The sequence below is a fragment of the Colwellia sp. F1 genome, from assembly GCF_056238625.1.
Window position 1 is genome coordinate 178,682 of record NZ_JBWDLI010000003.1, and the last position, 57,671, is coordinate 236,352.

Here is a 57,671-nt window from a genome sequence, read left to right on the forward strand (position 1 = left end):
CTGAGTACATTGAAAAAGTAGATGAGCTTTTCACTAATGAAATGCCTATTAATATTATTGCCTTAGATATTGAAGCTGAACTCTTGCCCGAGCATGCTGCTATTTTATTGGAAGCTTTTCCAATAGCCCCGCGTTTGGCGCTTTGGCAAGAATTTGGTAGCGAGTACCAACAAGACATTTTTTTAGAAATGAAAAATGAATCGAGGCAAATGTTATTAAATGCACTTGATGATGATGCCTCCTTGCCCTTATTTGACAAGTTAGACGCCAATAGTTTACTTGAGCTCACTGAACATTTAAGTGATCGCTTTATTGAATATGCGATTTCTAAAATGACAGAAAAACAACGAGAACATTTTAAAAAATCGCAAGATTACACCGAAGATGAAGTAGGACGTTGGCAAAGCTTTAATGAAAATAAAGTATTGGCAAAGCTAAAAGTATTAGCCGCTAAGAAAATTTGCGCTAAAGACAAAAATAGCGCAAACGACGTGATCTATATTATCGATAATAAATCAGTATTAATAGGTGAAATACCTGTTAACAAACTGCTCTTTTTAAATGATGACATGCCATTAACCGATGTTAATTACCAAACGTGTATGCCGTTAGAAGCCACCAAAAATATGGACGAAGCAGCAGAAGCTGTTATTCTTAGTGACCAACTAGCCCTACCTGTTGTTGACGAAAACGGCTGTTTAACCGGGCATTTAGATTTACACACCGCCTATCGATACAAAGAGCAACAAACTGATAATCACTTAATCCATTCTGCGGGTTTAAGTGAAGCAGAAGATTTATTCTCAAGCATTTGGTTAAGTAGTAAAAACCGCGGTATTTGGTTAGGGATTAATTTAGTCACGGCATTTTTAGCGTCGTGGTTTATTGGGCTTTTTGAAGCGACATTACAACAAGTTGTGGCATTAGCGGTATTAATGCCTGTTGTTGCGTCCATGGGAGGCATATCAGGAAGCCAAACGTTAACCTTAATTATTAGAGGCTTAGCTTTAGGGCAGATCAGCGACGCCAACCGGCACGCTATTGTAATAAAAGAGCTTAAAGTAGGCGCAATAAACGGCATACTTTGGGCGACAGTGATTGGCATTATTACCTATTATTGGTTTGCCAACCCGATGTTATCAATGACCATATGTATCGCTATTTTAGGCAATATACTTGTTGCTTCACTGTCGGGTGTATGGGTACCATGGATATTAACAAAGTTGAATATTGACCCTGCCCTGTCAGGCGCGGTAATACTAACAACCGTTACCGACATATTTGGTTTTATCGCATTTTTAGGGGTTGGTACATTATTGCTGTTATAAAATTAACGAGTGCTAATAACAAACAGTATTTACAGTACAACTATTGAGGTAATTATGAGTCAAGCTGAGTTTATTTATGGTTATTATTTTAACCAACAAAGCCAAGACGACACTATTTCGTCGCTACATACGTTAGACACTAATCGCCCATATTGGTTACATTTTGACTATACCCAAGCAAATACTAAGCAATGGCTAGAGCAACAATCACAATTAAACCCTGTTGTTATTAATGCCCTACTCAACGATGAAACACGCCCTCGAGCGACCCTGTTCAATAACGGTGTGCTGTTATCATTAAGGGGGGTAAACTTAGCCCCCAATAGTGACCCGCAAGACATGGTTTCTATTCGCATTTGGTTTACGAAAGACAATATAATCAGCACCCGATATCGCACCCTACTTTCCACTAAAGACATAGCAACAGACTTTCATAACGGCTGTGGGCCCAAAACGGCTGCGCAGTTTATCACCCTGATCACCGAAAATTTAATCGCAAGAATGGGCCAAACCCTTTACGAGATAGAAGAAAAAGTATCAGACATAGAAGAGAACTCTTTAATGTTAAGTAGCTATGATTTACGTAATGACTTAGCTGACTTACGCCGACAAATAATATCTTTGAGACGTTATTTATCACCGCAAAGAGAAGCAATGAGCCAGTTGGTCAGCGATAAAATCACTCTGCTTTCAAATGAAGAAAAAATACAGTTACGCGAAACCTCTGATCACCTAACCCGCTACATTGAAGACCTAGACTCAATCAAAGACCGAGCCATTGTGTGTCAGGAAGAGATAAACAATAGTTTAACAGAGCAAATGAACAACCGTATGTTTGTTTTATCTGTTGTTGCCGCAATATTTCTGCCTTTGGGATTTTTAACCGGGCTACTAGGCATAAACGTTGGCGGCATCCCCGGCGCAGACAACACTAGCGCTTTTGGTATATTTATTTTAATACTAATAGCACTGGTAATATTACAAGTATGGCTTTTCAAAAAGAAAAAGTGGTTTTAGTATAAACTCAGCTTTATTTTTAATAAAAACCTGCAATTAATTACCCATTAACACCCTGAGTTCCCTCTAAACTATCTCTTTTGAGCCAATATTTTCTCCGGCCTTCATACCCGAATAAATATTGGCTTTGTCTGCTCAGCCTCACTCATCACTTCCTTTAATTCCGCATCTTGCTGCACGTATATTTAAGTGCTATTAGCATATAGCCATTATAAATTTTATTCCTAACCCGTATTTGATTAATTTTTTTGATTAAACAGATAAAAATATTTCGCTTTTCAATGTATCAATATAAGTACATTATTTTGTTTAAACAACAACCTGACTTTATATAAGGTAAGTCATGAACATAAATACTTATGAAGAAGCAAATGCTGATATTGGCATAGACAGTGATTGTGATATTGAAGAAGAAGGTGATGAAGATTTATTTTTTGACACTGGCATCGCAGGCTTTGAAATTGCCTATAGCTCTAAAAATAAAGAAACCATTAAAAGCAATACAAAAAAAGCGGCTAATAAACAATACCAAACTCGGCAGAAATTAGATTCTATTCGCGAACGTAAAGCGTTTGAAAAAGAAAATAATTCTTTTAGTGATTACTGGGATAGTTAATAGCAATGCGTATCAGCATTGCTTTTAGCCAAAGCACAATTAAACAAGAGAGAAAATACAACCATGAAAAAAACATTCACCTTGGTGTTATTCGCGCTTTTTAGTACCTTGGCTTACAGCCAAGATAACGAAGATGCATTAGAAGCAGCCCCAAAAAGTTATTTATTAAGCTTGCTTGCTGAATGCCAAGAGTACGCAATACAAGAAGAAATAGCACAAGAGAGCTTGCCACTGTATTTATTAGCATGCATTAATGAAGAGTTAGACAATAGCGCTTATAAACGCATTACAACCTTACCCATTGAAGGGTAAACGTTAACTATTAACATGTTTATTGACTCAAATTACTTAGCTCATTTATCTAAGTGGGCTATTTAATTTGAGTCTTTTTTTAAGCAATATTAAGCGCTCATTAACTACTTTTTCACCTAGTTATATTTTCACGTACGGAAACAATTGCAGTGTTTGTTCAATAATCGCGGCTTTTTGACTTTTAGCAAGATAAGCTGCAAATATTTCTCGTGAATAAACCGGCGCCGACTCTACCACATACAATTGTTTATTTGCTAAATACTCAAACGCCATTTGCCGTGGCAAATAAGCACTACCACCTGCGTCTAATAAAAAATTTAACGCAATTCTTGGCTGGCTCATATAGTGTTTTGCCGGTGTCGCGTCTTGAAAGTCTCGCCGGTATTGCGCATTAATAGCATCGCCATAATCCACCATAATGTAGTTATCTAATGCAGTAGTTTCACCAGTAAAATTAGGCTCTGTCGTCACTAAATGCAGTGGCACTGTAGCCACTTTTTCGGTAATAAGGTCTTCAACAAACGGTGGCTCAAACAAGAATGCAATATCAATAACCCGGCTCAGCACACTTTTACGCAGCTCAATCGGCGAATAAGTGTTGGTTAGTAGGCTCATATCATCCATATTACGGTGAATTTTTTTCAACCAGTCTTGCAATACTATATCCCATATTGACATCATAGAGCCAATGACAAGTTGCTGAGCATCATTTTCAGCCATGCCCACATCTTGTTTCGCTTTTTGCCACATAAATAACAACTCATTGGCATGTTTAATTAACCTATGGCCTTCTGACGTAATTTTTAAATGTTTTTGGCTACGATCAAATAACAGTACGCCTAAATCATCTTCCAATAACTTTATTCGCGCACTAACCGCTGATTGAGTAATAAATAAGTTCTCTGATGCAATTCTAAAGTGCAATGTGCGACTTACTTCAAGAAATGTTCTTAATAATTCAATTTTCATTTTTAATACCGTATACCATTAACTTTTATTTTACACACTGCATCTAATCATTTTTTTTAATCAAACCCATCAAAATATAGAACTTTAATACTTAACAACCTGACTATACACTGCGCTACAATGATTACATCACTTTTTAATTAGAATAAGTGATAAACCAAGGTTTATATTATGAAAATAGCGATATTATCAAGAAACTCAAAATTGTACTCAACCCGACGCCTAAAAGAAGCCGGTGAAGCGATGGGCCACCAAGTTGATATTATTGATACATTACATTGTTATATGGATATTACCAGCAGCCATTCAACAGTACGTTACCATGGCAAAGAGTTACCAAAGTATGACGCTATTATTCCACGTATTGGCGCTTCGGTAACCTTTTACGGCACCGCTGTTGCACGACAATTTGAAATGATGGGCACTTTTAATATTAATGAGTCGGTTGCCATTAGCCGCTCGCGCGACAAGTTACGCTCTTTACAATTATTATCACGTAAAGGCGTTGGGCTGCCGCGCACAGGTTTTGCCTGCAAGCCAGACAATATTAAAGACTTAATTAAAAATGTGGGTGGCGCGCCCGTGGTTATAAAGCTTTTAGAAGGCACGCAAGGTATTGGTGTTGTACTAGCCGACACTGCAAAAGCCGCAGAAGCAATAATAGAAGCATTTATGGGCTTAAAAGCCAATATTTTAGTGCAAGAGTTTATTAAAGAAGCCGGTGGCGCTGATATTCGTTGTTTAGTTATTGGCGGTAAAGTTGTTGCAGCAATGAAACGACAAGGCGCAGAAGGCGAGTTTCGCTCAAACCTCCACCGCGGTGGTAGTGCAGAAGTAGTTAAGTTGTCAAAAGCAGAGCGAGAAACAGCCATTAATGCCGCCAAAGTAATGGGCTTAAATTTATGCGGTGTCGACTTATTACGCTCTCAAAATGGCCCCATGGTTATGGAAGTGAACTCATCACCTGGGTTAGAAGGCATTGAAAAAGCAACAGGTAAAAACATTGCAGGTATGGTATTTGAGTTTTTAGAAAAAAACGCTAAACCAAACAAAACAAAAACACGCGGCAAAGGTTAACCATTATGATCATGGAAAAACTCACCATCGGTGAATTTGACATATTACCAGGCGAGCAAAAAAAAATTGAATTGCCGGTCGCTAAATTATATACCGACGCCAAGGTTTCTTTGCCGGTACATATTATACGCGCTAAAAAGCCAGGGCCTACCCTATTTATTAGTGCTGCAGTTCATGGCGATGAATTAAATGGTATTGAAATAATACGCCGTTTAATTCGTCAAAATAAATTTAAAATAACACGAGGTACTGTTATTGCCGTGCCTATGGTGAATGTTTACGGTGTGGTAAACCAGAGCCGTTACATGCCAGACAGACGTGATCTTAACCGTTGTTTTCCAGGCTCAGCCAAAGGCTCTTTAGCTGGCAGGGTCGCGTATATATTCTTAAATGAAATTGTTAAACATTGTGACTACGGTATAGATTTACACACAGGCGCTATTCACCGATCTAATTTACCGCAAATACGCGCTGACATGTCTGATGCTACCACCAAAGAGCTTGCAGAAGTGTTTGGCGTGCCGGTAATACTCAACTCTACTTTAGTTGATGGGTCATTACGTGAGTCAGCGGTGAAGAACAAAACAAAAATACTCTTGTATGAGGCCGGTGAAGCTCTCCGGTTTGATGAGTTTTCAATACGCGCAGGTATGAAAGGGATCCTGAATGTGCTACAGCATTTAAACATGACTAGAAAGTCTACCGCTAAAAAGAAAAAGGTCGCGCCTTTTATTGCCAATGGCAGCCAATGGGTTAGAGCGAACGCCAGTGGTATTGTACATAATTTAGTGAATTTGGGTGACCAAGTCACTAAAGGCCAGGTGTTAGCCGAAATTGGCAGCCCTTATGGCCAAGTGATCGATACCGTTAAAGCGACACGTTCAGGTATATTAATTGGCAAACAAAATATCCCCTTAGTACAAGAAGGTGAAGCTATGTTCCACATTGCCTACTTTAGTGAAGACGATGAAGATATTGCTGAACAAATTGAAACAGTGCACGAGTTATTATTACCCGACAACAATGGCATAAATTAAGGCACAAGATGAGTAAAAGTAAAACAATTATTGGCCGCTTAGAGTTGATAGCTTTACCTGACCTAGCTATTAGTGGGTTAGAAGTTAGAGTTGATACAGGAGCAAAAACCTCGTCGTTACATGTTGATAACATATCGAAAACGGTTAAAAATAAAAAACCTCATGTAACATTCGACATTCACCCTGACGTTCATAACGTCAACAGTATTGTTAACTGTACTGCGCCAATTAGTGATATAAGAAAAGTAAAGTCGTCTAATGGAACGGTTGAACAACGTTATGTAATAGAAACAACCGTGGTACTTGGCGAAGACACGTGGCCAATTGAAATAACGTTAACTGACCGCTCTGACATGAGCTACCTAATGCTCTTTGGCAGAGAAGCGATTGGCAAACGTTTTTTGGTTGACCCCTCAAAAGTGTTTGTTAACTCGTAACTAATACACTTTACCTACTTGCCACTTTTATTTACTCTTAAAGTATAGTTGCCGTGAGTTTATCAACGTGGCGAAGCGTTATTTGTGACAAAGCCAGCAATATAAAGCTGGCTATTTTTATTCACTGCTAACTGGTAATTATTGATTGTTGATTACTGATTGACGCCATCTTCTTTTGTTCAAACCACAAGTGCATAAAGTCTTGCGTTAGTTTTTGCTCTATTTCAAGTGCCTGCTCTGTGGGGCAAAAAATAGTAAAAAGTATTTCAGTATCACCAATTTCTGAAGTGGCTATTTGAATATGTGGCTCTGGGCCCGCAATATTAATCTCAAGACGACTTTCAATCAGTTGGTTATAACGAATAGCAACATCCCTAAAATCATCGCAGTATAAGTTGGCTTTTTCGTATAATTGCCCAAGAAATTCAAAAGGGTTAACACTGGCATCACGCACAATAGTAAAGTGATGCATAGCATAACGTTTTAAAAAGTTTAAGTTTTTTATAACCGAGCTAATCAATAAGCTATTGGGTAAATAGAGTGTTTTTCCCGTATATTGGTAATCATCTTTATTGACCTCTAGCAAGGTTAACTTTGCCCAGTCAGTAGAGTGAACTTCACCAAAATAATTACCTACTTGTATCCAGTCACCTATGCGAAAAGGCCGACTAGACATCAGGTAAATAAAACCAATAAAGCACTGTATAAATTCTCTTGTGGCTAAGACAATGGCCACAATAAAAGCAGCAATAGAAAAAGCAAACTTTTGAATTTCATCTGCCCAAACATTAAAAAGCACAACAATCATTAGTAAGGTAAAAGTATTGTTTACCATATTAATTTTTATTTTTTTATCGCTTTTATCACTTTTAGACTTATATTTAATTGATTTAATAAGCAGTTTTTTTAACAAAAAAATCGTTAAAAAAAGTACTAAAGTAAAAAAGAATTTATTGTCGAATATAAGTGTGTGTAATGCTGTTAGGTCTATTTTAGAAAAAAACTCATTCATAATAATATATAAGGTGCCTTAACGTGTCATAAAGTAGCAATAGTAGGTAGAGTACACGCTGTATTGTGTTTTACCGTGTCATTCTACCTTATTGCAAGTAATAAAATAAACAGACTTAAGTGCAATAATATAATAAGTATTTCACCCCTTTTAGATTCATAAAAAGCGTCGCGTTAATGAGAGTTTTCATCCACACCAAATGGGTCATCAAGAGAATAAGATGGCTGGGTAAACCATACTGGCCCTTGCTCTGCCATATAAAAATGGTCTTCTAAACGAATACCAAACTTATTAGGTACAACTAACATTGGCTCATTACTAAAAACCATACCTGTGGCCAATAGGGTTTGCTCACCACGTAATAAGTAAGGCCATTCGTGAATGTCTAAACCACAGCCATGGCCTGTTCTATGGGGTAACCCAGGTAATTCGTAATCTGGCCCATATCCATGGTTGGCAATAACCGCACGAGCTGCAGCATCAACATCGCCACAAGTTGCGCCCAACTGTGCGGCTGTAAACGCAGCCATTTGAGCATCTTTTTCTACTTGCCATGCAAGTCGCTGTTCTTTGCTAGGTTCGCCATAAGCATAGGTTCTGGTTATATCGGCGTTATAACCATGTAATAAGCAGCCCGTATCAATTAATACCCAGTCATTGTTGGCCAATATCTGCGGGTCTTTAACACCATGTGGAAATGAGGTGGCTAAACCAAAGAGCACAATGCAAAAAGAAGAGCCAGACGCCCCCACCCGCTTATGGGCTTCATTAATAAAGTGTGTAACCTCAACTGTGCTAATACCAGGGCGTAGAATGCGTGCAGCCGCTTTATGTACTTCCAATGTCATCCGTTTAGCTTGTTGCAATAAAGCAATTTCAGCCATTGATTTAATTTGACGACATGGCGCACTTATATCAGCGCCATTAGTAAAGTTGACACCAGGCGCTGCTTTGCGTAAACCGTCAAAAATAAAAAAAGCGGTTGACTCATCAACAGCAACTTTACCTTGGGTAATACCGAGCTTGCTTAAAATATTAGCAAATAATGTATACGGGCTTTCGTCCTCATGCCAGCCATTATAGTTGCCTTGAATAAGCATATTGTCTTGTAATGAACCTTGTTCAAAATGCGGGGCAATATATTCTAACTCGCCGGTTGCGGGTAAAATAGCCCCTACCATACGCTCTGATTTATACCAGTTTAAGCCGGTAAAATAGTACAAGTTGGTCCCTGCGTCTAAATATAAAGCAGACACACCCTGCTCTTGCATTAATTGTTGTGCCTTGGTTATTCGCGCTTGAAATTCTGTTTTGCTAATTGCAGTTACATCTAACGTCATGTCAGATAATTTATTAAGCTCAACTTCCATAGTAGAGCCGCCAACGCCAATCGTCATAAGTTACGCCATAATGGTATACAATATGCCAAGCATAATATCAAAGCTTTTGTGCTTGTACAATCGACACCTTAGCGCTTATAGGTAACGTTTTAGCGCTAGCTTTATTTACTGGCTAAGCCCAACCAAAAAGGGCAAGCTTACGCCTGCCCTTATTACGGTATACTGTGTTTATTTTATACTAAACTTTTACCTTTTTGTTTTGCTTTTTTAATATCTTTAATAAGGCATCCAAGTAAAATAATAAACACGCCACTGGCAATCACAGGCCAAATTAATACATAAATGGTAAGTAAGGTAGTAGACATAATTTATTCCTTAGTTATTATCACTAAATTCAACAACACGTTGCTTAATCACGGCAAAGTCAAAAGCGCGTTTATTGCTTAATAAGGTTAGGGCCACACAAATAATGGCACTAGCGCCATAGGCAGTAAGTGAGCTTAACAATACGGTATAATCACGTAAAAACCCTAAGGTAAAAAACAGCAAAAGTACTGCTGTAATAGCCCCTAAGATCCCCCCTGCAGTACGGCCAAAAAAGCCAAAACACATTAAGCCAATAACAACACCACCGCCTACGCTTGCGGTTATTTCAAAAAACAATGCTACTGCGCCGGTTAAGGCAAACCATTCAAAACGAGCAATAATAAAAAGTAAAAATGCGCTAGTTACCGCCGTGGTAAACGCAACATTTGTTACCCTATTCCAGTACAAACTAGCAATCACAGGAAAAACAATTGCCCCCCATAGCGCACCAACAAAAATAAGCATAGAAAGAATATCGAGCTTAAGGCTGGCAAACATAACACCTAATGTAGTGGCAACCACCATAGTTACACGTCCTACCCAAAGCATTTTTTTAGGGTTAGGTTTATTTTTACTTAAGTGCTTACCGTATACGTCAGTCATTATAATGGCCGACAACGCTGACAGATCAGAGTCAGCAGTAGATGAAAGTGAGCCAATAATCATAACAAATAATACCAACACCATCACAGGCGACAGGTAGGTTGCCGCCATTTGCGGAATTAAATTATTTAAATCGCCGTCTACCGGTTGCACACCCGCTAATAGCGCTAATAACCCCAGCATACCTAGGCCTATAACAATAGCGCCATAGCCAATAGTTGCGGTAATAAAGCTTGGTTTTATTAAATCTTCACGTACGGCAAATAAACGTTGTGCAATTGTTTGATTACCAATAGCGTAAGCAAGCACAGCAACAAAAAAGGGTGCACCTTGCTCTAAAATGGCGGTGCTAGAGAAGAAATCAGCCTGCTCTATTGTTAAGTTACTCATACCCTGAGTAAATAAATCAGGGCCGTCGAGCTCAAAAAACAGCATAGGAATAATAACCACAGCCGCTAACATCATAGCCATTAACTGGCCAAAATCGGTAAAAACTGAAGAGCGAAAACCTGACCAAAAGGTATACAAAAGCACACCTGTGCCCGCTATTAATACCCCTTGGGTAAAGCTAAGTGGTGATAAAATATCAACCAAAGCACCAGCAGCGGTGAAGTTAACCATTAAACTAATGATACTACCCACAACATTTGAAGACGCTAAAATCATTTGGCTGGCACTACCATGACGCGCATGCATAATTTCAGCTAAAGTACGCGCATTGGGTGCTAACTCTCTAAAGCGCCGGCCAAACGGATAAATAAATAAAATCATCAGCGCGCCCCAAAAACCGTAATGAATAGCCCCTGACAAACCATATTTATACCCTGAGCTTGCCGCCGCATAAAACGACGCTGCCCATATCCAAGTGGCTGTCATGCTGGCGGCAGACATACTAAAACCAACAGAGCCATTAGAAACCATGTAGCCGTCGGCATTCTCTTGTTTTTTGCCAATACTTAATGTGAATAGAAAAGTTAAACCATAAAAAGCAAATAACACCAGCAGTATAGTGCTGGTACTAAACTGAAACATTTTGACTCCTACACCATGTCACTCGTAATTACTTAGTGTAATTGGGTGAACGTTATTATTAATTTTACGCAGTAAAGAACACACGTAAATAGTTAGAAGACTACTAAATAAGTCACGAAATAGATTAATCGTGTTAGTAGCAAAATAGCTGATACTGTAATCAGTAAAGGATAATGCAGGTATAAACCTACATAAGGCGCGTATACTAACACAAATGATGGGGGTTTAGTAATTTAGGGTAATATGTTGTATAAAATTAAACCCGTTAAAGTAAGGTTTGCCTTCGCTCATACCTCGCATCCGTTTATGTCTGGTGCGTTGTTTGTATATTCCTCACCTGCTCTGCGCCAGCGGCGTAACAATAAAGCTAACTTGTGATGAGCGTGATTGACTCCATTCAAACTAACACATTAAAGCTTAGTTAATATTACCGTAAAACAGATGCCTATGTGACAGCGAAGTTGTAGATCGTGGCTTTAGCCCGACACATTAGCTTGTAGATCGTGGCTTTAGCCCGACACGTTTGCTTGTAGATCGTGGCTTTAGCCCGACACATAAGCTTGTAGGTCGTAGCTTTAGCCCGACACGTTTGCTTGTAGGTCGTAGCTTTAGCCCGACACAACTGTTAATACTAACATGACATTTCCTTTCTCATTTTCTAAGCTGCCTGTGCGGCAGTGAACTACAACTTAGACGCGATATGTCAGAGATTTATTTTCTAAGCTGCCTGTGCGGCAGTGAACTTTCTGTTGGTGTTCTTCTTCTTGATTCTGTCTTTCTAAGCTGCCTGTGCGGCAGTGAACTTGTTGATCATGAAATGGTTGATTACGTTCAATTTCTAAGCTGCCTGTGCGGCAGTGAACTCATAGCGTAATCATCATCTATATAGTTGTCATTTCTAAGCTGCCTGTGCGGCAGTGAACGTACAATATCATATTACAACTATTATGAACCATTTCTAAGCTGCCTGTGCGGCAGTGAACGCGATGTTAAGCACAACAGGCTTGACTTCGACTTTCTAAGCTGCCTGTGCGGCAGTGAACCATTGTATTCGTCTTTGTTAGTAAAAACCTGATTTCTAAGCTGCCTGTGCGGCAGTGAACTCTAGGTTTTGGCGTTGGCAAAATGCTAGGTTTTTCTAAGCTGCCTGTGCGGCAGTGAACAGATAGCTAAAACTTAGACAGTGAAACAAGTATTTCTAAGCTGCCTGTGCGGCAGTGAACAATTTAATAATGAAGTTGGTGTTGCTTCTCCATTTCTAAGCTGCCTGTGCGGCAGTGAACAGCTACAACAAAAATCACCGCTAGCCGCTGAATTTCTAAGCTGCCTGTGCGGCAGTGAACCCGTTGACCTTTCAACAGTAGCAACTTTTGTGTTTCTAAGCTGCCTGTGCGGCAGTGAACGATCCTAGCAACCTTGAGCCGGTAACCAACCATTTCTAAGCTGCCTGTGCGGCAGTGAACTGGAAAAGGTTATCGCAAGTACCGCAATGACCTTTCTAAGCTGCCTGTGCGGCAGTGAACACTAAGTAATACCGTTTAGTTAACGAGCAAAATTTCTAAGCTGCCTGTGCGGCAGTGAACGCCTGATTGCCTGGTTGATTGCCTGATTGCCTTTTCTAAGCTGCCTGTGCGGCAGTGAACACATTCACACGTTACCTTATGAGTTTACGGAATTTCTAAGCTGCCTGTGCGGCAGTGAACTTTGAAACCTAAGTGACGTATATCCTGTATAATTTCTAAGCTGCCTGTGCGGCAGTGAACATCAAGTAATACTATTAGCAAGAAACAATACATTTCTAAGCTGCCTGTGCGGCAGTGAACCTATCGAATCAAAAGAGAAACCCTTAAGAGTTTTTCTAAGCTGCCTGTGCGGCAGTGAACCACTAACTAAAAAGTTTATGGAAGTGCTGATCTTTCTAAGCTGCCTGTGCGGCAGTGAACCTGGGTAGTCAGCCAGGTTGGCGGCCGAATATTTTCTAAGCTGCCTGTGCGGCAGTGAACGTTACCCAAACATTGTTTACATACTTGTCGGCTTTCTAAGCTGCCTGTGCGGCAGTGAACGTTGTTGATCCGTTACTATCCGGGCTTGGCCATTTCTAAGCTGCCTGTGCGGCAGTGAACCAGGCAACAAGGTCGCCGGGTTATTGTTTTTTTTTCTAAGCTGCCTGTGCGGCAGTGAACCATTTCGCATGCCCGATCATCTCCATGACGTATTTCTAAGCTGCCTGTGCGGCAGTGAACCTCACTGTATGTTGGTCCTTGGGTGCTGTTATTTTCTAAGCTGCCTGTGCGGCAGTGAACTTAAGCACACCACAACAATCCCTGTTAATTTATTTCTAAGCTGCCTGTGCGGCAGTGAACGAAAAAAGCCAAAGCCACGGAGAACTTCTAATGTTTCTAAGCTGCCTGTGCGGCAGTGAACGTTGTGCCGTGCGTAAGTGATAACGCTTGCAATTTCTAAGCTGCCTGTGCGGCAGTGAACTTATTTTACAAATAATACCGTTTGTGCGTTGGTTTCTAAGCTGCCTGTGCGGCAGTGAACTGTGAAAGAGCGCTTTGGTGGCGACTCAGACATTTCTAAGCTGCCTGTGCGGCAGTGAACTATCACCCAGGTGTTGCGGCTAACCCATTTATTTTCTAAGCTGCCTGTGCGGCAGTGAACAAAGCATTGGTATTGCATAAGCCCACAATTTTTTTCTAAGCTGCCTGTGCGGCAGTGAACTGGGCAACGCAGGTTGGTGCAATATCATCTTTTTTCTAAGCTGCCTGTGCGGCAGTGAACACGAAGTGATTATAACTGACCGAAAACCAACGTTTCTAAGCTGCCTGTGCGGCAGTGAACTTTTATCTTTTGCATAATGGGCAACGCAGGTTTTTCTAAGCTGCCTGTGCGGCAGTGAACACGGCATTGATAGTGTAGTTAATTCTTTTATTTTTCTAAGCTGCCTGTGCGGCAGTGAACTTTTTGGGGTTGTTGAACTCTGCCAGCTCTTTTTTCTAAGCTGCCTGTGCGGCAGTGAACCAGTGTGCGATGTGGAAAATCTAAGTCGAGCGTTTCTAAGCTGCCTGTGCGGCAGTGAACTTTTTGGGGTTGTTGAACTCTGCCAGCTCTTTTTTCTAAGCTGCCTGTGCGGCAGTGAACCTTTACCCAAAGCGATTGCCGCACGCATGAATTTTCTAAGCTGCCTGTGCGGCAGTGAACATCAGCCCTTGAGCTTCTCCAGAGCTGACATTTTTCTAAGCTGCCTGTGCGGCAGTGAACTTCAATATTTAAAAATGTCTCTTCGATTATGGTTTCTAAGCTGCCTGTGCGGCAGTGAACAAAACGGCAAGGCATTAACTGAAACAATCGAATTTCTAAGCTGCCTGTGCGGCAGTGAACTTCATTTTGCCAATCTTCATATTGTAAAAAATTTTCTAAGCTGCCTGTGCGGCAGTGAACGTTTTAATGACGCTTTGTTCTACATTTAAAAATTTCTAAGCTGCCTGTGCGGCAGTGAACTAAATCAGCTGATTTTAACGTAAAAACATGCTTTTCTAAGCTGCCTGTGCGGCAGTGAACCGGAAAAAATAGAGCAAGCAGCTAGAGAATTATTTCTAAGCTGCCTGTGCGGCAGTGAACAGTAGCTAGATCACAAAGCGGTTGATAAGAGATTTCTAAGCTGCCTGTGCGGCAGTGAACTCATGAGTAGCAACAACAGACTGGTTAGAACTTTTCTAAGCTGCCTGTGCGGCAGTGAACATGTTGCCCATTTTGACTTGCAGAGAAGTAATTTTCTAAGCTGCCTGTGCGGCAGTGAACTTGATTTAAACAACCAAAAGGAACGCAAAGATTTTCTAAGCTGCCTGTGCGGCAGTGAACTATCAGCACCAAAAGTTAAAGGGAACACTACGTTTCTAAGCTGCCTGTGCGGCAGTGAACTCGGCTTGCCGGGCTAGGCTGTTCGTAGTTGTTTTCTAAGCTGCCTGTGCGGCAGTGAACATTTATAACTCTGAATTACCAAGTTTTGAAGCTTTCTAAGCTGCCTGTGCGGCAGTGAACGCCCGATTCTAGCGTTACAACGTACCAGTCATTTTCTAAGCTGCCTGTGCGGCAGTGAACAATGTGTGCCGCTTGTTAGTGCAGCGATGCTTTTTCTAAGCTGCCTGTGCGGCAGTGAACATAATGTCACCTTTAATACAAGCACCTATCTTTTTCTAAGCTGCCTGTGCGGCAGTGAACAGGTGTCGGCCCATTCTTCAGCGTAGCGGCCATTTCTAAGCTGCCTGTGCGGCAGTGAACTTACAACTGCTTCATAACTTTTACCGCCTCCATTTCTAAGCTGCCTGTGCGGCAGTGAACTGCTTGCTATTGAGTTTAGTTAGCTCGTCTTTTTTCTAAGCTGCCTGTGCGGCAGTGAACCCTTAAAGACGCCCTAACAAGCTTTTCGCAATTTTCTAAGCTGCCTGTGCGGCAGTGAACTTATCTGCAAAAAAATTACCTGGCATGCTCGATTTCTAAGCTGCCTGTGCGGCAGTGAACATAACAACAAAATCAAAATGACAAATACAGTCTTTCTAAGCTGCCTGTGCGGCAGTGAACAACAATAGATAACTCTTCTTGCTCTACCGTTCTTTCTAAGCTGCCTGTGCGGCAGTGAACGGTGGAAGAAGAATTGACAAAACCAGCGCTAATTTCTAAGCTGCCTGTGCGGCAGTGAACGCGATAGCGCGTGGCAATGGAACGACGCAGTTTTTCTAAGCTGCCTGTGCGGCAGTGAACGAGGACAGCCAACACCGAGCGGTTACGCTAATTTTCTAAGCTGCCTGTGCGGCAGTGAACGAACACGAAGAAACATAACACTGCAACTAACGTTTCTAAGCTGCCTGTGCGGCAGTGAACAAAAACAACTAACCGCACAGTTTGCCGCAATCTTTCTAAGCTGCCTGTGCGGCAGTGAACTATGAACTTTGGTGTGATATTATCAATAAAGCTTTCTAAGCTGCCTGTGCGGCAGTGAACCGACGCCCAAGACAACCCAAACACAATGGTTTTTTCTAAGCTGCCTGTGCGGCAGTGAACTAGCGCAGCGCATAGAAATAGCGTAGCACGATTTTCTAAGCTGCCTGTGCGGCAGTGAACAAAAAAAAGCACCATTACGATGCTCTTATACCTTTCTAAGCTGCCTGTGCGGCAGTGAACTGCTGTGGATTTGTAAAGTTTGAAAACATCAATTTCTAAGCTGCCTGTGCGGCAGTGAACTGGTAGCTACAATAATTACAAAATTATAAATATTTCTAAGCTGCCTGTGCGGCAGTGAACCTTATTTTAATAATAAGTATATTCTTTTGATGTTTCTAAGCTGCCTGTGCGGCAGTGAACTATAGCTTGCTTTAAATGTAGTAAGCTGTTGATTTCTAAGCTGCCTGTGCGGCAGTGAACTTAGTCGAACTACAAGATTTTCCATATTTAGATTTCTAAGCTGCCTGTGCGGCAGTGAACTGTTATACATTGCTACTGGTTTGCCTGGTGCATTTCTAAGCTGCCTGTGCGGCAGTGAACTGTTATACATTGCTACTGGTTTGCCTGGTGCATTTCTAAGCTGCCTGTGCGGCAGTGAACAATGCAATAATAGCAAAAAAATAAGCTACGGCAAGCACTAATGCAATTTAAGGTCTTTTACCCTAAATTTTTGGGCTGTTTGTAACTTATTAATATTTAGTCAAATTTTTAAAGAGCAATTTTTTTGGTCACAAAAGTAAATTTTGTTTTATTTCAGCATTCTTTTGTTTAAATGTGCTTGAACATTCTGTCGGCCATCGAATATTGCCGTAATAAAAACTGCGGCTTGATGGGTTAGTTCAACGTTGTAAGTCACTTTTTATAACCCTATTTTGCCTTATTTGTGTCATGGCTTGTTGTACCGATATTGTTCTGCAGCTATTCTCGCTGCATGAGCTTTTAGGTAATTAATCCGTTTTGACTGTGTGGTTAATGACATGGGTTAATTCCTCCTGAAGCATAAAGACTTAATAAGTGATTTGAGCCCATTGAATACAATGGGCTTATGCTTAAACCGCTCTTTAGAACCAAGGTACTGTGGCTTTATCTGCACTAAAACCATAACAGGTAAAATCGCCTGTTGTGGCTTCACCAACCTTTTGCTGATCGATAAACAATCTAAATTGTTCTTTTTTAGAGAGACTATTCACATTGATAAAAGGCAGTTTAGATTGCTCGTCGTTAAAGCTCGCATAATGCTGTAAAGCTTGTTCAAATGTTTCATCTTTACGTTTAACTCTACGCCTGGCAAGGCGAGATAAGTTTGTTTTGCACTGTTTTCGTTTGACGCAAACAAATTCACTCACGTTTTCAGGTACGGCTTTTATTGACGATATATGCGTGTGATCACTAAAGCGTTTTAACCAATTATTGATGGCTAATTTAGTTATCAGCCCTTCAGACGGTGCAAATATTCGCAACTTATTACCTAACGGAAATTCTATTTTTTTGTCTCCCGTTAGACTGTATTGAGGAAACGCCAACGCAAATACTGAGCTGTTTTCTGCAATTTTGTTTTCAGCCAGCGCAACATGCACTTGCTGATAAACCTTTTGCCAAATAAAGCCGAGCGTGATTTCGGTATCTGGCAGTAAGGTGATATCGAGATAATATTTCATAGGCTCTCCTAACTTCCTTTATTTAGATGATTTACTAAATACACCACCACGAATTAAATTAGCAGTAACATATATTTGTTGCTCTAGTGCTAATTCACCGCCGTTTACCCAGTCAACCATCAATGAATACAAGTCGCCTTCTTTTTTATTTTTACGGAAAGCATCTCCAATTTGAGTAACTGCACCGAATGGCTCAATCGCAATAGGCTGTCCTTGTTCTTCATAACGGTTATACCAAGTATCAATAGTGCGAATAGCATTGCCTATTTTTACGTTATGTATAGCGGCGCAGCCTTCAAGTTGAAATAAAACCTTACCCTTTTCCCCCATATTCATTTCTTGCGAAGGAAACACATGCTGCTGATGGCCTAACTTCACGAAGGCATCGACCTCAACAAGCACAAAACTTTGTTGATCACCTTTTAAGCCTTCAGCAATGATTGCTGCCAGCTGCTGTAAGTCCACATTATCACTAGATTTTTCAAACTCATTTAAAGAAAAATCATAAGCATTAAATTCAAAGGTGTTGTTTCCTGCTTTAATAATAATCGTTATTTCTTCAGCACCAACACGGTTACGCCACAAAAAGCGGCCATTGACTAAGTTGTAAGTATAACGGTAGGCCAAAGTATTAATGCTTTCACTTTGTTTAAAGTCAGCTGTTTTAGCTTTAATTGCATCACTAAAAACGGGAGAGTTACAACCAAAAGGAACACCAAGATTACCCACAACACGCATACTAAAGCTTACTTTTAGGGTATCATGCTTCAAAGGCAAGTTGGCATCATCACTGTCTGATGAAACAGGATTGGGCTTAGTTTTATCCTCATCACTTGTGCCATGGGCACTTTGGGTAGAACGGTTTTGTCTTTTCGTAATAGGGATAGCCTGCCACTCTTCAGTGGAAGCAATATTTTCCCATTCGCCTGAAAACATTAAAGCATCAGACGCTTCTAATTTACGTTCAAAAGACAACATACTTGGTAATTCAATAGTCATGATTTTTCCTTTTTAAATTAATAATAAACATCATCGGTTGTTGATTCGGTGGGTAATGCTTGGTTTACTGCGGCTGCGCCTTGCTGGCACAAGTACCAACCTTGTTCATTAGGGGCATAATTCCACACACTAGACTGCCATTGCTCTTGGCTTTTTAAACGATGAACGCTTTGCCATTCGCCAACAGAATGTACTGATTCGACAAAACATATGTCTGTTTCGCTATCTCTAGCACCATCAATTTCTCCTGCTGGATAAACCTCACTTATTGCTGTGTAACCAGTCATTAGTGGAACCAAATAACCTGATTTTGGTTTTTTGACATACTCCCAATTAGCTGATATTTTTTCATTTGGATCTAAATAGCTTTGCCACTGAATTAAAATTTTAGGCTCAATACTTTTAGTAGCTTCTGTAAAGTAAGAAATTAATTCATCAGGTATACTTTCTTGTTGATATGGCAGGCTTTTATGTTCAAGCCAAATATCATTCAGTGATGAAAGTGATTCACACTTTTCAGCTTGCTTGGCAAAGTATTTATCTATCAATTCACAAGCCGGCCTAGCCACTTGCTTCAAGACAATAAAATCAAACCAAGCATCAAGCAATTCTGCTTTAGGGTTACGCTCTTTAATTTTTGAATAATGCTCTGCTAAATAATCAGATCTGTCTTGCAAAACAAAACCTGGTAATAGCTGTCTTCTGTAACTTTTACGCTGTTCTTCTTTCGCTAAATCAATAATGTCTACACTTTCAATAGACAACACGGTTCCGCCAGCTAAACGCTGTAATAGGCACGCATTCTGAATAAATTCAATCAATGATTCTTGTAAACCGCCTAAGTAACCATCTACCGGTATTAATAAAGAAATCGTCATATTCATTTTTGCTTCTTCATTAATTGCTGGATCTTTAAGAATCCCTTTCTCAAATTTCAATCCCAAGTATTGAGCTGTTTTATATTGTGAAAACCTTGTGATAGTGCCGTCTTTATAAGTATGAATATGTTGTTCATGTGCTACAACCATACAACCATTTAAAGCCAAGCTACTTAATTCACCATTAGAGTTAAGCTTTCTATTTAAATTATGACAAAAGCCTAAAAAATGGGTTATAGCTGGAAAACCCCAAGTAAAACCGGAGGTCGCATTAGCGTTTTGCACCCTAATTCTTTCAATTAATAGGTACTGGCTCATACTATCTCCTCCTGTGGAATTAAACCTTTCGTATTAAATTCTTCTCTAAAATTAGCTTTAAATATTTTCATCCACAGCGTGGTATGTGCATTTTGTGGCGTAAATTTTTCGTTAGCTTTAGCTAAACGACTATTTAGCCAAGCCGCGAAGTCTTGAATAATAGTGGCTTGCCAATCGCTACTGTTTTTTATCTCTGAAAATTGCTCATCTTGACGATAACAATCCAACAATACTCTATGCTCTGGCTTTAATTTAATACCCTCTGTAGCAGACCAACCTACTGGTAAGGCTTGTATAGATTTAACGTAAACCAAGACCTCATCGGTGAGATTCTCTATCCACTCTACTATCCAGCGCATGCGTTTGGGATCTTTGATGCTGAGTTGTAAATTTTCAAAACGAGTTAAAAAACCAGACAAATATTGAATGTTTTCTTTCACTTCATAGTTTTTTGATAGTTCGTAGAAAAAGCTTCCGCTATAAATCGGTGGATTAATTTGTGAATGCCAAACCGGCGGTTGACAAGAAAACAAGCCTAAACGCCCACCACGTTTACCATTTAATTGAGAGGCATTACCATGATTACTTGCTGTAATAGAAATACTTGCCCTATTTGGAAAATTAAAGTACGTTTCAACTGAATATTTTTTGCTGTTTTTTATTTTGAAAGTATCTTTTGAATTTCGACGAGAGAATTCATGTAAAGCTTGAGCTTTAGACGAAGAAACCACATTGCAAAGTAAATGATAGCTTGTGCTAGTGTTATTTTTACTTACGGGAAAATATGTTTGTTTCAATAGAAAATGAGCTCGAGGCATACCTACGCTTGTTGCTGCTGAAAATCCCCGATTCCAAATCAACATTTGCTCATGATTTTTAGCAAAAGTTTCTAGTAAAACGGTACCTGAATTTATAAATTCACCGGCTAGTTTTTTACCACCGACTTCCAGCTCTAAGAATTGATATATTGGTGAATATTGGTTTCCTTGCACAGCACCATCGATAGCAACATTGGTTAAACTAGAAGAAGATAGATGACTATTTTTTGTTGCATCAACAGTATTGAAAATTGATGGGCTATCAATAGCAGAATGCGTTAACTTAGTAACATGTGTTGCAAAAGTAATATTTTTGGCATTTTCCGATGCCCAAGTTATCCATGTTTCAGGTGCATACTTACTTACAAGGTTTTGCTGTTTAGTATTTATATCAGTATCTAAGCTTTCGAAGTCAATTGAAGTCGGCTTTTCATTAAACTCTTTCAACAAGGATATTTGCTCTAAAATAAATACAGATTCTTTTTGCTCGTATGATTTTTTATTTTTTCTATTATCAAAAATAAAAGCCAATTCTTCATTACTAAAAAAACCAGCTTTATTATAGATGCTGCTAAGACTTTTAAATAAACCTTTTAAATACTTAGCAAAATCTGTCTCATATTTATTAGCAAGAAAAGTAGTCATAACTTGTTCCCAGACGAGTTTGTATTCACTAATTGAATCTTGCTTTTGTTTTTCAATCATCACTTCACCTCTTGGTAAATCCCTAAATTAGAAAAATATATGTATTCGTTTATATCGTTTTTTTTGTAGCTCACTAGTCTTAATTCTCCAAAACACTGAGCTGCAGTTTCCTCACTAATGTTAAAATCCTGGGCTAATTCGCTGTATATGTTATGCGGGTTTAAATCAAACCAAAAACTAACCCTTTCGGCTGGCGCAATCGCAGTTTCTTCTTTAATTGAAATACCAGCCCCTGATAATGCGCCCATTTTGTGAGGGTAAACCGCCTCGTTTTTCCATTCCCACGTTAGTTCATTATTCTTATAGAGCAAATACAAAGCTTCATCTTTGGCTGATTTTCTAAAGACTTGTAATTTTTGCAACACCCCGCACCAATGCGCCTGTTCTTTCCACCAAAAAGCGCTGAGGCTTCTTTCATTAACCTTTCGACTTAACGCTTCATGTTCTAGTGACACCAAGTTTTCTAGCGGTGGCTGCTTACTCTTAACTACCCTTTCTACCGCGTTAATAGGTTTATATTGTGTACCTGTTAATATTTCCCTTAACGTATGCGCATTCAACTTAAGCTTTAAGTTTTCCACTTCAAAACCCGGTTGAATAAAGCAGCGCTCACGGCCTTTAAGCTGTTTGATGTTTTGATTAATAAGCAGGATATTATCTTGATCAGGAACATCGTCTCTATGCCTTAGCACCCGCCCTGCAATTTGAATAATAGAACGCATAGAGCTGGGCTCAATAATTGCCCAATCATAATCGTGGTCACGTCCAACCTCAGCTACAGGCGAAGCTAATACAATAAACAATTGATTTTTTTCTGTTGTTTTTTCAATTAAATGTTGTAAGTCTTTCGGTGGCCAGTTTTCTTTACGGTTTAACATTTGGTCTAACTGACTTTCTAAGTAAGAACGCACCGCCAAAGGATAACGGCTGTGATATACACATAAATGTATGTGCGTATTTTCAGGTACAGATAAGTTTAGTAAAGCCTTCGCGACGGCAACCATTGGATTGATGTTAGCCATACGCACTAAGCCAATAGAAACCTGTTTGTCAGCTAGCTTTACATGATTGTTTATATGCAGAGCAATAGTTCCTTGCAAAACTGTTTGCGCAAAATTGACATAGATATCATCTGTTAAAGTGAAATTATCAAGAATTTCAGCTTTGTGCTTTGCTACACCTGAATTTAAATATTCCACTCGTTTTTTGACATACTTTTCATGATGTTCTTTAATGTTAGAAAAATCTCGAACTTCCGCCTTAATAGCTCCGCCTTTTTCACGCTCATCAAACCAAGCACAGTTAATATTTTCATTCCAATTCGTAATATTCACTTTGGCATACTCCCCCCAACCTGCTTGATACGCTTGGAAAGCAGCAAAGGCTAAATCTGGTGGCATGGTTGCAGTAGAAAGTAGAACACGACTGCCTAACATACCCGCCCAGTAAACTAGCCGACATAAAGCAGGTAAGTCTTCTAATCCAAAATCATCTGGTTCATCAATGACTAAATCAGAAGTGAGTAACCTTAACATCGGACCTATTTGCTTACCGCCTTTGGTGCCATCTGTCGCAGGGATTAGATGATCAATAGTGCAAACTAAAGCGGGCGCTTGCACAAGCTTTTCAATGCGTGGATTAGCGCCAGTCCAAGTATGTAAACTGTGTTCGACACCTGATAGGTCATAATCAACATATAGTTCTGGATCTAAAAACTCTTCAACCGATTCACTGCCTGTCCCGAAGCTTTCTTCAGCCGTTTTTTTATGTTGCTCGTTTTCAAACAAGGCTTTAGACGCAGATCCACCAACGGCAATCGCTAATTGTTCAGTAGTTAAATCTAACTGCTTACGATATTCTCGACCTGTTTGTAAAGTTAGTGTTCTTAACCCCAATGCTACGGTAAAACGACAATCTTGTTCTTTATTCGCCAAGGCATACATAATTTTGGCATTCGCTAGCGTTTTACCTTTACCCGTCGATGCCATATTAATACCAAAGAAGCCTTGCTTCTTACTTGATTCACTTAGCTCTAATGCCACTTTTTGCGCTGCAATCTGCCAAGCGTATTTAGTATCAGCTTTGGTGCTTTTTAAAAATTGATTATCTTCCAGCTTTTGTAAGCTGCTTTTTAGTTGTGGCAATTTACTGACAATATTTACCGCGTGTTTAGCGACACCAATTAAATGCTCATCAAGCTGCTGTTTAAGTGCATTCCCATCTGTATTAGCAAACACTTGATAATTAGGGCTTTGCCATTCAATGGTTGTCTCTTTTTGTGCCGAATAATGATGATCGGCAAGCATCAATGCCATTCGAGCAAGATGACTAGTAAACAATTCATCATGTAAAATATTTTTACCAGATAGTTGCTTGATACTTTGCAGCGCTTTATCTGCTGCCTTTATAGCTCTAAGCCGCCACTTAGTACTTTTATATGGCAAACCATCGCTATGAAACGTCCAATTATCCTGTAAAAAACTTTGGCTATCTTCGTCTTTAAAATTATAAGAATTCCAGAAAACCTCTAATTCTATTGCAAACCAGCTACTTAAAGGAGAAACCTTATTTTTATACAACTCTGCTGGCGATGTTTCTGCAGTTAAAGTATTCTTCCAACTAGGTACAAATGGCAATTTATGATGGCTAAGTACTAACCAACCGACTAACTGAGCAAAAGGCGGCAAATTAACCAATGGATTATTTCTTCCTATACTAATACCGTCTTGGTAAATATCATCATTATGATTTTTATCTATTTCCGTTAATGCAATTAACCACTGTTCATCAGTCTTATCCCGAACGAATGCCTGAAAAGCTCTAAGTGACACCCACTCATGCCTTACTGGCTCATATTTGTTTTTACCATCACCTTTTAGCTTTTGCTGAAATAAAATGTTTGCCTTACCAAAGTCATGAAAAAGTGCAGCAATAGCGACTGCATTTTTCATTAAAGTTAAACTCTGCCATTTTTCGCTATCTATAAATTGATCAACACTTCCCTCAGTATAATTCACTGGCACCACACCCTCATGATTAAACTTACTTTTATTACCCACCACCCACAAAAACTGACTTCTTGAACGTGAGCGTATCCAATGACAACTTACTGCGGTACTTTTACTAGCGGTTTGGCGTAGCATTCTTTTTACCGTTAATAAGCCGTCTTCAGTGATAATGGTTTGCCAGGTGTTATCGCCAATACGGTTGGCAAAGGCGTCGAGTACGCGGCGTGTTTTTTTGAGGGCGTTTTTTTCGCACTGAGAAACAAAAGTGACCATCATAATATGTTTTTCTTCTTGATGATTTGTCGCGCTAAAGCACGACCTACAATTTGAAACATTGAGCTATAACATGCTATTTGTCGCGCTAAAGCACGACCTACAGATACAGTAAATATCATCGTATTGCCTCTTCGTCGTTAACAAACTCTGCTAATGCTATCTCTTTCACTTTATCGAACATGAAGTCGAGTGATTTATGGTCGGTAAACGCTTGCAAAATTTGTTGTCTGAATTCTTGTTCAGTGGCATTTTCTTTCGCGCAGATAAACGCCCAAGGTAATACAAGGGTGTCTTTGATTAAGTCGGCAACGTCAAAAACTAGCGCGCCACGGCGGGTTTTTCCATGCATTACCGCAAAGCCATGCGGAATACCTAGTACCCATAAGGTGCTAGCTGCTAATCCGTAAGCTAAGTAATTACCATGATTTAAGAAGTCATTGGCTAAATCAGTTGAAGCATGTTGACGTTTAAATGATGCTGTGCCAGTTGCGTTGGCGGCAAACTTATAAAGTGCTTTGGTTAGCTGAGCTTCTGTTAACAGTAATTCACTTTGTTTTGTAGCATTTTCTGTACGCTGGTTAAACGTAGCAAGCGCATTATCTAAACCTGTAAGACTAAAGCCATTTTGTTTTAGATCTTTATCTTTTGGCCACACTTTAGTTAGGTACTCTATGCGTGCAGTTTGAATCATTTTGGCGGCAGTTAAGCGTTTTTCGTCATTAAACCAAAAGCTCATCCAACCTTGTAAGTATTCTGTAGGCCGGTATTCACTTTGTGGGGTAAGCCACTCAATGGGCTGTTCAACGTCATTAGCCATATAAAGCGGTGTACCGCCACCGCCACTAAAACCAACCATTACGCCAGCTTGTGCAAGCATTCTCATTGCGGCTTGGGTTATTGAGGTGCCATTACCTAAAAGTAATACAGTGGTATTAGCAATGGGAATATTAAAATATTGGTTTTCTTGGCCTTTGTTTGCTTCTGTTAGGTATAAAACGCGGCCATCTTTTTGCATAACCCGGCAATATTCAAGATAAAACATGTTGGCACGTTTTGAATGTAATATACTTTTTAAATCAGACGATTTTAATGTTTCCATACTTACTTCGTTCCTTTACATACTCTATAGGCGTTTATTGTTATATACCAAACTAACTTTATTTCTTTCATTTAACCCTTTATCATTCGCCTAATCAATACTGTGTTTTCTCACATGTAAACAAACTAAGCAGGTTGCGGTAAATAGGGGGTTATCGCTTTTCTGCTTGCTGTTGTTAATACTATTTGCTGTTCTTCTGGGGTGTTTTTGTAGCTATCAAGGTGTAAGCGGCGCAATAAGTAGTTAACCAGGGCTGCGCGTGTTGGTATTACTTTTTGCCCTTGCTGCATTTGAAAGTCTTGTTCTATTATGCGCTTTTGCGCCTCGTTTAGCCGTGGGTCTGCTGCTATTACCACATCAACCATGGTTTGCCATATTTCGTCTTGGTTTGCGCCATGCGTCGCTTTGCCTTCAAAGGTTGCAACGCCATTAAAACGCGATAAGGTGAAGTCTCTAAATTGTTGGTTTTTATTGCAATAAGCACGAACGTGCCAGCGTAACCCGTCAAATATTAATGCATGTGGTTGTATTATTCGGTCGAGGTAATTGGGGCTTGAAAGTGAAATATAACCAATATCTATGGCTAGCTTTTCTCTTATAGCTCTGAGTATTGGCCTTATTTGCAATGGGTTTATATTGCGTAGCGGCGCTTCAACTTCTAATACTATATTGGAAGCTAATTGATGAGTGTTATTTCCTATTGGTTCAGTGGCTGTTAAGTATTGCGCGAATGAGTTGATGTTTTCGCTGTGAATAAAGGCATTGTTAAACACGTCTGTGGCAACATAGGCTTTTTCAGAGGCGTTATATTTTAAGTAGTGAGGGAAGTGTTCGCGGTACTGTTTAAGTACATTGCTTGCTGCCTGTCGTGACAGTGCGAATTTGCTGATAATGTGGGTGGCATTTATTTGGCCTTCCCAACCAACAACCTTGTTTATAAAGGTAAAACGTTGATTATTTTCTTTTGACATGTCCCTGCTGCGTAGCTATCAATGTGATATTGACACTTTTACATGAAGCGTAAAATAAAGCAATGGGTTTATATACAAATAAAAAAGGGTGAATATATTACTATTCACCCTTTGTTTATCTTTTTTCTCTACAAAGAAAGTAGCGAAATAAATAACGTTTAAAAAGTTATTACTTCTTAGCCAATTTCTCTTTGATACGTGCAGATTTACCTGAACGCTCACGAAGGTAGTAAAGTTTAGATTGACGTACAGCACCGCGACGTTTCACTTCAATTGAGTCAACAATTGGGCTATGTGTCTGGAATACACGTTCTACACCAACACCGTTCGATACTTTACGAACAGTGAACGCAGAATGTAGGCCACGGTTTTTAACAGCGATTATAACACCTTCAAATGCTTGAAGACGTGATTTATCACCTTCAGTAACTTTTACTTGCACTACTACAGTATCGCCTGGGGCGTATTCTGGTAGGTCTTTTTTTAATTGCTCTTGTTCGAGCATTTCAATAATTTTACTCATAATACCTTCTTCCTAGTGTACACAGTCTAAGTGGATGTTGTGCGTTTTTTAATAGCAACTAACATTTTTTCCTGCTCAGCTGTCAGAGCTAGGTTAGTTAATAGTTCCGGCCTTCTGGTCCATGTTCTTATCAGCGACTGTTCTTGGCGCCATAAGCGTATGTGTTCGTGATTACCACTGAGCAAAACTTTAGGTACTGACATTTTATCCCCCGAAGCGGTGGTCAATACTTCTGGCCTTGTGTAATGAGGGCAGTCTAATAAACCATTAGAGAAAGAGTCTTGCTCTGCTGACTCTTTATGTCCTAATACACCTGGCACTAGCCGTGCTACGGCATCTATTACATTCATTGCGGGCAATTCTCCGCCACTTAAAATGTAATCTCCAACCGACCATTCTTCGTCAATGTCTGACGCGAGTAGTCGTTCGTCTATGCCTTCATAACGACCTGCTATAAATATCAGGCAGTCATTTTGTGCTAATTCACTTGCACCTGCTTGGTCCAATTTTCGTCCCTGCGGTGACAAATATATAACTTTGGCTTTTCTGCCATCTTTTGCTGCGGCTTTACGCGCAGAATGAATGGCATCGCGTAGTGGTTGCACCATCATTAACATGCCTGGACCACCGCCATAAGGACGGTCATCAACAGTGCGATGTCGATCATGGGTGAAATCTCTTGGGTTCCATTTATGAAACTCAATTAAGCCACTATGTATCGCTCGGCCTGTCACCCCATACTCAGTGATAGCGTTAAACATGTCGGGAAAAAGGCTTATTACCCCTATCCACATTTTGTTTTTCTTCAAGGAAGAGTTAACACTAGTCACAAGCTAAAAACCTGGGTCCCAGTCAACACAAATTTGTTTATTTTCAATGCTAACCGATTCAACAACCTGTTCTAAAAGATACGGAATTAAGCGTTCTTTTTTACTAAAGCCATCGTTAAGGTTTGCTTTCACAACCAGTACATCATTAGCGCCAGTTTCCAACATGTCAGATACCACACCAAGGTCGTAACCTTTGTTGGTAACAACAGCCATGCCAATTAAGTCACGCCAATAATAATCACCGTGTGATAATTCTGGCAATGAGCTTTCATCGGTTAGTATTTCAGAGCCAACTAATGCTTGCGCATCGTCTCTGTCATCTATACCACCAACTTTTACGACTAAGCCTTTGTTGTGCTTGCGCCAATCAGTAATATCTACTGTTCGCGTATTATTTCCTAACTTTAATGACCAAGGAAAGTAGTCAAGTATGGCATCAGGTTCTTCGGTGAATGAATGAATTCTCAACCAACCCTTGATACCGTAAACAGCGCCTACTTTACCTAAGGTAATTTGATCTTTTGTACTCATAACAACTCACTAATTTCTACTATTGCCTACTAAGTTTGCTATTAAGCTGCTACTTGAGCATCTTTAACTAACTTAGCCACACGATCAGATAAAGCAGCACCTTGAACAACCCAATGGTTGATGCGGTCTAGGTCTAAACGTAATTTTTCTGCTTGACCTTCTGCTGTTGGGTTAAAAAAACCAACTTTCTCGATGAAACGACCATCGCGAGAGTTACGGCTATCTGCAACAACAACCTGATAGAATGGACGCTTTTTAGCGCCACCACGAGCTAAACGAATGGTAACCATATCGTCCTCTTTATATTTAAGTGTTAAAACGAATTTTCCAGACACTTTCTGTCTATAGGCGACAGAAAAGCTCGCGTATTATACGCTTTTGAGAAGAAAAAGAAAGTGTTGATTTACGAAGTCATTAGGTTAATAGCATTTCAAAGCCTAAATAAAGAATATTTAGGCTTTTGTGTCGGTTTGTGAGTAAGTTTGTCTGTTAATCGTATTTGAGTATTAACGACCAAACATACCGCCGCCCCCGCCCATACCGCCTGGCGGCATCATACCCTGCATAGAGCGCATCATTTTCTTCATGCCGCCCTTGCCCGATACTTTTTTCATCATTTTTTGCATTTGTGTAAACTGTTTAAGTAATTTATTTACATCTTGAATTTGTGTACCTGAGCCTGCCGCTATACGGCGCTTACGTGAACCTTTTATAATGTCTGGTCGTTCACGCTCTCCTGGTGTCATCGAGTTAATGATGGCTTCCATACGTACTGTTAACTTGTCGTCCATTTGCTCTTTAATTTTGTCAGACATATTACCCATTCCCGGTAATTTATCCATCATGCCCATCATGCCGCCCATGTTTTTCATTTGTACGAGTTGGTCACGAAAGTCTTCTAAACTAAAACCTTTGCCACTTTTTACTTTTTTCGCTAATTTTTCCGCTTTCTTTTTATCTACTTTTTGTTCTATTTCTTCAACAAGCGACAGTACATCGCCCATGCCTAATATACGCGAGGCAATTCGGTCGGGGTGGAATGGCTCTAACGCTTCAATTTTTTCGCCAACCCCCATAAATTTAATAGGTTTGCCGGTTATATGGCGAATAGACAAAGCTGCACCGCCGCGCGCATCACCGTCTGTTTTAGTTAAAATAACACCTGTGAGTGGCAACGCATCATTAAAGGCTTTAGCCGTATTGGCGGCATCTTGCCCTGTCATTGCGTCAACGGTGAATAAGGTTTCAATAGGATTTATCGCCGCATGTAAAGCTTTAATTTCCCCCATCATGCTCTCGTCTACATGCAAGCGACCTGCGGTATCAACAATAACCACATCAAAGAAGTTTTTCTTGGCGTGATCAATGGCGGCATTAGCAATATCAACAGGTTTTTGCTTTATATCACTGGGGAAAAAGCCAGTATTTATTTCGGTGGCTAATGTTTCTAGTTGCTTAATTGCTGCAGGTCGGTATACGTCGGCACTCACCACCAACACTTTTTTCTTTTCACGTTCTGTTAAAAATTTGGCCAGCTTAGCAACTGAGGTAGTTTTACCAGCACCTTGCAAACCTGCCATTAAAACAACGGCGGGCGGAGCCGCTTTTAAATTAAGGTTTTCATTAATGCCACCCATGGCTAGTTCAAGTTCTTGTTGCACAATTTTTACAAAAACTTGCCCTGGCGTTAAGCTTTTAGAGACATCAGTTCCTACGGCTTTCTCTTTAACTTTACTGACAAATTCTCTAATAACTGGCAAGGCTACATCGGCTTCTAGCAACGCCATGCGCACTTCACGTAAAGTGTCTTTAATATTGTCTTCGGTTAAGCGGCCACGACCACTAATGTTCTTAAGGGTTTTACCCAGTCGATCGGAAAGATTCTCAAACATGCATAACTCTGATAACGCTCTTTAGTAGCGAAAAGTGTGAAAATTAATGCCACTATTATACTCGTGATTAATTCATTGTCGAGGCCGGTATTATGCCATTATTTTAGCGCTGTTAAAGTCATCTCTATTTACCATGCATAGCAAAGCGTAGTGAATAACCTAGGTGCTGCCTCTGGGGTGGTGTTCGTGGTACGGGTTTCATTATTTTTTATCACAACCAACCCCTTAAGAAAATAAATGCTGTAATTTATACTTGATATTCATCAAACGATGTTATATTTGTCATGGTAGTTAACCCGTTATCTGATAGAATAAATAAAATATATTTTGTGTTTTTTTAGGAGTATAAATTAGTGGATTTTTTGGTTGTTGGATCAAGTATGGCATTTATCGCCTACATGCTCGCCACTATGGCAATTTTATCTCGCTTATTTCACCCCAGTGGACCTAATCTTGAACAAGTATTTATACTAGCAACAACCGCTATTGCGATTCATTTATTTAATGATGCACAATTATTTTTCATTGATGGTGGTGTTAACTTTAGCTTAGCCAATGTTATTTCTTTAGTGAGTTTAGTGATTACTGCTGCTATTACTATTGTAGCATTGCGGGTAAAGGTAAATTTATTGCTGCCGGTGATCTATGGTTTTGCTGGTATATGGCAACTCGCTAGAATATTTATTCCAACCTCAGAATCTATACCTTTAGTGGCTAATAAGGCGGTGCTTGTTGGCCACATAAGCCTAGCGTTAATTGCTTATTGTATTTTAATTATTGCCACTTTATATGCCTTTCAAGTGAATTACATTAACGCGAAATTAAAAAATAAAAAACTGTCTGCCGTTGCTCATTTACCGCCTTTAATGCAAGTTGAAAAACAGCTTTTTTCCATTTTAGCTGCGGGAGTTATTGTTTTATTTACCAGCGAGCTAATTGGGTTTTTATTTTTAGACGGTTTTTTTGCTAAAGAAAACATACATAAAACTGTTTTATCATTACTGGCTTTACTTATTTACTCGATAATTTTACTTGGCCACCACCTACAAGGTTGGCGTGGTAGCCGGGTATTATTTTTGATCATTAGCGCGAGTGCTTTATTAACCTTGTCTTACTTTGGTAGTCGATTCGTTAAAGAGTTTTTGTTATCTTAAATTTTTATTGTTTTACACCTGTGATAAATAAATAAAATAGTTTAAATTACACTACTTTTTGCATTACTTGTTTATCAATACTTTTTTGCATTACTTTTTCTACAACTAAAGGATTTCCTTTTTGGACAACATATCAACGCAGATGCTATTTGTTATTCTTGGCATACTGATTCTTATCTCTGCTTATTTTTCTAGCTCTGAAACCGGCATGATGTCGCTTAATCGTTATAGGTTAAGACACCTTGAAAAAGAAAAACACAAAGGCGCTAAACGTGTCAGCCGCCTACTAAAAAGGCCTGACCGGCTAATTGGCTTAATTTTAATTGGTAATAACTTAGTTAATATAGCCGCTTCGGCTATTGCGACTATTATAGCGTTACGATTATCCGTATTGTATGGAATATCAGACGATATAGGCGTACTGATAGCAACCGTAATATTAACCTTAATTGTGTTAATTTTTGCTGAGGTTACCCCAAAAACATTGGCAGCCTTGTATCCTGAAAAAATCTCTTTCCCGAGTTCAATTATTTTAACCTTATTATTAAAAATAATGTTACCTCTGGTTGTTGCTGTAAACTGGTTTACCAACGGCATTCTCATGTTGCTAGGAATAAGCTCAGAGCAGCGTGAACAACACAGTTTAAGTAGTGATGAGTTACGCACTGTGGTTAATGAGTCGGGTGCTATGCTGCATGAGCGTGACCAAAGTATGCTGATGAGTATTTTAGATTTAGAGAAGGTAAGTGTTGACGATATTATGATCCCCCGCAGCGAGTTAGTGGGCATAGATGTTAATAACGACTGGAAAAAAATTCAAAAACAGCTGACGCAAGCAAACCATACCCGAGTATTATTATACCGAGATAACATTGATGATGTTGTGGGTTATATTCATGCACGTGATGCGCTCAAGCTATTGTCTAAAAGCCAATACACCAAAGCAACCTTATTACGGGCAGTACGTGAACTTTATTTTATTCCCGAAGGAACGCCACTGAATATTCAGTTATTAAAATTTCAGCATGCTAAAGAGCGCTTAGGGCTTGTAGTGGATGAGTATGGTGATATTCAGGGCTTGGTTACTTTAGAAGATATTTTAGAAGAAATTGTTGGTGATTTTACTACCACACAAACGCCTACGCCCAGTGACGTGGTCACCTTGCAGCCAGACGGAAGCTATTTAGTAAATGGCAATGCCAGTATTCGAGATGTAAACAAGGAAATGTCGTGGCAATTACCAACAGATGGCCCCAAAACACTTAACGGCTTAATAATAGAGCATTTAGAAGATATTCCACAAAGTAACCTTAGCGTGCGTATTGCCGGTTACCCTATAGAAATAGTCGATGCTTCAGAGAATAAAATAAAAACGGTTCGGGTAATACCTGAATACTTTTTTGATGAAAAAGCCGAACAAGAGTAATAAGTAACAGGTGAATTAAAGGGACAATAAGTTAATCACAATGTTATCCACAAGCTAGTGGGCGAAAATAGCTTTCCACAATTTCTGTGGATAACAAGGGCAAACCCCACTTGCTACAGCTTTTAATTATTTCAACAGTTTTATGCATAATAAAACGTTATTTTTTTATAAATATTTAACGTTAAGCGCTACGTCATACAGGCCTTGGCTTAGCGCCTTTCTTTGTAATAAAAGCACTATGGTGACAAGCTTTTAGGCTTGCAATAATCGCTCATTTTATGCTGATAAACTATTCAATGTTAATAACTCGGCCAGAAAAAAGTACGTTTTTAATACTGAACAATTTCACCCCTGAACGGCTATTACTTAGCCAAAAAACAAACGCCAAAGCCAACTGCGGTTTAACTCTTTCTCACAGCTTTTTAATTGGGATGAATAACGGCGTGCTCGGTTATCAACTTTTCTAGAAACTTTCACCAACCAAGGCTTCTTTTTATAGCTTTTACGTTTAAAGCCGCCCCAACCTTCGTGATAATTTAAATACTGGCTATAAGCGTCCCATTTTGAAACCCCATTAATTTGGTGGGTTTTAGTAATAAACCAGCCCATAAAATCAATCGCATCATCAAAGTCTTCACGGTTTGCCCAAGAATTCCCTGTTTCTCGCTTATAGTCGGCCCAAGTTTGTGTTTTTGCCTGTGAATAACCATAAGCAGAGCTGACTCTACCCCACGGAATAAAACCTAATAAGTAATATCTAGGAGGCGCTGCGTTGTGTTTAAAAGAGCTTTCTTGATACATCATACTAATGGGTACATGAATCGGCACACCCCAGCGCTCTCTAACGCCTTTGGCGGCAAAGTACCAGTCGCGGTGTTCACGAAAAATCTCACAAATATTTTCAGGGTTTTTAGGAGGTGGTGTAGCACAACTTGATAACAACAAGATAGCTGCTAATGATAGACAACTAAGTTTAGCGGTAGACATAAAAATAAAACAATACTTACACTGATAAATAATAGCTGCAATAGTGCCAGATTTTTTATCATTTAACAGTAGTATTGTTTGTTAAATAACGGGGATTGATCTTTTGTGCTATAGCAAAGCTTTTTTAATAAGGGTTTGCTGGTATTAAAATTTATTTGAAATTAAATTGAACTTTATTTAGTAAGTGCACTCTTACTAAATAGTTATGTTAATCCCTTAATGTTTCATGTTTTTTATGCACCTATTTTATAGGTGCTTTTTTTTTGCCTTTTAAACAGAAAAAGTAAAAACAAGAAAACCTAGGAGGAAAGCGTGCCCCTTATTAAAGCTGCGCGCTTGTTCATTAGCTTGGTTGCATAAGTTTTTAGTTTTTAAAGTAATCAACAAGGAAGTCGTCAAAGCTAAGGCTATCACTTGCTTCAATAACGCCTTGCTCTTGGTGTGACTTTACTGCCCCATCAATAAAATATTGCTCAGAATAATACTGGTAGTCTCGAGCAACGGTTTCATCACGGTATTTCGCTGCTTGTGCTAACGAGTATTGCGATAGATTTTGCCCTTGCTCTAACATAATAGACAATATTTTTGCTGATGGCGTTAAGCTGGCATCATTAATTTTAGCGCGCTCACGTATTATTGACTCTGAATAGCGGCTTGTGTTGTAGGCTTTGTCTAACAGCAGGGCAACATGCGTCATTTCGTCAAACAATTCATTTCCCCACGTGGCAACTGATTTTAACACCACTTCGCCATTGCCATTTTTGTCTGTCAACAATAATGTTGGATCACGCCCTCTTAGCACAACGTCATCCATATTTTTTTCATATTCTTGTTGTAAGTTATGCCCAAGAGTTTTGTTGTCAATAAACGCGCAATAAGTAATAAAAGTGTCTAAAAAGTGTATTTGCTCTAAGCTTATACCTGTATCAACAAAAGGGTTAACGTCTAGCGCCCTTATTTCAATATACTCAACACCGCGATCGCGTAAAGCCTGCGAAGGTTTCTCTCCCGATCTTATCACTTGTTTAGGGCGAATTGGCGCGTATAGTTCATTTTCAATTTGCAGAATGTTGCTATTAAGTTGCTGATATTTATCACCAACTTTCACGCCAATTTTGGCAAAATCGTCAGACTTTAACCCAATGGCATTTTGCACGCCATCAACATATTCATGTAAGCTGTTGTAGCAAATTTTTAAACTAGACTGCTCACTACTGGTGTAGCCTAAATCGCTCATTCGTAACGACGTGGCATATTCTAAGTACAAGGCACCACCAGGCGACTTTTTAAAGGGTAATGAGGATGTTTTTCCTTGTAAAAATGAGTCACAAATAGCAGGAGAAGAGCCATATAAGTAAGGGATTAACCAACAATAGCGTTTATAGTTTCTAATAATAGAAAAATACTGCTCTGAAATAAAATCACTTAACGGTTGGTTACTGTTAGGGTTTTGCAACCCCTGCACAACTTGCCAGAAGTCTTGTGAAAAAGAAAAATTAAAGTGAATGCCGGCAATTACTTGCATCATAGAGCCATACCGGTTTTTTAAACCTTGGCGATAAACGGTTTTCATTCTACCTATGTTAGAATTACCATATTGCGCCAATGGCACTTTGTCTGCGTCGTCAACAAAGCAAGGCATGCTCATGGGCCAAAGTAACTCACCGTTAATATTGGTAAAAGTAAATTTTTGAATGTCTTGCAATTGAGCAATGGTTTCTTCAGGTGAGTAACTCACTGGCGTTATAAATTCGAGCAATGTTTCTGAGTAGTCTGTGGTTATTTCACCGTGTGTTAACGCAGCTCCTAACTCAGTGTAATGCCCATGCTCAGATAGTTTTCCTTCTGGTAGTACTCTTAATGCTTCACGCTCAACACCTCGTCCGCTATTGGCAAGTGTTTTAAAGTTTTCGTTTTGATTAAAAGCATTAATATAGTCGTTCAATGATAATGTCAAAATAGTTCCTAACGCTGGTAGGTAAATCACCTTATTTAATGGGTTATAAATAAGGTGATTTTATTGGTTTTCAAGTTAATAGTCGTTTTAACTGCGCTTTTAAGTAAAAGCCGTATTCAAATTTCAATTAACTATTCGTAATGGGCTGACTTTACTTTGCCAGCTGTAACTCTACAATGTCTACATTCATTTTTTCTAATTGTGGTCGAATAACTTGACCGTCGCCAACAACAATCCATTGCATCGGTTGGCTTAATTCTTTTGCTGCAATGGCATTTAATTGTTCAAGCGTGATGGTATTAATTATTTCATTCTGTTGTTCGCTGTAGTTTTCTGATAAATTAAATTGCAATATTTGCCTTAAAAAACCACTTTTTTTACTAGGCGTTTCATAACTTAATGCTTCATTTTGTGAGATCGCTTGGCGCATAAAATTTACCTCACTAAGCGTTAACCCCTGGTGTTGATAGTTATCTAATTCTTGTTTTATTTCCATCATCGCATCATAAGTGTGCTCTTTTTTTACGCTAGCACCTGCGGTAAATAAGCCAAGTGTTTTACCTGCTGAAAAGTAGCTCGATGCGCCGTAGGTATAGCCTTTATCTTCGCGTAAATTTAAGTTTATTCGGCTATTAAAGGCACTGCCCAGTGGGTAATTCATTAACGTCGCTTTAAAGTGTTGCCCAGTTGCATCATAACGCATTGCTTGACGGCTATAGTTTATCACTGATTGGCTCGCGCCGGGTAAATCAACAAAATATAGTTTGTCGGGGGTGACTAAAGGAAAGGCGCCATAACGGGGTAATGAATAGTCAGCGCCCTGCCAGGCCTTTAAATAGGCTAACTTAGGTAATATTTCCTGTTTGCTGATATCACCAACAATCACCAAACTAGCATGTTTAGGCGAAAAGTACTGTTTATAAAAATTTTTAACATCTGCCAAGCTAATCGCTGACACGGTTTGTATGGTTCCCTCATTAGGCAAACCAACTCTATTGTTCGCGCTATAGGTAACTTGCTTTAAAGCCCTGTTAGCTAAGGTACGAGCATCTTTACTGCCTTGTTCTATTGCTTGAATTAATTGGTTTTTAACACGATTAAAGTCACTTTCTTTAAAAGCAGGGTTTAACATCATGTCGGCTAGCAATAGCAAGGTGGCGTCAAGGTTTTTAACTAAAGATTTCACCCGAATGGTGGTGTTTCTTCCTGAAGCACTAACATTAATATCACTCCCTAGTTTTGCCAGTTCATTTGATAACTCTTCTTTAAGGTAATTGGTTGTTCCTTCATTCATTAAACTTGCCGTAAGCACTGCAAGACCTGCTTTTTTTATAGGGTCAAGTAAGGGGCCACCTTCTATACTTAATAGCAAACTTACCGTAGGTGTTTCGCTATTTTTAGTGGCTATTATTTGTAGGCCGTTACTAAAGTTGTCTCGCCATAACTTAGGGACTTCTATGATGGGGTTTGGCCCTGATTTAGGCGTAATAGAGCGGTCAAAGGTGCTGACATTGTGTATAATAGGCGTATCTATTGGTGCGCTTTTAGGTGGGTTATTTATGTCAGGTAAGGTAAAGTTGTCTGCTTTGGCAATTAATTGTTTTTGTCCATTGGGGTAAATAGACAATATTGCTGCCCCTTTGTTTTTTATATAGGTTTGGTAAACTCGCATTACATCGGCTTTGGTTACCTTATTATAACGCGCAACTTGTTGTTCGCTATAATTAGCCTTACCTAAAATTGTTTGGTAATGCGCTAACGTTGACACTTTACCCGAAACGCTTTGTAAGCCATATATTGTTTCGGTTTCTATGCTTACTTTTGTTTTTACTAAGTCATCGTCATTAACACCGCGGGCTTCAAATTCAAGTAAGGTGTCGTTAATTACTTGTTCAATTTTTGCTAATGCTAGCCCTTGTTGTGGGTTTGGTAAGGCATAAAAGTTCATTTGACAGGCCAACTCTTTACAAGGATGGCTTGCACCAGCTTGTACAGCAATACCCGACTTCACTAAGTTTTTATAAAGTAACGAGGTGGGGCCGTTACCAATTATATTTGAAAACACATCTAATGCGGCTTCATCTTCATGCATACCATAAACTGTTGGAAAACTAATATAAAGTAACGGTAGTGACACATTGTCATTAAATGAATAGTACCGGTTATCACTTAGCGTTATTAACTGTTTGGGGATATTATCAACGTGAGGGCCTGCTTTTAAGTCACCAAAGTATTTTTTTATCCATGCTAAGGTTTGGGCTTCATTAATATCACCGCCAATGGTTAATACTGCATTGTTTGGCCCATACCAGCGGCTAAAGAATGCTTTTAAGTCAGTGACACTGCCCCGGTCAAGGTCTGGTAAATAACCAATAACAGGCCAAGAATACGGGTGTTCTCTTGGGTACATCATTTGGTTTATTGTTTCACTTAATCGGCCATAGGGACGGTTATCAACATTTTGCCCCCGTTCATTTTTAACTGTGGCGCGTTGCACTTCAAACTTTTCGGCTGTGATTGTTTCCAGTAAAAAGCCCATGCGATCAGATTCAAGCCAGAGCATTTTTTCTAATTGGTTATTCGGCACTGTTTGGTAATAGTTCGTTCTGTCTGCATTGGTTGTACCGTTTAAATCCCCGCCACTTTGGGTGACAATTTTAAAGTGTTGTTCATCAGCAACATTTTTTGAGCCTTGAAACATCATGTGTTCAAAAAAGTGAGCAAAGCCTGATTTACCTAACTGCTCCCTTGCCGAGCCCACATGGTAGGTAACATCAACATGCACTAAGGGGTCTGAATTGTCTTGGTGTAAAATAACAGTGAGACCATTGTCTAACTTATATTTTTTAAAAGGTATCGTTAAATGCGCGTCTGTCGCCACAACGGTTTCAACCAGTTTAATTCCTGCTGGTAAACTTGCTTGTGTTGTTGTGTTGGAACGATGAACTTGATTAGCTCCTTGATTAGTGCAAGAAAACAATAATGTACTCGCTAGCACCGCCGTGGCTACGCTAGATAAAACCGGTATTGATAGACATTGTTTTAGTCGCGCCAAAAATATGTTTTTCAAAATAACATCCTGGTTAAAAAATAAAAGTGAGAATAAAAAATTGATTTATCATAACAATAAATTTTAATAAAAAAGTTGTTCTTTGTTAAATCAATCGCTAAAACAAGCATTGAAACACACTAAAGCAAACAGTTATAGCGTTAGTGAGTGACGAATTTGTTACAGAAAGTCTTATCAAACGTTGTTCATTTCTGTGGCCTAGCCTAAACAACTATTGCGCTTATAAAGAATGATAAAAAACAATCGCGATAGCACTGGGGCAAATAAATTTAGTATACCAAGGCCAAATCTTCCAAAACAGACTATGTTCAACGGTGTTATTACCTTGTTTGATTTCTGCCAAAATACCACTTCGTTGCCATATCCAGCCAACAAAAACACAACAAAGCATGGCAATTAATGGTTGCCCATAAACGGTTGAAATAGCAATCACCAAACCAAACAGTTGATTAAAGTTAAGCACGATTATTGTACTTAATATAAAGATGCCAAAACCCACCAAGGTCGTCGCTTTCTTTCGTTCCATATTATGGCGCTCCACAGCAAAAGAGACCGGGCCTTCTAACATTGAAATAGACGAAGTTAACGCGGCAATAGACATAAGAACAAAGAAACCAAAGGCAACAAAGAAACCAATTGCGCCCATGCTATTAAACAAGGTTGGCAGTACTTCAAATACTAAATTAGGGCCTGATATTAAGCTGCCGTCGTCACTATAAATAGCTACCCCTTGAGACTGAGCTACATACATTGAAGGAATAATCAATAACCCGGCAAGAAACGCGATAGACACATCAATTAACGTGACTTGTGCACCTAGCGACACTAAATTTTCATTTTTTGCAATATAAGAGCCATAAATGATCATAACACTGGTGCCCAGTGATAAAGAAAAGAAAGCCTGCCCAAGGGCGCTGATCAATAAATCGGGTTCAAATATTTTAGTAATATCTGGCTTTAAATAAGCGTCAAACCCTGCTTGCGCACCTTCTAAAGTAAAAACATAAATAATTAATAAGATCAATAAACCAATTAACATTGGCATTAAGCGCTTAGACCATTTTTCAATGCCGTTTTCAACACCGCGGCGAATAATGGCAACGGTAAGCAACATAAATACCCCTGTTAAGATTAAGTTTCTAGTGATAGATTGCGAGATTAGCCAGTTTGATGCGTTAGTTAAATTTAACAGTGACGTGATTGGCTCAATTGAATGCGAGATCATCCAGCCGGCAATAATGCCATAAAAACTTAATATAAGTGCCGCACAAATAACGCCACCAAAACCGACAATAAAAGCAAAACGTTTTTGCCATAAAGTACGTGACATTTTTTGCATTGAGGTTACGGCATTGGCTTGGCCATAACGGCCGATCAGTAATTCAGCCATAAAGGCCGGATAAGCTAAGCAAAAAGCTAAAATTAAATAGACTAATACAAAGGCTGCACCACCATTACTTGCCGTTTGTGTTGGAAACCCCCAAATATTACCTAACCCAACAGCAGAGCCTGCCGCGGCCAAAATAAAACCTAACCTTGAACTGAAGCCGCCTCTTACCTTATCCATTCATAACTCTCATTTATTACTCTCTTGACTAGTTTAACCAGCGACCTTAATTTACTGTGGTATTTTATTGTTTTTTAAAGCTTATACAAGGCTTAGTAACGAGTTTAGTATACTTTACCCTAATTATGCGTTAATTCACCCCTCGTTATATAATCTACTTAAAAGTGAGCCAAATAAATAGTGTTATTCCAACTTGATTAAATAAGTCGCCAACATTGGCAAAACATTGTTAGAATATAAATTATACACAAGCACTGTTAAGGCCTTTCAGTTTTGAAGTATTTATTCACAACTATTGCATTTTTACTGTTTTCTTTTTTTATATTCTCTTTTTCCGTTGTTGCTGTTCATCCGCCTTCTACTGAGCAGCCCACGAACCAATCAAGGGCAACACAAAGAACATTACCGCTGTCAGAATACTTCTCTCAAACATGGAACACGCATGATGGCCTGCCTCATAATGGCATTAATGCGATAGCACAAACTAGTGACGGCTACCTTTGGATAGGCACTTGGGAAGGTTTAGCACGTTTTAACGGTAGGGAATTTAAAATATTTACGCGAGGTTCTACAACAGGCCTTCCTGATGCAGCCATTAAAAGTTTAACAGCAACCCAAACGGGGAAATTATTAGTTGCTGGCGCCCGTGGCGGCTTGTCAGAGCGCTATCAAAACCAGTGGACGCCAGCGCCTTTAGCTAGCACCATGGTCAACCACGCAATTTACGATAGCGATGACAACCTATGGTTAGCACTCGAAGGACAAGGCTTAATTTACCGCAAAAAAGACTCAGCGCAAGACATGGTTATTATCAATAATATGCGTGCATATAAAGTAGTGCAAGATAATCAAGGCACTATATGGGTGGCAACTAACGAGGGCTTGTTTTCAGTAAAAAATAAAACGCTTGTTCGCCACTTTGGCCAACAGTATGGTTTACCTAATGCGCCAGTACAGGCACTGATGTTAACGCACGACAACAAACTCATTGTTGGTACTCAGCAAGGCGTTTATCAACAACAGAATGGTTTTTTTCAGCCCTTACACCCAGATTTGCTTAACGAAAGCGCCAACAGTTTATTGCAAGATGTTAATCATAATATATGGGTTGGCACCGACAATCATGGCTTATACCGCCTCAGTGATAATAAATTAGAACATTTAGATGATAAACATGGTTTACCCAATAATAAAATTCTTTCTCTCTACCAAGACCAAGAAGACAGTATTTGGGTGGGCACCAGCAGCGGTTTATTTCGTTTAAGAGAAGCGCCTTTTATTACCTTAACAACCGAGCAAGGTTTGTCTGGCAACTATATTCGTAGTGTCTTATCTCACTCTGACGGGAGTTTATGGGTTGGCAGTAGTAAAGGGCTTAATAAAATACTTAATAATAAGATCACACCAGTTGAAGTTGAAGCGGCAGGTAAGCAAATTTCCGTACTGAGCTTAGCACAAACCCCTGACAAGCGCGTTTTGGTTGGCACCTATAATCAAGGTTTATATGTCACAACGCCAAATGGGCTAAGGCAGTTGATGACCACAAAAGATGGCTTACCAAGTAACGAGGTAAGAAGTATTTTAATTGATGCTGTAGACAACCTTTGGGTAGGAACCGCCGCTGGTTTAGTTAAAGTAGCGCCTGATAACACCCTCACACTGCTAAATAAACAAAGTGGCTTACCAGCAAGTTTCATTATGGCCCTAACCAAAGATAAATACGGTACCGTTTGGATTGGCACCGGCGATGGTATCGCCTCCTACGATAAGGGAGTAATACAAAATTATCGACTTAATGATCAATTTGATGCCGAATATGCTTTTGGCTTTTATACCGAAGGGGACTCCCTTTGGATGGCAACCGACAGAGGTCTTATTCATCTTGACCTCAGCTCGAATAAAATGAGCGCAGTAACTAAAGAAAATGGTTTACCTATTGATAAAATCTTTCAAGTGGTTGCTGACAACAACAATACTTTTTGGTTAACCAGCAACCGCGGTATAATTAGTATTTCGCGAACAGAAATTGATAATGTCATTCAAGGTAAAAGTAGCCAGGTCGATAATAAATTATTTGCTGATGGTTATGGCTTACTTAGTTCGCAAGCTAATGGTGGTTCTACGCCTGCCGCCACTCTTCATAACGATGGCAGTGTTTGGGTTGCTACCGCTAAAGGCGTTAGCCATATAAACCATGAAAGGTTAATGCGCATGGCTGAAACAACCATTCCTGTGGTTATTGACCAAATTGAAGTCGACGGGCAAGTCTACCCCACCGTGTCTGCTCTGACCTTACCCGAAGGCGCGTCTCGTATTACTATTCATTTTGCCGGTTTAGGGTATTTAATGTCGAAGTATATCGAATACCAAACGCAATTAGTTGGCTTTGATGAGCATTGGCAAAATAAAAAGAATCAAACCTTTACTGAGTTTACTAATTTACCACCGGGTGAGTATACCTTTCAAATGCGGGCGAAATACCCGAATGGTCAATGGCAAGAAAACATTGCCAGTGTCGACTTTATTATTCCACCGTTTTATTACCAAACCACGTTATTTAAAGTAGCAATTGCTATCAGTATAGGTTTTATTCTATTTATCTTATACCACTACCGTGTAATATCAATTAAGCGTAACCAAGCAAACCTGCAAGCGCTTATTGCCCAACAAACCATTGAACTACAAAAACAAGCCGAGTTATTTTCTTATCAGGCTAATCATGACCAATTAACGGGTTTGTTTAACCGTCGCGCTTTTGATGAATGGTGTATTGAAGATTTTGCCAAAGCTAACGCTGAACATAAAACACTCTCGCTTGCCATTTTAGACATAGATCATTTTAAAGACGTAAACGATGAGCACTCGCACCTGGTTGGTGATCAGGTTATTAAAAAGATAGCTGAAATCCTGCAAGGAGTCGTTGAAAGCTATTCATGCCAAGCCAAGCTTGCACGCTGGGGCGGCGAGGAGTTTACTCTATTAATTGACCATGACGTAGAAAAAGCATATGACTTTTGTGAATTACTCAGAGTTAGTATTAAAAGTTATGACTTTTCAGCTATCGCTGCGGATCTTAACATTACTGTCAGTATTGGTTTAACTGACAATAAAGAAGTGACTGAGTATGAGAAAATGTTGAGCCATGCAGACCACGCATTGTATTTTACTAAGCACAATGGCCGTGACATGGTAAAAATTTACCAAGCTGATGATAGCAGCAGTAATAAAGAGGTAAGCAAACGTATCGAGAAGGTGACTCGAGCAACAACAAGAGACGATAATAAAGCGTAAACTAATTACGTTATATGGGTAAGCGTTGGTGGTAAATTGACGGTTAGGTTATAAAAATAACAGCATTAACATAGTGCAATATTAATGCTGTTATTGATTTTATAACTACTGATACGAATAGGTTAATAGTCGTAAACAATGTGTAACGTAAAAATAAAAGCTTATTCTACTTCTGGGCGCATATGCGGGAACAAAATAACATCTTTAATGGTTGGTGAGTCGCTCAGTAACATCACTAAACGGTCAATTCCTATGCCCTCGCCCGCCGTTGGTGGTAAACCATATTCTAAGGCGCGTATATAATCTTCGTCAAAATGCATCGCTTCATCGTCACCAGCATCTTTCTCTTCTACTTGTTTTTTAAAGCGTGCTGCTTGGTCTTCAGCATCATTTAACTCAGAGAAACCGTTAGCTAATTCACGTCCGGCAACAAAAAATTCAAAACGGTCAGTAACAAATGGGTTTTTGTCATTACGACGCGCTAATGGTGAAACTTCCCATGGGTATTCGGTAATAAAAGTGGGTTGATCTAATAAATGTTCAGCCACTTCTTCAAAAATTTCACAGATGTATTTACCTGGTCCCCAAACTTTAGCCGCATCTCCCTCTTTCACACCAACCGCTTTTGCCATTGCTTTAATTGCAGCAAAATTATTTTCAGGGTCACGTAATGCGGCTTCATTAATTTGATGCTTTTCTTCACTATACTTAATGATCGCATCAACCATAGATAAACGTTGGAATGGTTGTCCAAAGTCGTAGAATTTTTCTTCAACCACTTCACCGTCTGCATTTTTAACGGTATTACGCACCATGGTAGTGCCAAGTACGCTTTGCGCAACCGAACGTAACATCTCTTCTGTTAAGTTCATTAAGTCATTATAGTCAGCATAGGCTTGGTAGAATTCAATCATGGTGAATTCTGGATTATGACGCGTTGATAAGCCTTCATTACGAAAGTTACGATTAATTTCAAAAACACGCTCAAAACCGCCAACCACTAAACGTTTTAAGTAAAGCTCTGGCGCTATCCTTAAGTACATGTCGATATCAAGGGCATTATGATGCGTTTGAAAAGGTTTAGCCGTTGCACCACCAGGGATAACTTGTAACATTGGCGTTTCAACTTCCATGAAATCACGCGCAACTAAGAAGCTGCGAATGCCTTCAACAATTTTGGTGCGCAATTTAAAGGTATTGCGCGTATCTTCATTGATGATCAAGTCAACATAACGTTGACGGTATTTCATTTCTTGATCAGATAAACCATGAAACTTTTCAGGTAACGGACGTAACGATTTTGTCAATAATTGGTAGTGATCCATATTTACGTATAGATCCCCCTTGCCTGACTTATTTAACACGCCACGTACGCCAACAATATCACCTATATCTAGGCTCCCAGTTTTTTCTCTGATCTCTTTTTGTACTGTTTTATCAGCGTAAGCTTGAATGCGCCCCGACATGTCTTGCAGTACTAAAAATGGGCCGCGCTTAGCCATAACTCGACCTGCAATAGCATAAGTTACCTGTAATTCTGCTAACGCTTCTTTAGTTTTTTCGCCATGCTCTGCTTGAATGTCAGCCGCGAAATGTTCACGGTTAAAATCATTAGGAAAGCCATTAGCGCTACAATTTGAGCGGGTTTTTTCTAGCTTTATACGACGTTCAGCAATCAGTTTGTTTTCGTCTTGGGCTAACGTTTGGCTATCTTTTGCATTGTCAGTCATTATGTTTCTCATTACGTGTATGTAAATTAATCTTTGATTTTAAATTAAATATTAAGTTAAAATCGTCGTTACAGGCCAGATTTTAAGCTGGCCTCTAAAAATTTGTCTAAATCACCATCTAGAACGGCCTGCGTATTTCTGTTTTCAATACCAGTTCTTAAATCTTTAATGCGGCTGTCATCTAATACATAAGAGCGAATTTGACTGCCCCACCCAATATCAGACTTTCCGTCTTCAAGCACTTGCTTGTCTTCATTTTGCTTTTGCAGCTCTAGCTCAAATAACTTAGCTTTTAATAGCTTCATTGCACTAGCACGGTTTTTATGTTGCGAGCGATCACTTTGACATTGTACTACAGCGCCTGTTGGAATATGCGTTAAGCGAATGGCAGAGTCAGTTTTATTTACATGTTGACCACCGGCACCAGATGCACGGTAAGTGTCTACTCGTAAATCTGCTGGGTTAATATCAATTTCAATGTTGTCACCTATTTCAGGGTAAATAAAGGCTGAGGCAAATGAAGTATGACGACGGCCACTCGAGTCAAATGGCGATTTTCTTACCAAACGGTGTACGCCAGTTTCAGTACGAAGCCAGCCATACGCATATTCACCGCTGTACTTTATGGTACAGCCTTTAATGCCGGCGACATCACCACCGGTAACTTCAACGATTTCAGTTTTAAAACCGTGCGCTTCGCCCCAGCGCAAGTACATACGCATTAGCATTTCAGCCCAGTCTTGTGCTTCAGTACCGCCTGAGCCCGATTGAATATCCAAATAACAATTGTTAGCATCTTGTTCGCCACTAAACATACGACGAAATTCTAGCTTGGCTAAAATCGCATCTAATACATCTACTTCAGTTTGCGCATCATCAAAGGTTTCTTGATCTTCTTCTTCTAGCGCAAGCGCGACTAACTCTTCAATATCGTCACAGCCGGTTTCAAGCTCCACAATAGTATTCACCACTGCTTCCAATGAACTGCGCTCTTTACCCAGTGCTTGCGCACGTTCAGGCTCATTCCAAATATCGGGCAATTCTAATTCTCGTGTAACTTCAACTAAACGCTCTGCTTTAACGTCATAGTCAAAGGTACCCCCGAAGCAAGTCTGCTCGTTCGCGGATTTCTTTTAATTTATTGATTATCGGATTAACTTCAAACATAAGTTTTTTGAACCGGTCCTTCACGCCATACGATAAGCTTGGTATTGCTTATTTTAACGGCCTAAACAGTAAAAAATAGTGGCGCATTGTAGCGTAAAAAGATGCGTAAATAAACGACTAAAAGGTGCTGTTTTAAGACTTTAATTGAGTTAACAATCTGTTGTTAGCATGATGTTTTCAACCATTAACTGGACGGTTCGCTTACCACGAAATTCATTAACGTCGAGTTTATAGGCTAAATGCACTTGTTTTGCTTGCGGGTTTGGCCAAGCTTTAATGTCAACATTAAAGGCGATACCGTCAAACACTTCTCCTTCCTTTTCTACCACTAATTTAAGGTGTTTTTCGCCAACAATACGTTGCTGCACTAAAGAAAACACACCGTCGAACAAGGGCTCTGGAAAGTTTTGCCCCCAAGGACCTGCTGCTCTTAATTGCTCTGCAAAGGCTAACGTTAAGTCTTTAGTGCTTAATTCACCATCAGATAAAATAATGCGTTCTAAGTCTTCCGCCTTAAGCCATTGCTTTGCCAAGGTGTTAAACACCTGCTGAAACTTAGCAAAGTTATGCTGATAAATCGATAACCCGGCTGCCATCGCATGGCCTCCAAACTTTAAAATAAGGCCCGGATTTTGGCTGTCGATATGCTCTAATAAATCACGAATATGTAAACCGGGAATAGAGCGTGCTGAGCCTTTTATTTCTTGTTGCTCAGTAGTGGTTTGCTCGGTTTCTTTGCCTTTAGCAAAAACAATACATGGCCGGTGATACTTTTCTTTTAAACGGCCAGCAACAATGCCAATAACGCCTTGGTGCCAGTCTTCTTGATAAAGGGCAATGGCACTAGGTAAGTTATGCTCTGCAAAGTTTAATGAAGTAAATATACGCTCAGCTTCTAGTTGCATGCCCTGCTCAATTTCTCTACGTGCTTTATTTAAAGCATCTAACTCAGCAGCCATTGCCCTTGCACTCATTAAGTCTGGCGCGAGTAAACAGTTAATACCATAAGACATATCATCTAAACGTCCAGCGGCATTTATTCTTGGCCCCAGTGCAAAGCCAAAGTCTGAGGCAACTAATGATTGTTGGTTTTTATTTGCTACTTCAATTAAAGCTTGAATGCCCGGACGCGTTTGCCCTGCGCGAATACGCTTTAACCCTTGCTCAACTAAAATGCGGTTATTACTATCAAGGGAAACTACATCAGCAACCGTCCCTAGCGCAACTAAATCGAGTAATTGGGCAATGTTAGGCTCATCAATTTGTTGGCTGACAAAGTAGCCTTTTTCTCTAAGATAACTGCGCAGTGCTAACATGACATAAAAAGCCACGCCAACACCAGCAAGTGATTTACTGGGAAATAAGCAGCCCACTTGGTTTGGGTTTACAATAGCATCTGCGTTGGGTAACTCATGCCCAGGTAAATGATGGTCGGTCACAATTACTTTTAAACCTAAGGCCTTCGCACGATTAACACCAGCAACACAGCTGATGCCGTTATCAACCGTGATAAGCATTTTTGCCCCTTGACTGGCGGCAATATCTACAATTTCCGGTGTTAAACCGTAACCATATTCAAAGCGGTTAGGCACTAAAAACGAATGATGAGTACTGCCCATTAACGACAGGGCAACCATCATTAAGGCGGTACTGGTTGCGCCATCGGCATCAAAGTCGCCCACTATAACAATTGGGGTTTTACTAAGCAGCGCTTGATATAATAAAGCGCTGGCAGCATCTAAGCCTTTTAATGCTTGGCCATTCCCTTGTTCAACATTTATTCCTTGTAAGTTAGCAACCTTTAAATCAAGTTGCTGCGCAGACTCAACTCCGCGACAAGCATAAATTTGTTTAATAATGGGCGGTAAAGTATCAGGTAAGTGCTCATCATTGGCATGCTCACGGCGGATGATTTTTTTCATACAGACAACTCTTTAGCCAATACGACAAATTAAATACTTTTTAACAGTCGCTCTAACTGTTTTGGCTCTTGGTAACCTGGTATTAACATGCCATTTGATAAAATAAGTGCTGGGGTACCATTAACACCAATTTGACGGCCAAAATTTAATTGTGCTTCAATCGGCTTGTCACAAACACGGTAAGCAACATTTTGACTATTTTTTGCCTTGGTCATTGCCTCTTCGGGGTTTTCATTACACCATACTGAACGCAAATCTTTAAAGCCCTGCGTATAATTACCCACTTGGTCTTTAACACCACCACGTGGGAATGCTAGATAACGAAAGGTAATGCCAAGCTCATTGTATTCATCCATTTGTTTGTGCATTTTACGACAATAACCACACGTAATATCAGTAAATGCGGTGACAACATATTTCTCATTTTTTGCTTTAAACGTGATCATATCGTCTTTAAAGTTTGCTGCGCCTTCCAAACGTACTTTTGCTAAGCTCGCTTCTGCCAAATCAGTCACTTTATCAACTAAGCTATACACTTTACCTTGAATAAGATAGTCACCATCATAACTGGCATAAAATAGCCCTTGATTAGTCACAAGTAAGGCAATACCTGGCACTGGTGTTTCTTCTACTTTGTCGACCACTAAGCCCACTTTTGCCTGAATTTTTTCTTTGAGATAATCAACATTTAGTTTTTGAGCTACTGACTTAGAAGCGGCATTTGAGGTTGCAGGGTTGTTTGCCACTGCGGGTTGATTTATTGAAAAAAACACACTAGCAGCAACAATTGCGACACCACCAATAACCAATAACTTTTTAAACATACTTTATTTTCCTAAATTATTCTCTTTGAGTAAAAAATCATACCAAATGAGGGTTGTACGTTACATTTAGTATTATATAACAAGCTAGACCGCTTTACTGCCAATGAAATTACAGCCGATAGCACAAGTTTGCAAACAATAAATTGAATTGTACTAAATGCTTTTGTTAAGATCATGGCAATTCACATCTATTCTTACACTTTAGGCAAACTCAATATGAAAATTGGCTTATTCTATGGCTCTACGACTTGCTATACCGAAATAGCAGCCGAGAAAATTCAAGAAACCATAGGCGATGAACTTGTGGTGCTGCATAATATAAAAGATACGCCTTTACTTAACTGCCTTGATTACGACTTTATCATTTTAGGAATTTCCACTTGGGATTATGGTGAAATTCAAGAAGACTGGGAGTCTATTTGGCTTGATATTAACGACCTTGATCTTACTGGTAAAACAGTCGCTTTATATGGGATGGGCGACCAAATAGGTTATACCGAGTGGTTTCAAGATGCACTGGGTATGTTGCATGAACAAGTAATTAGCCAAGGCGCGCAACTTATTGGCTATTGGCCTAATAAAGGGTATGAATTTGCTGCCTCAAAGGCGCTCACTGACGACACACAGCATTTTGTCGGCTTAGCGCTTGATGAAGACAACCAATATCAGCTTAGTGAAGATAGAATTAACCAGTGGTGTGAACAGATATTAGAAGAATATAGCCAAAGCTAAGCGTTAGCATAATAAGATAAGTTAGTTACAGTCAAGCCGAAAACCACTATACTAGCGCCATAGTAATATTAATCTACAAAATTAGTGACAATCATATATGTTTGAGCAATTTGATCTCGACTCTGAATTATTAGCCAATGTTAAAGCGCTTGGTTATAAAAAACCCACATCAATTCAAGCGTTGGTGATTCCCAATGCCATGACAGGTAAAGACATACTTGCTTCTGCGCCAACAGGTACAGGCAAAACGGCGGCATTTTTGTTACCTATCGCCCAACACTTACTTGACTACCCCCGCACTAAACCGGGCTTTCCTCGAGTATTAATTTTAACCCCAACCCGTGAATTAGCCATTCAAATTGGTGATGATTGTGAAAACCTCACTAAGCTAACGAAAATTAAAACAGGGGTGATCACCGGTGGCGTTAATTATGGTAGTCATCATGATATTTTAAACAGTACAACTGATATTTTGGTTGCGACACCGGGGCGCTTATTAGAGTACATAGAAAATGAGCAATTTGATGCCCGCGACATAGAAATATTAGTGCTTGATGAAGCTGATCGCATGTTAGACATGGGCTTTAGCGAAACAATTAACCGCATCGTCGGCGAAGCTCGCTGGCGTAAACAAACCATGCTTTTTTCAGCCACACTCGAAAGTGGTGGTGTTACCCGGTTTGCCAAGGAAGTATTAACTGAGCCTGAGTTTTTAGAATCAGCGCCCTCACGTAAAGAAAAAGCAAAAATACACCAGTGGTTACATCTAGCTGACAGTGCAACACATAAACTCGATTTATTAGTACATACCTTAAAACAAGCAGAGGTAGACCGAGCGGTAGTTTTTGCTAACAAGCGTGAAACTGTGCAGTATTTATCTGGCAAGTTGTATGCGCAAGAATTACCCTGTGTTTGGCTTGAGGGTAAAATGCTACAAGATAAACGTAATCAAGCCATTGAGCGTTTTAAACAAGGTGAAGTAAAGGTATTAGTAGCCACAGACGTTGCTGCACGTGGGTTAGACATTGACGACATTACGCATGTTATCAATTTTGATATGCCACGCAAAGTCGACATTTACATACACAGAATTGGCCGCACCGGTCGTGCTGGCGCAAAAGGAACCGCTATTTCATTAGTTGAAGCGCACGATATGGCCGTTATTGGAAAAATTGAGCGCTACCAAGACGAACGTTTACCACGAAGAGTGATTGACGAGCTTCGCCCTAAAAACAAAGAGGCTAAAGTCGCAAATAAAAAAGCCAAAGTAAAACTCACTAGCGCACAAAAAAAAGCCAAAGCTAAAAAACAATCGAAGAAAAAAGCTAAAAAAAGTAAGCCTAAAACTTAACGTTAAATTTCTAAGCGCTGAGGCTTAAGGCTTAAGCGCAATTAAAAATTTCAACATTTTAACTAGCTAATCGCTCATTACTCAGTACACTAAACTAAGTACATTAAAATACTTAAGTAAGTATTTTACAACGACGTAATAACTTTTATTGCTAGTGATGATGATGAGCCGAAATAATTATAATAAACTAATCGATACCTTTATCAATTATCGACAGACGATAAAGGGGTTTATTAGCCACCTTGTAAAACCTGACGACATAGACGATATTGTGCAAGAAACTTTTGTACGCAGTTACGAAGCTAACTTAACAAAAGAAATTAAATATGTGCGTAGTTATATGCTTAAAACAGCAAAAAATATCGCTTACAACCATAACGCCAAATGGGATAACAAATTTAATGACTCAATAGAGGATTTTGTTGAGTTACCTGTCGAATTAAATAGCAACCACCTTGAAGACGACTATCAGTCTAAAGAGCGTTTTTTAGCGTTTTGTCGGGCGACAGAGCAATTGTCTGGCACTGTACGTAAATGTTTTATTCTAAAAAAAGTGTACGGCCTTAGCCAAAAAGAAATAGCACAATACCTACAATTGAGCGAAAGCACCGTGGAAAAGCATGTCGCGCAAGGTTTATTAAAAAGTTTACAATATATGGAACAAATACGTGCGCAAGAGGGTCAAACCGAAATAGCGAAAACGCCTGCTAGCACCACGAGAAAGCATAAAAAAGTAAACGAGTAGACTATGAGTAATGTAAGGCAATTTCATACGAAAACAAATATTCAAGCGCAAGCCAGCCTGTGGATCAGCCGTATTGATCGCGGCCTTACCTTACCAGAGCAGCAAGCGTTAATTGCTTGGTGTGATCAAAGCATTACCCATTATAATACCTTAATAGAAATGGCCTCATTTTGGGACGATCTGTGTGTCCTTAATGAGTTAAGCAATTTATTTCCGTTAGACAAAGCAAAAAATTCACAAAAAAAACTCTACCCTTTGGCATTAGCAGCAAGTATGGCCATTATTGCTTTACTGACGACTAATGCCTTAATGGATCGTGCTTTCTTACCCTTTATTCCTTCGTTAAATGAGCAGTCTTTAACGCAAAATATAACATTAACAACCGACATTGGAGAACAAAATAATTTTACACTAGCTGATGGTTCTCATATCCAATTAAACACCAACAGTATTGTTAACGTGACTTATACACCGTCGCATCGTCAGCTAACGTTAATACAGGGTGAAGCAAAATTTGATATTGCTAAAGAGCTATCGCGTCCTTTTACCGTTACCTCTGGGCAAAAATCTTTCACGGCATTAGGGACTATTTTTAATGTTAAAAGAAGTCATGCTAATAATATTGAGCTAATGGTAACCGAGGGCAGTGTTTTAATTACTAAAGCGAGTGAAACGCTAGCCGTGATTAAGCAGACTTTATTAAATAGCCAGAACACGACAAGTAAAACTGTGCTACCTGGTATTATAGTGACTTCGGGCGAGAAAACCGTTATAACAAAACAGTCTGCTGGGCCGGTTAAAAAAGTTTCACTAGACCAAATACAACGTGATTTAGCCTGGCAACAAGGCATGCTAATTTTCGATGGTGAACCCCTGGCCAGCGCCCTCACTGAAGTTAGCCGATACACTGCCAGACACTTTAAAATATCTGATGCAAACGTCGCTAATATCAAAGTTTCAGGCTACTTTAAAGCAAATGATATAGACGGCTTGCTAGCTTCCCTTAAAAGTAACTTTAATATCAGTTATGCTAAAAGCGCGAATAACACAATATTACTTACCTTAACTCAATAAAAACACCTAGTGCTATGCACCCTACATGCGCCATTTTTTTACTGGCTATTTAGGATAATTTAGCTTAGTTTATCCTTATCTTGCTTAATGTTAATAAAAACTTAAATAATCGTTAAAATATAATAAGAAACGATAGAGGATTTCTCCTGCCCACTTGTCTATTACTATTGCGTCATTGGCAAAATAGCTTTCGCCAATGTCAACTATCAGTTAAGCCCCTAAAGTTACTAGTAATGTTTGTTATTTGCCTAACAAGTCTCTTATTAGCCTTTCAGGCGGCCGCTGATAGCTTAATGCGCTTTGATATTAACAAACAGCGAGCTGATCAGGCATTAATCTCATTTGCACAAAAGGCGAACCGAACGATTATTTTTTCGTTTGATTTAACTAAACAATACCAAGCAAATAAATTAAAAGGCTATTATTCAGTAAGTTCAGGTCTAAAAAAATTATTACAAGGCTCTGGCTTAATTGCTGTTGTTAATAACTCAGGTCAACTCAGTATTCAAGTTGATAAACACTATAGAGGGATAACAACAATGAAAAATAACACAGTAAAAGCCGCCTTAATACCCATTATATTAGGCGCTGCAAGTCAAACAGCACTTGCGCAAGAGCCAGCACAATTGCAAGAAAGCAGTGTTGAAAAGATATCTATTATTGGTAGTCGAGTTGCCGGGCGCTCTGCTGATGACTTACCCGTACCAGTTGACATTCTGTCTGCTGAGGCACTAGCCAATACAGGGCAAACTGAAGTTGGGAGAATGTTACAAGCGATTGCCCCTTCTTTTAATTTTTCAAGCTCTGCCATTAGTGATGGTACTGATGCGCTTCGCCCTGCTACTTTACGTGGCTTAGGCCCAGATCAAACCTTAGTACTTATTAACGGTAAACGACGCCACCAAGCCAGCTTAATACATATCAATACTTCTGTAGGTCGCGGCACTGCGGGTACCGACATGAACGCCATACCTGCTTCATCAATTAAGCGCATCGAAGTTTTACGTGACGGTGCAGCCGCTCAATACGGCTCTGATGCAATTGCTGGTGTGATAAACATCGTGTTAAATGATGCAAGTGATGGTGGTAAGGTTGCAGTATCTTATGGCGAATATTCAGAAGGTGATGGTGAAACTACCAATGTCGATGTTTCTAAAGGCTTTGCTTTAGGCGATAAGGGCTATTTAAACACAACATTAAATTTTCGTGACCGTGGCTATACTAACAGAGCTGGTTTACATGGCTCTTGTCAATTTTCGGGTTGTACTGAATTGGCCGATGGCAATATGCTATTGGGTGATCCACGTGAAGCAACGGCGACACGCAATACTTTTAGAATTGGTGATGCCGACTCAAATCAGTTTGGTTTAACAGTTAATACCGGTTATGAACTAGGTGATGGGGAATTATATGGTTTTATCACTTATTCAAAACGCGATAACCAATCTGCTGCTTTTTTTCGCCATAATGCCAATACTGGCGGTAACGCACCATTATTAGACGGCGATGCCACTGTGCCAATGGGTTTTTTACCCAAAATAAATTCTGATATTAAAGATGTTTCGTATAACTTTGGTTATCAAACTGAATTTGACAATGGCGCAAGTTTAGATTTTTCTTATACATATGGCCAAAATAACATTGACTATACAACCAGCGATTCAATCAATTCATCTTATGCTAATGCGTTACAATATAATACCGATGGCTCTTACGCCGATATTACACCCGATGCAATACGAAACTCTGTGCCAAGAAAAGCTTATGCTTATGGTTTAGAGCTTGCTTTATCAACATTAAACCTTGATTACACGCAAGATTTTGATTTGTTTTCACTAGCAATGGGTGCTGAAGTTCGTACCGACACTTATAAAATACACCCTGGCGATGAATACTCTTATAAAGACTACGATACCGTTTTAGGGCAAAGTTTATATGCCACTGATACAAGTGCTGGCATACAAGGTTTTGGTGGTATAGGTCCTATTTCGGCGGTAGATGAAACCCGCAACGTTATCTCTTTTTATGCCGACGCTGAAATGGAGGTGACCGAAGACTTTATTGTGAGTGGTGCGGTGCGTTACGATGATTATGACGGTTTTGGTGACAGCACCAACTTTAAGCTGGCCGCTAATTGGTCGTTAACTGAAGATGTTGCTATTCGTGGCGCAATGAGTACAGGGTTTCGTGCGCCGTCAATGCAGCAATTATATTTTAATAATATAAGTACACAGTTTAAAACCAACCCCGATGACCCAACTGGCGATCAAATTGCTGTACAAGTAGGAACTTTTAGAAATGATTCAGCATTAGCGCAGGCTATTGGTATTCCTGACTTAAAAGAAGAAGAATCAACAAACTTAAGCCTAGGTACGGTTATTCAACTTGCGGATAGCATTAATTTAACCATAGATTGGTATTCCATTAACATTGACGACCGTATTGTATTGAGTAATTCTTTGGGGCAAGGCTTATCTTCTGCATTAGACTCTGCATTAGTTGCAGCTGGCGCTGGTGGCGGTCAGTTTTTCTTAAACGGTGCTGACACTGAAACTTCTGGCATCGACATTATCGCCACATGGAATGGTGAAATGTTAGGGGGTGATTTAAATTTAACCTTCGCTGCTAACTTTACTGAAACTGACGTGGTTGATTTGTTCGCCCCAGCTGACAGTGGCTTAGGTGATATTTCTCCTGATAAAATATTTTCAGCGCAAGACATATCCATTATTGAAGAATGGCAACCACAAGACCGTATCAGCTTAAGTGGTCTCTATTCATTGGGTGATTTCACTATCAACTTAGCGTTTAACCGCTACGGTGAATACACAGTAACTGACGGCGGCAAACAAACCTATGGCGCTGAAGTATTAACAGATTTACGCGTTAATTACCAAATGAGCGACAATATATCCTTTAATATTGGTGGTAATAATCTCTTTGATGTTTACCCTGATAAGAATGAAATTGGTAATTCACGTACGGGGACTATTGTTGATGATAATGGTAACGTTATTGTGAATAGTCCAGGCGTATTCACTTACTCTCGCCGCTCTGCACCTTTTGGTTTTAATGGGGCATTTTATTACGCGGGTGTTGAATACAAGTTTTAGTAAAAAACTTAGAGTTTAAGAAAGGTTTAAACCTAACACAACATATAACCGGGTAAAATATAATTTCAAAACCTGAGCCTGGCTCAGGTTTTTTTATTTAAAGCCATTAATAAAAAGAGTTACAACCAGCGTTCTTAAGCTGTTCGTTTAAGGAGAACGGAGCATGGTCAAGGCACATCCTTACCTTAAGGTATGCTACCTTCTTCGCCTACCCTGATGACGTTTTTGGCTCGTGCGGCCTTTTAGCGCTTTATTTCTCGCAGTTTTCTTGCTGTCTGCTCTTTTAGGTGTACTGATTTTAGTTAAATCTGGCTCATAACCCGGTAACCATTGTTGTAATAACCGCTCATCAATAATTTTTTCAATCGCGGTTAATAACCACTCTTCACTGGGCGACATTAACGAAAGCGCTAAGCCACCCTTACCTGCCCTACCCGTACGGCCAATACGGTGCACATAATCTTCTGCAACGTAAGGCAATTCATAATTAACAACATAAGCCAAGTCAACTATGTCAATACCACGTGCAGCAACATCGGTAGCGACCAGCGCCCGCGTTTTTCCTGCTTTAAACTCTAATAATGCTTTATCTCGCGCTCCTTGTGATTTATCACCATGCAGTGACTGAGCCTTAATGCCGTCTTTGCACAGCTCTTTGGCCAGTTCATCTGCGGTTTGTTTGGTGCGAGTAAAAATAAGCACTTGTCGCCAATTTTTAGCACCAATAATATACGAAAGCAATTCGCGCTTTCTGTCGGCATCTACGGTATAGACCAACTGCTCAACACGATCAGCGACGGCTGTATGCTCATCAATAGTAATGACTTGCGGTTCTGTTAATAAGCGTTTGCTGAACTTCATCAGTGAATCGTCAAAGGTGGCAGAAAATAATAAGGTTTGTCTAT

41 protein-coding genes and 1 CRISPR repeat array (2 of these 42 running past the window's edge) are annotated in these 57,671 nt (G+C 39.6%); of the genes, 15 read left to right on the plus strand and 26 right to left on the minus strand.

Annotated features, from left to right (window positions below; translation table 11 throughout):
- From AC0UA9_RS03815 to AC0UA9_RS03830, 4 genes are all read left to right on the plus strand, one after another.
- A protein-coding gene (locus AC0UA9_RS03815) for a magnesium transporter (RefSeq protein WP_475657283.1) crosses the window boundary here: on the plus strand, positions 1–1,328 show its 3' portion. It extends 19 nt beyond the left edge of the window; the window shows 1,328 of its 1,347 coding nt (coding positions 20–1,347); the start codon falls outside the window, past its left edge; its stop codon occupies positions 1,326–1,328.
- A gap of 54 nt (positions 1,329–1,382) precedes the next feature.
- Positions 1,383–2,345, plus strand: a complete 963-nt coding sequence (locus AC0UA9_RS03820; RefSeq protein ID WP_475657285.1) for a zinc transporter ZntB — start codon at positions 1,383–1,385, stop codon at positions 2,343–2,345.
- A gap of 343 nt (positions 2,346–2,688) precedes the next feature.
- A complete protein-coding gene (locus AC0UA9_RS03825; RefSeq protein ID WP_475657287.1) occupies positions 2,689–2,961 on the plus strand; it encodes a hypothetical protein in 273 nt (90 codons plus the stop codon).
- Between the two features lie 63 nt (positions 2,962–3,024).
- On the plus strand, positions 3,025–3,273 hold the full coding sequence (locus AC0UA9_RS03830) for a hypothetical protein (protein ID WP_475657289.1): 249 nt from the start codon (positions 3,025–3,027) through the stop codon (positions 3,271–3,273).
- 120 nt (positions 3,274–3,393) lie between these two features.
- On the opposite strand, the gene AC0UA9_RS03835 is transcribed toward AC0UA9_RS03830, so the two are convergent.
- Complete coding sequence (locus tag AC0UA9_RS03835; protein ID WP_475657293.1) at positions 3,394–4,242, minus strand: LysR family transcriptional regulator; 849 nt, start codon at positions 4,240–4,242, stop codon at positions 3,394–3,396.
- Positions 4,243–4,413: 171 nt separating this feature from the next.
- Here AC0UA9_RS03835 and rimK point away from each other — a divergent pair, with 171 nt between their 5' ends.
- From rimK to AC0UA9_RS03850, 3 genes are read left to right on the plus strand one after another with little or no spacing between them, the layout of a single operon-like run.
- Positions 4,414–5,319: a 30S ribosomal protein S6--L-glutamate ligase gene (gene rimK / locus AC0UA9_RS03840; RefSeq protein ID WP_475657297.1), complete on the plus strand. Its 906-nt coding sequence runs from the start codon at positions 4,414–4,416 to the stop codon at positions 5,317–5,319.
- 11 nt (positions 5,320–5,330) lie between these two features.
- Complete coding sequence (locus AC0UA9_RS03845) at positions 5,331–6,356, plus strand: succinylglutamate desuccinylase/aspartoacylase family protein (protein ID WP_475657574.1); 1,026 nt, start codon at positions 5,331–5,333, stop codon at positions 6,354–6,356.
- Positions 6,357–6,364: 8 nt separating this feature from the next.
- Positions 6,365–6,793, plus strand: coding sequence for an ATP-dependent zinc protease family protein (locus AC0UA9_RS03850; protein WP_475657300.1), 429 nt, complete (start codon positions 6,365–6,367; stop codon positions 6,791–6,793).
- A 127-nt stretch (positions 6,794–6,920) separates the two neighbouring features.
- Here AC0UA9_RS03850 and AC0UA9_RS03855 read toward each other — a convergent pair whose 3' ends face one another.
- From AC0UA9_RS03855 to ffh, 16 genes are all read right to left on the minus strand, one after another.
- Positions 6,921–7,805, minus strand: coding sequence for a mechanosensitive ion channel family protein (locus AC0UA9_RS03855; RefSeq protein WP_475657303.1), 885 nt, complete (start codon positions 7,803–7,805; stop codon positions 6,921–6,923).
- A 173-nt stretch (positions 7,806–7,978) separates the two neighbouring features.
- Positions 7,979–9,202, minus strand: coding sequence for a M24 family metallopeptidase (locus tag AC0UA9_RS03860; RefSeq protein WP_475657306.1), 1,224 nt, complete (start codon positions 9,200–9,202; stop codon positions 7,979–7,981).
- Between the two features lie 176 nt (positions 9,203–9,378).
- A complete protein-coding gene (locus AC0UA9_RS03865) occupies positions 9,379–9,510 on the minus strand; it encodes a putative transporter small subunit (protein ID WP_475657310.1) in 132 nt (43 codons plus the stop codon).
- Positions 9,511–9,520: 10 nt separating this feature from the next.
- Positions 9,521–11,146: a sodium:solute symporter family transporter gene (locus AC0UA9_RS03870; protein ID WP_475657312.1), complete on the minus strand. Its 1,626-nt coding sequence runs from the start codon at positions 11,144–11,146 to the stop codon at positions 9,521–9,523.
- 655 nt (positions 11,147–11,801) lie between these two features.
- Positions 11,802–16,750: a CRISPR direct-repeat array (repeat unit 28 nt; unit sequence TTTCTAAGCTGCCTGTGCGGCAGTGAAC).
- Positions 16,751–17,211: 461 nt separating this feature from the next.
- Positions 17,212–17,808, minus strand: a complete 597-nt coding sequence (gene cas6f / locus AC0UA9_RS03875; protein WP_475657315.1) for a type I-F CRISPR-associated endoribonuclease Cas6/Csy4 — start codon at positions 17,806–17,808, stop codon at positions 17,212–17,214.
- 18 nt (positions 17,809–17,826) lie between these two features.
- Positions 17,827–18,807, minus strand: coding sequence for a type I-F CRISPR-associated protein Csy3 (gene csy3, locus AC0UA9_RS03880; protein ID WP_475657317.1), 981 nt, complete (start codon positions 18,805–18,807; stop codon positions 17,827–17,829).
- 17 nt (positions 18,808–18,824) lie between these two features.
- The gene (csy2, locus tag AC0UA9_RS03885) at positions 18,825–20,003 is read right to left on the minus strand and encodes a type I-F CRISPR-associated protein Csy2 (RefSeq protein WP_475657319.1); all 1,179 of its coding nucleotides are present in this window, start codon (positions 20,001–20,003) and stop codon (positions 18,825–18,827) included.
- Positions 20,000–21,526: a type I-F CRISPR-associated protein Csy1 gene (gene csy1, locus AC0UA9_RS03890; RefSeq protein ID WP_475657322.1), complete on the minus strand. Its 1,527-nt coding sequence runs from the start codon at positions 21,524–21,526 to the stop codon at positions 20,000–20,002. Before csy1 ends, csy2 begins: the two co-directional genes overlap by 4 nt.
- On the minus strand, positions 21,526–24,810 hold the full coding sequence (cas3f, locus tag AC0UA9_RS03895) for a type I-F CRISPR-associated helicase Cas3f (RefSeq protein ID WP_475657325.1): 3,285 nt from the start codon (positions 24,808–24,810) through the stop codon (positions 21,526–21,528). Before cas3f ends, csy1 begins: the two co-directional genes overlap by 1 nt.
- 115 nt (positions 24,811–24,925) lie before the next feature.
- Complete coding sequence (gene cas1f, locus AC0UA9_RS03900) at positions 24,926–25,909, minus strand: type I-F CRISPR-associated endonuclease Cas1f (RefSeq protein ID WP_475657327.1); 984 nt, start codon at positions 25,907–25,909, stop codon at positions 24,926–24,928.
- Positions 25,910–26,034: 125 nt separating this feature from the next.
- Positions 26,035–26,880: a WYL domain-containing protein gene (locus AC0UA9_RS03905; protein WP_475657329.1), complete on the minus strand. Its 846-nt coding sequence runs from the start codon at positions 26,878–26,880 to the stop codon at positions 26,035–26,037.
- Between the two features lie 169 nt (positions 26,881–27,049).
- Entirely contained in the window at positions 27,050–27,403 is a 354-nt protein-coding gene (gene rplS, locus AC0UA9_RS03910; RefSeq protein ID WP_475657332.1) for a 50S ribosomal protein L19, read from the minus strand.
- Between the two features lie 26 nt (positions 27,404–27,429).
- Complete coding sequence (gene trmD / locus AC0UA9_RS03915) at positions 27,430–28,197, minus strand: tRNA (guanosine(37)-N1)-methyltransferase TrmD (RefSeq protein ID WP_475657577.1); 768 nt, start codon at positions 28,195–28,197, stop codon at positions 27,430–27,432.
- Positions 28,198–28,236: 39 nt separating this feature from the next.
- Positions 28,237–28,764 carry a ribosome maturation factor RimM gene (gene rimM / locus AC0UA9_RS03920; RefSeq protein ID WP_475657335.1) on the minus strand — a complete coding sequence of 176 codons (528 nt, stop codon included), beginning with the start codon at positions 28,762–28,764 and terminating at the stop codon, positions 28,237–28,239.
- A 41-nt stretch (positions 28,765–28,805) separates the two neighbouring features.
- Positions 28,806–29,054: a 30S ribosomal protein S16 gene (gene rpsP, locus AC0UA9_RS03925; protein WP_475657579.1), complete on the minus strand. Its 249-nt coding sequence runs from the start codon at positions 29,052–29,054 to the stop codon at positions 28,806–28,808.
- A gap of 216 nt (positions 29,055–29,270) precedes the next feature.
- On the minus strand, positions 29,271–30,656 hold the full coding sequence (gene ffh / locus AC0UA9_RS03930) for a signal recognition particle protein (RefSeq protein ID WP_475657337.1): 1,386 nt from the start codon (positions 30,654–30,656) through the stop codon (positions 29,271–29,273).
- A gap of 380 nt (positions 30,657–31,036) precedes the next feature.
- Between ffh and AC0UA9_RS03935 the strand changes: the two genes are divergently transcribed.
- Both AC0UA9_RS03935 and AC0UA9_RS03940 read left to right on the plus strand, forming a co-directional pair.
- The gene (locus tag AC0UA9_RS03935; RefSeq protein ID WP_475657339.1) at positions 31,037–31,810 is read left to right on the plus strand and encodes a cytochrome C assembly family protein; all 774 of its coding nucleotides are present in this window, start codon (positions 31,037–31,039) and stop codon (positions 31,808–31,810) included.
- Positions 31,811–31,931: 121 nt separating this feature from the next.
- Positions 31,932–33,236 carry an HlyC/CorC family transporter gene (locus AC0UA9_RS03940; protein ID WP_475657341.1) on the plus strand — a complete coding sequence of 435 codons (1,305 nt, stop codon included), beginning with the start codon at positions 31,932–31,934 and terminating at the stop codon, positions 33,234–33,236.
- Between the two features lie 366 nt (positions 33,237–33,602).
- On the opposite strand, the gene AC0UA9_RS03945 is transcribed toward AC0UA9_RS03940, so the two are convergent.
- The 4 genes from AC0UA9_RS03945 to AC0UA9_RS03960 all read right to left on the minus strand — a co-directional run bounded on the left by AC0UA9_RS03945 (position 33,603) and on the right by AC0UA9_RS03960 (position 40,817).
- The gene (locus AC0UA9_RS03945; protein WP_475657343.1) at positions 33,603–34,223 is read right to left on the minus strand and encodes a transglycosylase SLT domain-containing protein; all 621 of its coding nucleotides are present in this window, start codon (positions 34,221–34,223) and stop codon (positions 33,603–33,605) included.
- Between the two features lie 364 nt (positions 34,224–34,587).
- Positions 34,588–36,180, minus strand: a complete 1,593-nt coding sequence (gene gshA / locus AC0UA9_RS03950; RefSeq protein ID WP_475657346.1) for a glutamate--cysteine ligase — start codon at positions 36,178–36,180, stop codon at positions 34,588–34,590.
- 151 nt (positions 36,181–36,331) lie between these two features.
- Positions 36,332–39,241 (minus strand): M16 family metallopeptidase, encoded by a 2,910-nt coding sequence (locus AC0UA9_RS03955; protein WP_475657581.1) that lies wholly within the window; start codon positions 39,239–39,241, stop codon positions 36,332–36,334.
- A 229-nt stretch (positions 39,242–39,470) separates the two neighbouring features.
- Positions 39,471–40,817 carry a sodium-dependent transporter gene (locus tag AC0UA9_RS03960; RefSeq protein WP_475657348.1) on the minus strand — a complete coding sequence of 449 codons (1,347 nt, stop codon included), beginning with the start codon at positions 40,815–40,817 and terminating at the stop codon, positions 39,471–39,473.
- Positions 40,818–41,090: 273 nt separating this feature from the next.
- Between AC0UA9_RS03960 and AC0UA9_RS03965 the strand changes: the two genes are divergently transcribed.
- Entirely contained in the window at positions 41,091–44,108 is a 3,018-nt protein-coding gene (locus tag AC0UA9_RS03965) for a ligand-binding sensor domain-containing protein (protein WP_475657350.1), read from the plus strand.
- A gap of 161 nt (positions 44,109–44,269) precedes the next feature.
- Here AC0UA9_RS03965 and lysS read toward each other — a convergent pair whose 3' ends face one another.
- The 4 genes from lysS to AC0UA9_RS03985 all read right to left on the minus strand — a co-directional run bounded on the left by lysS (position 44,270) and on the right by AC0UA9_RS03985 (position 49,751).
- Positions 44,270–45,838, minus strand: a complete 1,569-nt coding sequence (gene lysS, locus AC0UA9_RS03970) for a lysine--tRNA ligase (protein WP_475657352.1) — start codon at positions 45,836–45,838, stop codon at positions 44,270–44,272.
- Between the two features lie 68 nt (positions 45,839–45,906).
- Positions 45,907–47,005 (minus strand): peptide chain release factor 2 gene (gene prfB / locus AC0UA9_RS03975; protein WP_475657354.1). Its coding sequence is split into 2 segments (ribosomal slippage): positions 45,907–46,929 and positions 46,931–47,005, totalling 1,098 coding nucleotides; the frame shifts between segments, so codons are not numbered across the junction.
- A gap of 149 nt (positions 47,006–47,154) precedes the next feature.
- Positions 47,155–48,927, minus strand: a complete 1,773-nt coding sequence (gene recJ / locus AC0UA9_RS03980) for a single-stranded-DNA-specific exonuclease RecJ (protein WP_475657357.1) — start codon at positions 48,925–48,927, stop codon at positions 47,155–47,157.
- Between the two features lie 29 nt (positions 48,928–48,956).
- Complete coding sequence (locus tag AC0UA9_RS03985; RefSeq protein WP_475657360.1) at positions 48,957–49,751, minus strand: thioredoxin fold domain-containing protein; 795 nt, start codon at positions 49,749–49,751, stop codon at positions 48,957–48,959.
- A 216-nt stretch (positions 49,752–49,967) separates the two neighbouring features.
- Here AC0UA9_RS03985 and fldB point away from each other — a divergent pair, with 216 nt between their 5' ends.
- The 5 genes from fldB (at position 49,968) to AC0UA9_RS04010 (ending at position 56,766) form a co-directional block, all read left to right on the plus strand.
- The gene (gene fldB / locus AC0UA9_RS03990) at positions 49,968–50,483 is read left to right on the plus strand and encodes a flavodoxin FldB (protein WP_475657362.1); all 516 of its coding nucleotides are present in this window, start codon (positions 49,968–49,970) and stop codon (positions 50,481–50,483) included.
- A gap of 97 nt (positions 50,484–50,580) precedes the next feature.
- Positions 50,581–51,834 (plus strand): ATP-dependent RNA helicase SrmB, encoded by a 1,254-nt coding sequence (srmB, locus tag AC0UA9_RS03995; protein WP_475657365.1) that lies wholly within the window; start codon positions 50,581–50,583, stop codon positions 51,832–51,834.
- Between the two features lie 163 nt (positions 51,835–51,997).
- A complete protein-coding gene (locus AC0UA9_RS04000) occupies positions 51,998–52,579 on the plus strand; it encodes an RNA polymerase sigma factor (RefSeq protein ID WP_475657367.1) in 582 nt (193 codons plus the stop codon).
- Positions 52,580–52,582: 3 nt separating this feature from the next.
- Positions 52,583–53,653, plus strand: a complete 1,071-nt coding sequence (locus tag AC0UA9_RS04005) for a FecR family protein (RefSeq protein WP_475657369.1) — start codon at positions 52,583–52,585, stop codon at positions 53,651–53,653.
- A gap of 233 nt (positions 53,654–53,886) precedes the next feature.
- Positions 53,887–56,766 (plus strand): TonB-dependent receptor domain-containing protein, encoded by a 2,880-nt coding sequence (locus tag AC0UA9_RS04010; RefSeq protein WP_475657372.1) that lies wholly within the window; start codon positions 53,887–53,889, stop codon positions 56,764–56,766.
- Positions 56,767–56,961: 195 nt separating this feature from the next.
- Here AC0UA9_RS04010 and AC0UA9_RS04015 read toward each other — a convergent pair whose 3' ends face one another.
- Positions 56,962–57,671: the 3' portion of a DEAD/DEAH box helicase gene (locus AC0UA9_RS04015; protein ID WP_475657375.1), read on the minus strand. 529 nt of this gene lie beyond the right edge of the window; only the last 710 of its 1,239 coding nucleotides appear in the window; the start codon falls outside the window, past its right edge; the stop codon is at positions 56,962–56,964.

Excerpts from the sequence above, each read along its gene's own strand:
- AC0UA9_RS04005 (WP_475657369.1), top strand. The coding sequence starts at position 52,583 with ATGAGTAATGTAAGGCAATTTCATACGAAAACAAATATTCAAGCGCAA.
- AC0UA9_RS03960 (WP_475657348.1), bottom strand. The coding sequence starts at position 40,817 with ATGGATAAGGTAAGAGGCGGCTTCAGTTCAAGGTTAGGTTTTATTTTG.
- AC0UA9_RS03835 (WP_475657293.1), bottom strand. The coding sequence starts at position 4,242 with ATGAAAATTGAATTATTAAGAACATTTCTTGAAGTAAGTCGCACATTG.
- AC0UA9_RS04010 (WP_475657372.1), top strand. The coding sequence starts at position 53,887 with ATGTTTGTTATTTGCCTAACAAGTCTCTTATTAGCCTTTCAGGCGGCC.
- csy1 (WP_475657322.1), bottom strand. The coding sequence starts at position 21,526 with ATGATTGAAAAACAAAAGCAAGATTCAATTAGTGAATACAAACTCGTC.
- rimK (WP_475657297.1), top strand. The coding sequence starts at position 4,414 with ATGAAAATAGCGATATTATCAAGAAACTCAAAATTGTACTCAACCCGA.
- AC0UA9_RS03945 (WP_475657343.1), bottom strand. The coding sequence starts at position 34,223 with ATGTCTACCGCTAAACTTAGTTGTCTATCATTAGCAGCTATCTTGTTG.
- AC0UA9_RS03860 (WP_475657306.1), bottom strand. The coding sequence starts at position 9,202 with ATGACGATTGGCGTTGGCGGCTCTACTATGGAAGTTGAGCTTAATAAA.
- cas3f (WP_475657325.1), bottom strand. The coding sequence starts at position 24,810 with ATGATGGTCACTTTTGTTTCTCAGTGCGAAAAAAACGCCCTCAAAAAA.
- recJ (WP_475657357.1), bottom strand. The coding sequence starts at position 48,927 with ATGAAAAAAATCATCCGCCGTGAGCATGCCAATGATGAGCACTTACCT.
- csy2 (WP_475657319.1), bottom strand. The coding sequence starts at position 20,003 with ATGAGCCAGTACCTATTAATTGAAAGAATTAGGGTGCAAAACGCTAAT.
- cas6f (WP_475657315.1), bottom strand. The coding sequence starts at position 17,808 with ATGAAATATTATCTCGATATCACCTTACTGCCAGATACCGAAATCACG.
- rimM (WP_475657335.1), bottom strand. The coding sequence starts at position 28,764 with ATGAGTACAAAAGATCAAATTACCTTAGGTAAAGTAGGCGCTGTTTAC.
- AC0UA9_RS03985 (WP_475657360.1), bottom strand. The coding sequence starts at position 49,751 with ATGTTTAAAAAGTTATTGGTTATTGGTGGTGTCGCAATTGTTGCTGCT.
- AC0UA9_RS03850 (WP_475657300.1), top strand. The coding sequence starts at position 6,365 with ATGAGTAAAAGTAAAACAATTATTGGCCGCTTAGAGTTGATAGCTTTA.
- AC0UA9_RS03905 (WP_475657329.1), bottom strand. The coding sequence starts at position 26,880 with ATGTCAAAAGAAAATAATCAACGTTTTACCTTTATAAACAAGGTTGTT.
- cas1f (WP_475657327.1), bottom strand. The coding sequence starts at position 25,909 with ATGGAAACATTAAAATCGTCTGATTTAAAAAGTATATTACATTCAAAA.
- AC0UA9_RS03870 (WP_475657312.1), bottom strand. The coding sequence starts at position 11,146 with ATGTTTCAGTTTAGTACCAGCACTATACTGCTGGTGTTATTTGCTTTT.
- csy3 (WP_475657317.1), bottom strand. The coding sequence starts at position 18,807 with ATGACTATTGAATTACCAAGTATGTTGTCTTTTGAACGTAAATTAGAA.
- srmB (WP_475657365.1), top strand. The coding sequence starts at position 50,581 with ATGTTTGAGCAATTTGATCTCGACTCTGAATTATTAGCCAATGTTAAA.
- AC0UA9_RS03830 (WP_475657289.1), top strand. The coding sequence starts at position 3,025 with ATGAAAAAAACATTCACCTTGGTGTTATTCGCGCTTTTTAGTACCTTG.
- AC0UA9_RS03820 (WP_475657285.1), top strand. The coding sequence starts at position 1,383 with ATGAGTCAAGCTGAGTTTATTTATGGTTATTATTTTAACCAACAAAGC.
- AC0UA9_RS04000 (WP_475657367.1), top strand. The coding sequence starts at position 51,998 with ATGAGCCGAAATAATTATAATAAACTAATCGATACCTTTATCAATTAT.
- AC0UA9_RS03845 (WP_475657574.1), top strand. The coding sequence starts at position 5,331 with ATGGAAAAACTCACCATCGGTGAATTTGACATATTACCAGGCGAGCAA.
- ffh (WP_475657337.1), bottom strand. The coding sequence starts at position 30,656 with ATGTTTGAGAATCTTTCCGATCGACTGGGTAAAACCCTTAAGAACATT.
- AC0UA9_RS03865 (WP_475657310.1), bottom strand. The coding sequence starts at position 9,510 with ATGTCTACTACCTTACTTACCATTTATGTATTAATTTGGCCTGTGATT.
- rpsP (WP_475657579.1), bottom strand. The coding sequence starts at position 29,054 with ATGGTTACCATTCGTTTAGCTCGTGGTGGCGCTAAAAAGCGTCCATTC.
- lysS (WP_475657352.1), bottom strand. The coding sequence starts at position 45,838 with ATGACTGACAATGCAAAAGATAGCCAAACGTTAGCCCAAGACGAAAAC.
- AC0UA9_RS03855 (WP_475657303.1), bottom strand. The coding sequence starts at position 7,805 with ATGAATGAGTTTTTTTCTAAAATAGACCTAACAGCATTACACACACTT.
- trmD (WP_475657577.1), bottom strand. The coding sequence starts at position 28,197 with ATGTGGATAGGGGTAATAAGCCTTTTTCCCGACATGTTTAACGCTATC.
- rplS (WP_475657332.1), bottom strand. The coding sequence starts at position 27,403 with ATGAGTAAAATTATTGAAATGCTCGAACAAGAGCAATTAAAAAAAGAC.
- AC0UA9_RS03935 (WP_475657339.1), top strand. The coding sequence starts at position 31,037 with ATGGCATTTATCGCCTACATGCTCGCCACTATGGCAATTTTATCTCGC.
- AC0UA9_RS03825 (WP_475657287.1), top strand. The coding sequence starts at position 2,689 with ATGAACATAAATACTTATGAAGAAGCAAATGCTGATATTGGCATAGAC.
- fldB (WP_475657362.1), top strand. The coding sequence starts at position 49,968 with ATGAAAATTGGCTTATTCTATGGCTCTACGACTTGCTATACCGAAATA.